The following is a 57,671-nucleotide window of genomic DNA, read 5'->3' as shown; positions in this document are numbered from 1 at the left end:
GATTAAAGAATCGGCTTGCGCAATGGCTTTGTCCCATTGACCGGTGGCCAGGTAGCATTTGATCAGTAACTGCCGGCAGGCGCCTTTATTAATCATTCCTATATAAGACATGCTGGACTGATCAGGCACCCATTGCACCGCATCTTCCATATTTTTGGTGATCATTGCTAAAATAGCTTCACGACTGGTGCTTTTATAGTTTTGCTTTGGAGTAGAAGGGATTTGGGTGATCAAAGGAACATTGTTAAACTGAAAGCACAGGGCGAGGTAACGAAACGATCTGTGAAAGTAAGCCCTGCCGATATATTCACGTTTGGTGGCTTCATCCAGGCCGGGAACTTTATCAATAAACGAGGTGATTGTATTGGCATACTTGATGCCATTATAAGTTTCTCCCCAGAAGAAGCTCAGCATGTTCACATCATTTGTGTACATGCCGTCTGTTGGAGTGAGGCGTGAAGCCACATCTGCAAAGATGTTTCCATCGTCTGTTTTACCGGATACCGCCATGTCTGACAACATATACTCGGTGTTAATGGGTACCGAAATATCCCTTGTTGTGATGTAACTCCAGTAGCTTCGCAGATGTTTGTCACACATTCCTATTGCAGCATCGAGCCCCGACCTGGTGGAGAATGTAGTTTCGGGCTCATAAAAAGATAAAGGATCCGGCTTAAGATATTTCTTGCTACAAGCGGCCATCGTGGCTGATGCAATTACCACTAAGGAAATTTTTATTATATAGTTATTTTTCATTTGTAAATTTTTTATCTGATCTTAACCACCTGTAAGTTTATAATGTCACGTTTAATCCAAGTGTATAAATTCTCGGCGCCATGTCACCCGTTTCTATGTCCCAATAGTTCCAGTTTTTATCCTTTTTCCATACAGCCACATTGCGAACGGTAACATATAGTTTCAGGTTTTCAATCCCTGCCCGTGAAATAAGTTTGCGGGGCATTGTATAACCAATTGTTGCATTGTCAAGCCTGATAAAAGAACGGTCGAATACCCTGTTCGGGGCTGCAACTCCGGAAGGACCTCTCGCATCCAGCCGCCCAAAGAAATCACTCGGGTTATCAGGCGTCCAGTATTTTTTTTCATAGGTATTGGCATTGTACGTAACCGACGAAACACTGTTATCCTGGTTCAGGTAGGAGGTGCTTAAGCTTTTATTGCCCCAATAAGAATAGATATTGAAGGAGAAATTGAAGTTTTTATAGGTGAAATCATTTCGCAATGACCACATAGTTGGTGGGGTAGTCTGGCCCAGGAATTCTTTATCATTATTATTATAAACTGCCGTTGTACTTCCATCTGCGTTTTTAATATCATCTGCCGTGTAATTGTTAGCTACTTTAGGATCCCCGGGCCGTTGGCCGTATTTGGCGGCTTCTGCGGCTTCGTTCACCTGCCATATTCCCGTTACGCGGTAGTTCCAGATGGCGCTGGCCGGTTGCCCGATAAACCATCCGTTGGATATATCATCAGATTCTTTTGAGGTCACCACATTTCCATTGGCATCTAACACATCTTCGTACCGGTAGTAAAGATGTTTAATCGTGTTTTTATATTTCGAGAAACCTACTGTGGTATTCCAGCTAAAGTTGGGCGTTCTTATATTTTGTGTGTTGACTGAAATTTCGAAACCCTTGTTCAATACTTCTCCTAAATTGGTAGTGATACTGGTAAATCCTGAAAAATCGGGCAACGATTGGCTCATGATCATATTAGTTGTGGGCATGTAATAATAATCGAGCGTACCGGAGATCCGGTTATTTAAGAAGGCGAGATCCAGTCCAATATTATATGCAGTAGTTTTTTCCCATTGCAGATTGGGATTTGCCATACGGTCAATTCTTAAATAGTAATACTGGATATAATTACCGCTTGCATCTACGTATCCCTGCGTGGTGGCGCCATTAGCCAGATTGGCCAGTGCTATATAAGGATTGGCAAGCGACCTGTTTCCGTTTTGTCCATAAGACAAACGCAATTTACCATTGCTCAATACATCCCATTTAAAGAATTTTTCATTACTAAAGGTCCAGGCCAAAGCTGTAGAGAAGAAGGTAGCCCGCGGATTCGAAGTACCGAAGGCAGAATAGCCGTCGCGGCGCACAGAGGCTGTTAACATATAACGGTCATCATACGAATAGAACACACGCGCAAGTATACCATCAGCAGTTTCATGAGAATCGTCCGTGTTAAAACTGCTGTTAAGCGGATCGCCGGTAGAAGTTTCATGGAATCCCAATGCATCACTTGGCAAAATATTACGCGCATTAATAGCATCACTCCAATAGCGTCGTTCTTCTGCTTCCTGGACCAGGGTTACATTTACCTTGTGCTTTTGGGCAAAAGTTTTTTCCCAGCTGAGCGTGTTGTTCAAAGACCAGTCAAAACGTTTTGCCCAGTTCCGGTCAACACCATGATTAATGGGCAGCCAGTCAGGATGCTCCGAGGATTCAAAATAGCGGTTATAATACCACTGATACCTGGGAGAAACATTAAAAGAGTACTTGATATTAAAAGGCAATGTTACTTTGGCAGAAAGAATGGTATTCAGAACAGTATAGCCTCTTTCAAGTTTCATATACTGTTTATTGAAATCAAAATTATATCCTTTGCTGGCAGTCATTTCATCGCCCATAGGATGCACTTCCAGGTTTCCATCCTCGTCTCTGTAGGATGCGAAAGGACTGTTGTTAATAATCTGTGATCCCCAGTTAACCGCAATATTTCCGTCGGACCGGTCCTGGAAATTCACATTGGCGCTGATATCCAGCCAATCGGTGACTTTGCCGTCCACTTTTAAGTTGGAGCGCACTGCCCTGTAATTATCACCCATAACCACTCCCTGGTTCGACAAATAACCTGCAGACAAATAATAGTTTATTTTATCACTGGCGCCGGATACACTGAGGTTATAATCCTGGTTAAAACCGGTACGGAAACTATGGTCATACCAATCAAAGGTTTTACCTTTCAGATAGTTATCCAACGTTGTAAATTGAAGACCTAACCGTTTAGCCCGGATTTCGTTATCAGTTGCGTTACTTGTATTTGTTGAGTAAGCACGCCATTCGTCAATGGTGATACCATATTTTTTCAGCGTTGCATCGGTTGGCATTTCATAGTATCCCAGTTTACCTGCTGTTGCCGTTTCTGCTATATAAGGTTCATAAGCTCCTGTTGCTGAATTGATGCCATAGGTAGCAGCCATATACCAGTCCTGCCGGTATTGCATATAACCTTCGGGGCCAAAAACCTTCCTGTTTGCCGCCATATCTGAAAGCCCGAAGTTGGTTGTCAGATTAACAGTCGGCTTCCCTTTTTTTCCTTTTTTTGTGGTGATGATAAGAACCCCGTTAGCTGATTTTGCGCCATAAATGGCAGCGGCCGATGCGTCTTTAAGGACATCAATCTGCTCAATATCATCGGGATTAATTTCAGACAATTCTCCATAGAAAATCATACCGTCCAGTATCAGCAATGGATCATTATGTCCTCCATCCGTATAAACCGAACGCTGGCCGCGGATGCGTATGGTGCCTCCTCCTTTTGCAGAAGGGTCAAAACCTACACTCACACCGGGTGTTCCACGTATGATGTCCTGAACTGTTTTAGGATTTTCATCTGCAATCTTATTCGGACGGATAGAAGTTATTGCTCCGGTAAGATCTTTTTTCTTCATGGTACCATAACCAATAACAACTACATTGTTCAGGTCGTTGGTTGCTTGTTGCAGTATAATAGTCAGCGGTTTTCCATCCGGTATCACCTCTCTGCTGATATAACTTACGTGTGACGCTCTCAGGGGAACTCCTCTGGCAGCCTGAATGCTAAAATGACCCGATGCATCCGTTTTGGCAATCACTGTTGTTCCCTTTGCAGCAACGGTAACATCAGCGATTCCATGACCCAGGGAGTCAGTAACGCTGCCTGTTACAGTTTGATTTTGTGCATGGGTACAAACGGGAAGCAGCAAAAACAATAAGGCCCCGAATAATCCAGGCAACAGGAACATCTTACACAAAGAAGAGGCGGCCTGGCTTTTCTTTGGTTTTGTATAATTTTTCTCCATAATGATCAGTTAGTCGTTATCGCGGTGAAATTTATAATAGCTGTATTTGGTTAATATGCTTACGCCGTTAAGGCATGTAGTTCTTTTAAAGTTTTCATCCCTGGAGATACGTGGAATATTCATCGGCGCGACTTCTGGAAGTCTTACCTACAGTATTTTCCAGGAAGGGGCAGATCGTTTTCTTCTTGTAGTTGTGAATTGATTGATCTACGGCTTCCTGGCCAATTCATAAGTGGACACGCCTTTTCCCTTTAGCGGGAAACTGCATAAAAAACCTTTGCCAGGCTGAATTTCAGCTTATATCGTATGCGAAGTAAAAATTCTTTTTTGATACGTTTTATTCAACTTTTTGTCGAATCATTCCAAAGTAAAGGAGATATGTAAATCAGAGGTAAACGAAAACAGATCTTCGGATACCGCCATTGGTGCTGGTTACCAACACCAATGGCGGTATAAGACTCCGCGGCTATTTACCTAAAAGCGCAGTTGCGCACCACAGATAGGGGGCTTGCCCGTGAAGGTCGCCCGCATTACGTGGGCGGTCATGGTAATATTGTTTATCATTCTTTTTGCCTGTACCAACACAAACTTCGGTTACATTATTACGTTCATCGATATACGAAACCATAGCCGTCCATGCTTTCCGTGCTGCCGGAGCATACTCGGCCGCATCTAGCCACCCTTGCTGAATGCCTGTAATAAATGCGTAGGTGAACATAGCTGTGCCGGATGTTTCCGGCCAGAAATCTGCTTCATCAATAAGCTGGTTCCACATTCCGCTGGGCCTTTGGTGTGCTTTCAGACTTTTCATCATGGTAAGATAACCTTCCATAATACGCGGGCGGTCTTTGTGATCTTTAGGCAGCTCACGAAGCAGATCGGGCATACCTACTGCCATCCAGCCAGCGCCTCTTGCCCAATAGTATGGAACATCCGGAGCGTGGTAGAAAAGACCGTTCGGGCGTTGCAGTTCATCCAGGTAGCGTACCATTTCTTTTGCTGCCCTATCGATGTATTTGCGGTCGCCGGTTACTTTATAGGCTTCGTTTTGCACCACAGTAATCATATACATATCGTCGATCCACAAACGGGTTTGCCATGAATAGCCTTTCTCCGCCCAGGCTTTTTCATCCGGATTCGCGTTCTTGGGCACTTCCCACTGCGTATCGGCATAGGCTAATCCGATTTTCTTATAACGTTCGTCTTTTGTTACCTGGTAGAGTTTCAGCGCAATGCTACCAAACATGTTGTAGTCCACATGATTCATGGGAGGCAGTAATACTTTTTCCCGGGAGAAGAAGGGTTCAAATTTATCCTGTAAAAGTTTGATAAGCTTTTGGTCTTTTGTTTTTACAGCATAGTCCAACGCGCCATTCCAGGTACAAACTTCCGCATAGTGAATGTACCTCCCGGCATAGAGTTCATGTCTGCCGTCTATGAAGTGGTAGGCCAGTCGTTTGCCCACCTCTTCGGGCGTGGATCCCTTTGGAAATTTGGTCAGAAGGTTCTGCTGGGCAAACAAAAATTGAAAAGATATAATTGCCAGCAACGATAAAAATAATTTACTCATAACGTTTTTTTTGTAGAACTTATTTATGTTTTAGTGGTTATTTCCAACACTTTGAACGATGGTCTCCATACACTGAGACCGTGCGAAGAAATAAAATATCCCTTTTAAATTTTGTTCAGTTTTTTGTCGATTTGATCCTAAAAACAAGCGGGAGGAGGAATGGCATTGTCAGGCTGATATTTGCGATTTGCATAGCCAAAAAAAGGAGGGATCATACAGGTATCATGATATAGGCCCGCTGATAGAAGATCAGCGGTTCTTTTTCAACAGGACAATGACGGAGCATTGCATTATCTGCAAAGTGCTGGTGGCCCGGTGCCTGTTGCAGGTAGCATCGAAGGCGACTTTCTTTTATTCAGGCGTCTGGTGGACGGTACCACCGAGCTCCCGGAGCAAGGTTTCCGGACGGCTGATTATTATTTTCTGGCCAGGCAGGACAATTACCTGTATAATTCAAACGAACCTGAGAAGCCCGTTTATGAAAGATCTGACGGCTATGGAGAAGTTTTAATTATAAACGAAAATAGCCGTACTTCGTTGTCAAATGATTTTATATGATAGATTCATCTCCTGCTGAGAAACACATTCACCGCGTCTCGAATTTTCAAGACCTTGTTTCTACGCCATTTAATGGAGAAATTAATGCGATTTGCTGGACTCGTCAACTAACAGGTGATTTTTCTGAGATTGTTAAGAAGGTAGCGTTAAGCGGAAATATAACGGAAATTGAGCAAGAGGAACTTCGTGCACTTCAGTTGAGTGAACAGGGGCAACTTGCCCGTGAAATTCTTTTAAATGACCTGGAGATATTGAAAGCTCATGGCGCATCGCCAATCCTTAATGTGATCAACCACTATGACCGGGATGATACCTACCCGTTTTTTCCAACCGATGTTTATTCTTTTCATGCGGATCGCTCTCCGATACCAACTGATACCTTTTTATGCACCTACTATGGTGAGTCCAGTGAAATATTGCCAAATTCACAAGGCCAAAAGAAAGTACTTATTCCGGAAATACGCGATGAGCTCAGAAAACTATATCATGGAGCAGATGAAGGTTTTGAATCATTCTTAAGTGACCATTTCTTTGACCTGCATTATCAGGCTAAACCTAATGCACATCCAATAAGTTTAGGTATTGGTCACCTATGGAGGTTAGCGGTTGATCATCCTGAAAGTCAGGTTCCTCCTTGTATTCACCGTGCACCAAAGGAAAAATCCGGGCAGAGCAGGTTGTTGATGATCTGTTGAACAGAAACCTGGCATTGGAAGTGCATCAGGCAAAAATTTGTTTCTTTTGAGTGTTATCTCTGCCAGACCCAAAGGTTAGGAGTGAAAGCCGCCCGCCAAAAACATGCTGTTCTTCCGTTTTCCCTGGTTCAAATAATTATTTCCTTTGAAAATATTGCTGACCGTTGCCCGTGTTTTACAATTGATTTATCCGGTTGTAGATAGCAGGATCGTGTTTTTTAATTTGAATCTTTACATATTTCGAGGCCGGCATATTGCTTTCCTTAACGACGTTATTTATCGATACCAGGACATTTGTTTCCGGAAAATAGGTAACCGTATTACGTTTAGGGATTTGGTAGGAAACGATGATGAATAATGGTGCGATACGCTCGATGCCATCGTCATAGTTGAAGAGGTCTACTTTATCGCCTGCTTTAAAACCGGCTTTTTCAATATCGTCCGCATTCATAAAGATCACCCGGCGTTCATTTTTAATGCCCCGGTAGCGGTCATCCAGGCCATAGATGGTTGTATTAAACTGGTCATGGGTGCGCGTAGTTGCCATCAGGTACTCATCCGGTCCAAGGGTATTATCAGGGACAGTGGTTAGCGTAAACGGGGCGCGGTCGCCAAACTCTTCGGTTTTAAATATACCATCACGTGCTGCATTGGGCAGGTAAAAACCACCTTTCTGTAGCACTCTTTCGTTGTACTTGTCAAAACCGGGAATACATTTTTCAATATCATCCCTTACGGCGTCGTAACTGTCGTGATAGCGTTGCCAGTTAATGACGGACTTAGGACCGAGGGTGGCCATCGCCATCCGGCAAACGATCTGCATTTCGTTAATCAGGTGCTCCGACACCGGTTTTAAGATGCCTTTTGACTTTTCAACCACCCCCATGGAGTTCTCTGTACTGACGAACTGGTGTACCCCATTAATCATGTCTATATCGCTGCGCGAAAGCGTTGGTAATATAATTGACTCCTGGCCATGTACCAGGTGGCTGCGGTTTAGTTTCGTGGATACATAAACTGTGAGGGCCAATTTGCGCATGGCTTCCGCCGTATAGGTCGTATCGGGCGTGGCGGATAGAAAATTGCCGCCCATACAGAACAGTACTTTCAGGCGCTGTTCCTGCATCGCTTTGATGGCACGGACAACATCATAGCCGTGTTTGCGGGGCGGGTTAAAACCAAAGAATTGCTGCAGGCGGTCCAGCTGCTCATCGGTTGGTTTCTCATCAATCAGCATTGTCCGGTTACCTTGTACATTGCTGTGCCCGCGGACCGGGCAAACGCCGGCGCCTGGACTACCGATACTACCTTTGAGCAGGAGCAGGTTGAGGATCTCTTTGATCATATCCACTCCATTGTGCTGTTGGGTAAGTCCCATGCCCCAGCAGACGATAATACGTTGTTTTGAAGCCATCATTTGGGCCGCTTCGTAGATATCTGCTTTGGCAACCCCGGCCTGCCGGGCGAGTTCATCCAGGTCATATTGTTCGAACTGTTTGATGAAGGCATCATATCCTGTTGTTTTTTCGGCAATGAAAGGCCAGTTGAACACCTGGCCCCGGGACGTTTTTTCAAACTCAAACAGCAGGAGCTCAATCGCTTTTAACAGGGCCATATCGCCGTTTATTTTTACCGGCAGGTAAAGGTCTGCCAGTTTAACGCCATTGCCGATAATGCCGCTGATTTCCTGGGGATTATGAAAGCCCATCAGGCCCGCTTCGGGCAATGGGTTAATGGCAATAATTTTGGCGCCGTTCTTTTTGGCTTTTTCGAGTGCACTCATCATCCTCGGGGCATTAGTACCAGGGTTCTGCCCGATAATAATGATGATCTCTGAGAGATAAAAATCTTCCAGTTTGACGGTGCCCTTGCCGATGCCTATCGTAGGGCGAAGGGCAGAACCGGACGTTTCATGGCACATGTTGGAGCAGTCAGGCATATTATTCGTCCCATATACCTTGGCGAAAAGCTGGTAGACGAAAGATGCTTCATTGCTCGTTCTGCCCGACGTATAAAATGCCGCTTCATCAGGAGAAGCAAGCTGATTCAGGTGCGCCGCAATCTTTTTAAACGCATCATCCCAACTGATAGGCTGGTAATGTGTGCCACCTTTGGGAAGGTACATAGGCTCCGTGAGCCTGCCCATTTTGCCGATCTTATAATCATCCAGCTTAGCGAGGTCGTAAACTGCATTGGCCTTGAAAAAAGCTGCTGTGACCTTTTTGGTAGTGGCTTCCTCCGCGAGCGCTTTGGCGCCGTTTTCACAGTATTCTCCAATCGGTGAACGCTCGTCATCCGGGTCTGGCCAGGCACAGCTGGAACAGTCAAACCCCTCAAACTGATTCATATGCAATAGTGCCTTGTTGCCCCGGAAAAACGTTTTTTCTTCCAGCAAGTCTTTCATGGCAGCCATCACTGCCGGCACACCCGCTGCCCATTTTTCCACTTTAGTGAGTTTGAGGCCCAACAACTGGTAGGGGTTTTCCGCAGAAGGTTTCTTGTTCGCGGGCTGGTCGGCAGGTATATTATCAGGTTTATCTTTTTCCATCTTGCTCTTTTTTTACGTTAGCAATTAAAGCCGGGGTTGGGGTAACTGTGTCATCGACATCGTCAGGTGATCCTTATCTCCAGGGGGCCTCCACCGCCACCGCATGGGCACAGGTGAAACGGTCATAAACCCCATTCACTCTTGTAATCGGTCTATGTTTAACGGAAGCTGTATTCAGTTCATTCCCGTTCATATGGTGTTGCATTTGCAGGTGAACAACATCTTAATCGCAGTGTAACGAAAATACGTTATAAATTTTTATTTCTTCCACTGTAAATGTGTGTAAATTGATGTCGTAAACCGTGAATAGTGTATGGAATATTATTCATGAATAGCAGGGAGAAAATATGCCCGTGTTTCAATCATTTTTCTACACTTAATTTAACCGACCTTTCAAATAGTTTCCTGTATGCTACTGGCGTAAGGCTCGTTTTTGACTTAAAAAAATAGGAAAAATAGGTCAGCTTGGGAAAGCCTATATCAAAGGCGATTTCCTTGATCGATTTCCTTGTGCTGTGCAGTAATTGTTTGGCTTCGTGTAACACCCGTTCCTGGATGATTTCGAGTGCTGATTTATTGAAGCTTTTGCGGCAAATGATGCCGAGATAATTGGGTGTGATGCACAATCTGGCTGCATAGAAAGATACCGTCTTGTGTTTCCTGAAATTTTCGTCTACCAATGTTTTAAAAGCGTGCGCGATAGAATAGGCGCTTCCCATGAGCATATCTCCACACTCACCGGACTTCCATAACGAAATGATGAGTGTAATTAACAGGCAGCGGGCATTCACCAACTCCAAAGAAATATTGGCCGCGCTAAGCTCTTCTTTGATAGCCAGGCATTCCACCAGGACCTTTTTAAAAGTCGGCATATCCAGGTCAAGTACCGGCGGCTGGTCATATTGGGAAAAGATAAATTGAAAGAAAGGGGGAAACATCTGCAGCATGTCTTTGCTAATCGTTAGCCGGTAGCCTTTGACAGGCGCGTCCAGTTTCCAGTGATATGGTTTCCCGGGGATAAGTATATGGACCTGTCTTGGCCCTACCTGGTAATCCGTTAATTCAATCGTGAGTACACCCGTAGCTTTTTCTACAAACAGCAACGTAAAATAATTCTCTTTTGGCGCAGTGAGCTCCGCCTCGTTGCTGATTTCTTTGAAACTAACGAAGCTATTTGCGAGGAGGTTTTTTCCACTATCGGGCGCGATTTTCATTTGCTTATAAGGGCTTCTTTTGCGTACACTGGTTTTGTATTTCAATACACTGTACGCAAAACTCGGGTTTACCTCCCCGAAAGAAGTATCCGATTTACATAAACTTATGACACATTCAAATGTTTTTGCCGGAGGACCTGGGGGGAACTGCCCGTGTGGCGTTTAAAGAAGCGGAAAAAATGCGACGCTGATGCAAAGCCGAGTTCATAAGCTATCTCTTTTACTGTAAGGTTTGTATGGAACAGTAAATCCTCTGCTTCCCGAATGAGCTTCGCATCAATGGTTTGCTTCGCCGATTGATCCAAATGCCGTTTGCAAATCGAATTGAGCACATTGGGATGAATGTGCAGCAGCTTTGCATAATACGAAGTGGAATGCTGTTCTTTATAATGCTGCTGGATCAGGTCAATATATTGAACATAGGTAGGGGACAATGATTTTCTATTGAGTTTTTCATGGTGTTTAAACAGGCGTTCACAAATCAAAATCAGCTCCAGGATCTTGAGTGCTATCATTTCATTTTTGTTCACCCATTTTTGGTTGCGTTCTTCAAGCAGTGCATCAAAAATAGCCTTCAGTGTTTTTGCCTGTCCTATAGTTACCTGTGTATAAGGTTTCAGGTCATTTCGGAACAATTCGAATTTGAACAGGTGATGGCGCGGAAAATGTTCCTGTAAAAAGAAGTTGAGATTGAAACCAAGCAAAAAACCTTTCGTATCCTCGCTATGCTGTCCTGTTTGAATAGTTTGGCTGGGGATGATAACAAGCGAGTTTTTGTTCATAGGCGCTTTTATTTTCCCCACTACTCTTTCCCCCTTTCCCTGTGTCGTAAAAATGATAATCACATTAGACACCCTATAGGGTGGGATTGTGTAGCCGTATTCAGGAAGGGAGTCTTCCAGCCTGAAGTAAAAGTAGTCCAGCTTCTTTCCAAAGTTCGTATCAAGTTCAATGACCTTGTTATCCTTTCGATAGGTTTCAAACGCTCTTTTATAATCACTAAAAATCTTCTTCTCGTCAGCAGTCAACATATGCTAAAATAGATTTCAGATAATAAGATGTTCCCAAAGGGTGTTTCTCCTGCTTTCTGCCACGGAATACAAACGGTCACAATTTACTATTGTGACGTGATATTGTGAAAGATTGAATAAAAATAACATGTGTAAGAATGCAATTCGATATGATTTTCACGGTTTGTACCATTACTTCTACCGAAGCCCCTGGTACCTGCCGGAAATTTTATTGGCCACCTTCATCGTAAATGCTACCTGTCGGCTCTGATCGAACCTATAAATGTTTATCCTTTTCAAATACATATAGGGTCTGTTCTGAATCCAGCACATACATGCGGTTACCAAATACATAAAATGCATCTTCGGCTGCGGGGATCATAACACCCCTGCGGCCTGTTTTACTGGTATCGTGTATCCGGTAATGCCATAACAGCTGCCCGGTTTGTATATTCCACTGGCTGATAATGGTGTCCAGGATACCAGCGAGGTACATTTTATTATCCTCAAATATTACGTTGGCATAAGGATCAATTCCTGCTAACTTAATGTGGGATGAAATATCTGCGCTGGAAAGGCGTTTGCCATCCACAGCATCGATCTGCCATATTTCCGTATTCACAAAACATAGAATGGACTTATCCGCGGCCTGGAATTTCATACCTGCGTCTTTCACCTGCCAGCATAACTGACCAGTGCCGGCATCCAGGCAAAGTAAATAGTCTGTATGCCCGTCGGTAACCCCCACGTATATATGATCTCCTGCAAACTGCGGGGGGGCGGTGATCTCATAGCTACCTGCAGATAGGCCCAGTTCATTTATACTTACTTCCCAGAGTAGGTCTCCGTTTGTTTCTCTGAAACAGGAGAGGGCTTCTTTTTTCTCAGTATGCGTGGCGATTAGCAGATCAGCGTTCCTGGTAAAAAGGTGGGTATTGGCGCCATCAGCTTCCCAAATAATGCCTGCGGTCCGGAAATTATATTTGCTTAGTTTCCAGCCGGCAGCCGTTTTATTGCGGATGATCATGTTATCATCATACATCAGTTTGATCTGCAGGCTGCCTGTGTACTCAAATGGGTATTGCGATCTATGGTTGCTATCTAAATCGCAGGCAATGATCCTGTCCCTGGTCCGGATGATCACCTGTCCATTGACCATTCCTGCCAGCACAAAAGGCTCCGCATCTGGCGCGCTTTCGGTAACTGAAAGATGGTTATCTATCCGGACAATGGCATTGTCGCTGTTTTTATAGACAATGCCTGCTGCTGTAATAAGGGGCTCGGGTACCTGGTTTAGCTGGCGGATTAATTGTATCATATTAACTAACTGGAAATTTGTGCTCTCAGGTCGATTCAAAAAACAGGTGTTAGGGAAATCGGGGATTTCGTGTCAATGGGAGCTAATTTACAATTTTAGGTAGCATTTACCACAGTAGGGAGAAATTTTAATACAGCTACTCTGCCTGGCGGGGCACATGAGCGCTTCCAAAGCAGGAAATCCGCGAAACTGTCGCGGATTTCCTGCTATTACCACCGGTCACCAGGACCATTTGCCATTATTTGCAGGCCCCTCGCGCACTCCCTTTTGCTATTCACTCCGCAAGCTTTTTACGGGATCCGTTAACGCGGCTTTGATACTCTGGAAACTCACTGTCAACAAGGCAATCCCAATTGCCAGCAATCCTGCCAGCGCAAAGATCCACCAGTCGATTGTAACCTTGTAGGCAAATTCCTTCAGCCATTGATCCATACCCCACCAGGCAATTGGGGAAGCCAGCACCAGCGCTATCAGAATAAGCTTGAGGAAGTCTTTGGAGAGTAAGGCCACCACACTGCTAACGGATGCGCCCAGTACTTTCCGGACGCCAATCTCTTTGGTACGTTGTTCGGCGGTGAAGGTCGCCAATCCGAATAAGCCTAAACAGGCTATGAAGATAGTCAGGCTTGAGAAGAGGGTTAATACCTGTTCTATTTTTTGCTCGCCAACATAAACCTGCGCAAAGCGGTCATCTAAAAACGAATACGAAAAAGGGGCTGCCGGAGAAAATGACTCCCATTGCTGCTTCAGTGAAGCGAGCAACTTCGGAAGTTTATCCGTATGGATTTTGACCAGGATATTGCCTGAATTCCTACCCAGGAACATGACTAATGGCCCGATCTTCTGCCGCAGAGATTCAAAATGAAAGTCGCCTACGACACCAATAACCCGGTAATATGTTTTTGCACCATTATCATCCGTGTTGCCTATCAGCTCTCTTCCAATTGGATCCTTTTCCCAGCCTAAGGCCCGTGCAGCCGTTTCATTCAGAATAACAGCGAACGAATCGGTAGCAAAACTTTTTGAAAAATTACGCCCTTGGACCAGCTGCATCCCCAATGTAGGGATATACGCGTCATCAACAAAATAGAACCGGCTCATAACACCCTTATCAGGATTTTCTTTCGACATTACGGTGGTGTTATCCATAACTGAATTCCCAACGGGCACCTGTCCTGAAATAGTGCCCATGCTGACTTGCGGAGATTGAATGATCCTGTCGCGGAATACGGCTTCGTTATTGCGAAGCATATGCGTATCATGAATAACCAGCACCTGTTCGCGGTCAAAACCAACTTTCTGCGTGCGCATGTAACGTAGCTGCCGGTCTGCCGTAACGGTGGCAATGATCATGGAAATGGTGATGAAAAATTGAAACACCACCAAACCGCTTCGCAGACTGAAGCTTCCGCGTCCGGCAGTGATCTTCCCTTTCAAGACTAAAACAGGCTTAAAGGAGGATAGGTAAAAAGCCGGGTAACTACCTGCCAGCAGCCCCACCAACACAGCACCCGCTACTAACCCGGCCGCCACAAATGGGTTGATCAATAAACTAATTGTAAGGGTCTTGCCTGTCAGCTGATTAAAATAGGGCAGCGACAGCCCTACAACCAGCAATCCAATCATCAATGCCATCATCGCCAGTAAAACTGATTCAATCAGAAACTGTAGCTGCAGCTGCCCTTTTGCAGAACCCAGTACTTTACGTATCCCTACCTCACGCGAACGCCGGACAGCCGTGGCCGTGGACAGGTTCACAAAATTCACACAGGCTATTATCAACATAAAGACAGCAATGGCCGTAAGCACGTATACGTATAGAATATTTCCCCCAGGGCTTAGTTCAATACTTCCGAAAGGGGAATACAAATGAATACTGGTGAGTGGCTGGAGAAAGATCCCGAAATCATCTCCCTTCTCACGAAACTGTTTCAGGCTGATTGCCATAAACTGCTGCAATTCAGCCCCAACCTCTTTTTCAGCGAGCCGGGAGATTTTAGCCTCCAATTGTTTGTAATCGTATTTCTCTGGCAGCAGCAGGTAGGTATAATAGTTCATATTATAGATCCATCCCTTATGCTGCTCTCCATAAGTGGCTAACGAAGCCAGCATATCAAACCGGAAATGGGAGTTCGCCGGTACATTCCTGACCACGCCTGTAACCCGGTAGGGCGTCTTTTCCCTGCCAAATAACAAGACTTTTCCGACCGGGTCCTGATTGCCAAAATATTTCCGGGCGGTTGCCTCCGTCAATACCAGGGTGTTTGGCTCGGTCAGCGCCTGCTTTGAATTCCCTTCCAGGAACGGAATGGTGAACACATCAAAAAAAGTTGAGTCGGTATACAGCAGATGTTCTTCTTTAAACGAGGTTGTTCCGTAGCTTACAAACTCACCTGCCTGATTCCGGATACGTGTTGTTTTTAATACTTCCGGAAATTCCTGTTGTAAGTCCTGGGCAGCACTTGCGCCTAAGATTGGCCCACCAACATTGTCACCATTTAGCCGCACCTTGAGTGCAACCCGGAAGATCCGGTCCGCGTTCTCATTATAGCGATCGTAGGATAATTCGTCCTGCACATAAAGCATGATCAGTACGCAGGTAGCCAATCCAATGGCTAAACCAGCTATATTAATGCTGGTTGAAACCTTTTGCCGTTTCAGGTTCCGAAACGCGATCTTTAAATAATTCCGAATCATGATAGATGTTAAGCTGGAGGTGATCCGGGATCCCGGTTGTTGATAATATTGGTGTTCATTCGTTTTTCTTCTGCGCACAAACGGCGGCAGCACTGACACCACGTTCAAGAGGTAACGCAGCGTGGCTTGTGTTTTGCCCGATCTATTATACCAGTGTGTATAGAGCTCTTCCAAATCACCTTCTACCTCCTCCAGGGTATTGGCAGGATGCAGTTTGATGAGTAGCCAGTGGGCCCAACGGGGCGGTTTAACAGGAGATCTCATAAGCCGCCAGGTCGAAGTGTGTCAGGAGGTAATAATTGCCAGAGGTTTTGACGGAGCTGCTGAATTTCCTGAAGCGCACGGCTTCCCAGCGCAGTGATCCGGAACAGCCGTTTACGCCGCCCACCACGTTCGGCCGTGGCTCCGCCCAGTTCGGACCGCACAAAGCCCTTCTCTTCCAGCCGGATCAGCGTGTTATGAACCGTACCGAATGTAACGGTACGTCCCGTATGCTCTTCCAGCGCCTGGCTGACCGTAACGCCATAGCCCTCTCCGTCGAGGATGGCGACCATTAGTAAAACCACTTCTTCAAATTCACCTAAATACGTTCGACGCATAAGTGCAGGGTATTAGTTTATATTTTATCGAACAAATCAGGTGCCAACTAACTAAACAGGCCGTTCCAGGATAGGAACGGCCTGTTTATGCTCAATTACAAGTTAATAACTGTCCGCAAATGGACATTCTTTGTCCAGCACCGGACACCGGCTATTTAAATGCGGATGAAAAGTCCTCCACGCTATAGCCATCGGTCACTACATCATGATCCCCATTGAAGCCGATGTATGGTGAAATAGACAGGAGCCGGCTGTCACCGGCAACAAAGTAATAGGCATTTGTAAGATCCCCGTAATAGAACTCCGGATTGCTTAGCTCAACGTTCTCTAAACTGGTGTAGGGGAGCTCCTTTGTTCCTGCCTTATATACTTTGAAAACGTAACTATCTTCAATAGTGGCCAGCGGAGGCAGTTCAAAAAAATCGCCGAACGTAGTGGTTACGCCGCTTATTGTTTTAAGCGGAGTAAATTTAAATTCAAACGTGTTATAGTCAATATGCAGATTGAGAATTTCCACGTCTACCGGACCGCCATAGAAGTCTTTGAAAGAGGTAGCGAATTTCAGACGAAAACCCATGTTATTGGTATCTGACACCGGCGTCAGCTCCAGTTTGTCCGTTGCAGTTACGCCATCGTAGAATATTCTCTTTACCTGCAAAAAAGGGGTTGGCATCACTTCAAATTCCCCGACTACTTTCCCGTCTGCTTTTTTACGCAGCTGAATTTTTTCATGAGGATTATAATAGACATTTGTCATTTTAAACCAGGTATTGATAGCCTCACCAATAACTTTATCATTGGAAACAAATTCTAGGGTATCATTTAATATGGCGCCTTTAAACTGCATCTTCACAGCTCTTTCCTGCGGCGTATTCACCAACTCTCCTTTTTTACAGGCAGGTAAGGCAGCCAGCAGGCACATACAACAGATAATATACAGGTATAAAAAGGGTGCTTTCATGTTAATGTTTTTTAGATCAGAAATGGTAAGAAACAGTCGTGCCGTAGGTACGTCCGAATTTCTGGCTGAATTTAACCAGGTCGCCAGGCTCATATTTATCACTGAAGCCTGGTTTTAAGCGTAATGCTTCACTGTAATCGCCAAGGTTGGTGTAATCCGGATTCTTCTCGTAGCTTCCTCTGTTTGTAAAGAATGTTGAGGGGCTGTTCAGCAGGTTGCCTGCATTCAGCTTTATTTCCAGGTGATTGTTCAGCAGCTTATAGCTAATCTGAAGATCCAGTTGCTGCCGGGGTTTTTCATACTCAATTTCATCAGAGAGGGCAGCCACCACATAAGTCTTATAACCGCCGCCATTGAGCGCTACATTCCAGCCCAGGCGCCTGCCGCTGTATTGCAATCCTGCGTTATAGAGGTAAGGCGACTGGCCATACATAGGGCGTTTTTGTTTGGCGGGCACCTGCAGATCCGGTCCGCCGGCAGGGTCCGCGATCTCAAAGGTGCCACGAACAGATGATCTCTGCAGGGTATAGTTGCCATAAACAATAAGATTGTTCAGGAACCTGCTGCTGCCAATAAAATCCAGGCGCTTACGCAGCTCAAACTCAATTCCATACACCTTTGCCCAATCGGCGCTGCGCAGGTAATACACCAGGTTGCCATATGTTAGTTCCGCCGGCTTATCGAAATTTTTATAAAAACCGCCTACGGAAAGAATATCGCCGGCTGCCGGAAATAATTCGGCTTTAAGATCATAACTGTTTATACGGGTACTATAAACACCTTCGTTACCAAACATTGCCCCCAGGTAAGGGCTATAGCGCCAGAACTGGCTGTTTTCCATCAGCTCCGGCCTCACCACGCTGCTGCTGAAAGCTGCCCTGATATTAAGCATGGACGCAGGGCTATAGGTTATATTTGCACTGGGCAGCCATTGCAGGGGCTTATCCTCTTTAGATCTGAATGCAGAGGTTCCCTTAATATTAAGACCATTTTTTATTTCCGTGTATTTGTAATATTCCGCACGCACTCCCCATACCAGGCGTAACTTGCTGGCCAGTTTTGTGTCCAGCATCAAATAACCTGCATGGATGTTGCTTTTACCGGCATAACGATCATTCCACCAGCTTGATGCCATGTAGAAGTACCCATTGGCGGAGAAATTGTCCGGGTTGATCATATAACCCAGTGGTACGTTGAGCATGCTGTCGGGGATCTTTAAAGGGTCAGCAGCCAGCGCCACAATCTGCCAGTCGAAGTCTGCTTTTTTTGCGCTGCCGAAATAACCGGCCTTAAAACTGTTTGAAATGCTGCCTGTATTAAAAGGAACGGTGGCTGCTATATCCCAGGAGTTATGTGATTCCCTGTTACTGTAATGATGGCGCGACAAGGGAAACGGCCGTGGTTCCGATGAGCTGCTGGAGCCATATACATACCTATAGGCTCCGCTTACCAACATCGGACCGCTGTTTGCTATAACCATGTCCTTCTCATTTCTCCTGATAGCGGTGTGGGCAATGTTCCATTCAATTTTGACCTTGCCCGGCATATGCTGTCCGGACAATTTATTCTGCAGCAGGTCCGTGTACGTTGGGTCGTCTGCTTCCTGGATGCGGCTGGGTACATTCTGCGGTTTAAACTCTCCTGGATTATCGCTGTTGTATCCTATATTCCGTACCAGTACGTTATCATACATGTGGGTGTAAGTGTTGCGCAGGCTTAACCTGCTTTTACCCCATTGCAAGCCAATATTAAGCAGGCCGCCAAGCGTGGTATTGTAACCGTAACTTTTACCAGGGTTATCGTCACCGGCGTACCAGTCGCCCCTGTTTTGTTTTTCAATGATATTTATGTTTTGCGTATTGCGGTAAGTAGCAGCGCCTGTGAAGCCCAGCTTATTATTACTTACGGAATCCAGCGCATATACGCGGCCTATGATGAGCTGATAGTTTTGAGAAGGCGCTGTTTTATAACGGTACACGCTTATGTTATCTGTTTTGAAACGCTTGCTTTGTGCTATCAGCTTTTCTTCATAAGCTGCTTCGGTGAGTGGAATGTTCTCTCCTACATTACGGTCTGTTTGCTGAAGACCAGCGGGATAATTACGCCGGCCATCATCAAAACCCAGGTAATCGTATTTGCCGCGCTGATGGCTCAGGAAATCTTTTCCGGTGCTTTGGTCGTTGTAAGATACACCTGCTGTAATGCTGGTTAAATTTCCGTTCGGAATGTCGCGCGTATTGATCTGAACCGCACCGCCGCCAAAATTCACGTTCATATCCGGCGTTACCGTTTTGCTTACCACCACATTGTCCACCAGGCCCGCAGGGATCAGGTCAAATGAGAAGTTGCGGTTCTGCGCCTCTGTGCTGGGCAGCGCTACGCCATCCAGCATAGCAGCGTTATAGCGTTCGCCTATACCCCTGATAAGTACAAATCTATTATCCGCGATGCTTACACCGCTGATCCGCTTCAGGCTTTCGCCTATGTTCTTATCCGGTGTGCGGGCAATCTGCTCTGCACTGATACCGTTGCTGATCTCCGCGGCATTTTTCTGCCGTAACAATAAAGCATTTGCGTTTTCTTTGCCGGCTGCTGTTCTTACCACAATGCCTTTTAGCTGGCCTTTATCTTTTTTCAGCATAATATCCAGTGTAAAGGTTTCATTGTCTTTCACAACAATATCACTGATCTCTTTGGTAACATAACCCACATGGCTGATAATTGCGGTGTACCGGCCCTTTTCCATAACTATGCTGAAAGCGCCGTTGACCGCTGTTTGTGTGCCTTTATTGCCCACGCGGAAAGTAGCACCTGCAATGGGCTGTCCTGTTTCTGCATCGGCCACCTTTCCGCCTATTGTTCCCGGCGCCCTTACAATAGTGGTTGCAGCGGGTTTTACACCCTGTTGTTCGTTGATCACAATATATCCGTTCAGGTCCCTGAAGGTTAAGGGAGTATTACGCAGCAGGTCATTCAATACATCATTTACGGAACGTTTTTTATAGCTGGCTACCGGCGCGGCGTAACGGTCAATGTGCTGCGCGTTAAAGGCAAATTCTATCTGAGCCGTTTGCGCTACTTTATTCAGGCCGGCCAGCAGGTTTTCGCCTGAGAAGCTCAACGTTATTTGCTTAGACAGCAAAGCGGAGGGCTGTTGTGCAAACAGCGATGATAAAGGGACAGTCAGAATCAATACCAGCAAGGCTGTCCATACGCGGATTTTTAATCTGCTTCGGGTAAAAAAAATCATACTTTCGTTTTGTTTATTGTATAATAAATACCGGTACTTCCAATACCGGGTGTAAGGTGCCTGCTCTAACAGGCACTTTTTTATTTAATGGAGTACTGCTATGGTGTGTGTAGTATTCTTCCATTCGCAACGATTACCATTTATGACGCTGATAACTTCCAGCAGCTTTACCGGATCGGCATCATAGCGGATAGTAAGGCTGTAACGGTTGCGTGGAATACTTGTATTGCCTGCTATTACCTGTAGGCCGTATAATTGTTGCATAGTGGCTGCTATGGCGGCAAAGCTGGCCTGGGTAAATACAATTTTGCCGGATGTCCATTGGCTGATGGCAGCGGTATCTGTTTTGCTGACTGCTGCACGGGATTGCTGCACATCATAATCAACCTGGTCTCCGGGCATTAGTACCGCAACCGGATGGCTGGCCTGCTTAACACTTACTTTACCTGTTTTAACAGCTACCTGGATATTGGCGGTATTACTGTCTACCCGAACGGTGAATGAGGTGCCCAGCACTGTTGTTTGTACTCCCTGGCCGCTGGATACGATAAACGGGTGTTGCAGATCGTGTGCTACATCGAAGAATGCCTGTCCCTGTTCCAGGGTTACCTGGCGCTGAGGGGTATTAAATGTTGCAGGATAGTGGAGTACGGAACGTGCGTTTAGCCACACCCGTGAGCTATCGGGTAAAGTAATTGCTTTGATCTCTCCGTTACCGGTGCGGTAGGTGAGCATTTGTACAGGGGCTGCTGACGGCGGTAAAAGATAGTGCAGCAGCGCCGCGCTGCCTGCTGTTAAAAACACTGCGGCAGCGGCACGGATAATCCATTTCCGCCAGGGGCTGCGGGCTTCCGCGGGCTGATCGATTGCCTGCAGGATACGTTGATAACGAACGTCTGCGGGCGTATGCGGCTGACCACCAGCTTCCGGCATATCAGAAAAATCCACCGCATCCAGGGCCGCTTCTGCGCCTGCTGTGGCAAGGTATAACCGGAGCAGTACCATTTCCTGTTCGGTAATGGTTTGCTGCTTTTGCTTTAAGAGTAACGTTTTTAATAATTCAGTTGGAACCGGCATAGGGAGGTACTTTTAACAGAAGTACCCCAAAGCGCAGCTAAAGTAGTACCGGTAACATTAATTTAACATTGGCGGAAGCATGATCAGCGCCAGTGAACAGGCATACGGGGTAACGGTGGCACGCAGGTGCTGGATGGCTAAGCTGATCTGTTTTTTAACGGTGAATACCGAAATGCCCAGTTCATCTGCGATCTGCTGATAGCTCAGGTGCTGTTCACGGTTCATGAGGAATATCTTTTTACGTGCAGGCGGAAGTGTTTGAATTACCTGCCGGATATATTCTTCTATTTCATCAAAGTAAAGTTGTTCAAGAGGGTTCTGCTGGGTAGCCGCCAGATCAGGCAGCGTGCTAATATCGGCCTGGAATACGTGCCTGCGAAGGGATTTAAGCGCTTTATTGCGGCATACTTTTATTAACCAGCCGGAAATATCCGGGCCTTCAATACCCAACCGGTTTTCCCAAAGACTGATGAACACATCCTGTACAACTTCTTCCGCATCTTGGCGGGTGGCGCATATTTTAGCGGCGTAGGCCATCAGGCGGGCGTCGTAAACGGTGAAGATCTCATTGAAAGCCCATGTTTCTCCGTTCCGGAAGGCTAATAATAAGGAGGCAGTAATAGAAGGCGCTGCTTGCATGTAAGCCGGTTGATTTTAGGCTAAAGTAATCGCTTTATATTATCAAAGCGTTAAGGAAGTACGTTCATGCATGCAATGTTGTTCCGCGCCCGCCACCACCGCCCGTTCATAACTTAATTAAACGACTGCCTGAACTCCATTGGCGAAAGGTTCGTTTTGGTTTTAAAAAGTTTACTGAACGACTGCAGATGCTCAAACCCCAGTTCATATGCAATCTCGCTTATCGAAAGATTCGTAGTGGAAAGCTTCTCTTTGGCCAGTTCAATCAGTTTGTTGTGCAAGTGCTGTTGGGTACTCTGGCCGGTCAGAGATTTAAGTAAGCTGCTCAGGTAACCCGGTGAAATATTTAAAGTTTCGGCGATGAGCGTAACGCTCGGCAAGCCCTTTTGGGCCAATGCGCCGCTGCTGAAATATGCAGATAAAAAATCTTCCAGGCGTGCCAGCAGTTCGTGACTGGCGATTTTACGGGTAACGAACTGGCGTTGGTAAAACCTCTCCGAATAGGTAAGGAGAAGTTCCAGTTGAGCAATGATCACGCTCTGACTGAAGCGGTCTATGTTCGCATTGTATTCCTGTTCAATCTGGCGGGTAATGGCAGTGATCATAGCCTCTTCCTTATCTGAAAGATAAAGTGCCTCATATACCGAATAACTAAAGAACTCGTATTGTCTGATGTTTTTTGCCAGCGGGGTATTCCATAAAAAATCCGGGTGAATAAGGATCATCCAGCCTTCGGGCCGTTTCACCTCACTATTGTGCGGTAGGTCAATACCGAATAACTGACCGGGCGACATAAAGAACAACACCCCTTCGTCGAAGTCGCTTGCCTGCTGCCCATACTTAAACCTGGCATGTTGCATTTTTTTTAGTGAGATGGAATAAAAGTCGTAGATCAGGCTGAAAGGAATATCGGCGATGGGCTGCTGAATGTCATCCAGATGAACCACGCTGATCAACGGATGCGCAGGGTTAGGCAACCCTACGGCCCGGTGATATTCGGTGATGGTATTGAAACGGAAAATCTTTTGGCTGTTCATCTTCATTAAAGTTAATTACTTCCATGATAAGCCACCGCAAATTCTTTGGAGAAATCGACCAGGAACCTGGTTATCGGAAACGGAGACGATAACCGGTTCCTGGCGCCTAAGGCTTCAATAGCCACCTGTTTTTTACGGTTACATGATGGCCCTGGGCAACCAGTGTTGCCGTAAGTGGTTTACTGACGTTACCTGAGGAACCGTTTACGATAATCTTTATAGTTGCTGACCAGTATAAATTCCGTTATCAATATCTGCAAGCAGCGTTGAATGCATAGGGCGCCAGTTCAAACGCTCCTGTGTCAGTTTACCGGATGCGGGGCAATCGATGGCCGCCATATGCGAAAACCAGCCGAAATGTTCAGCGGCGGCTTCGGGCGCTATTGATTTTACCGGGATATTGAGTTGTTTGCCGATGGCTTCAGCAATAGCCCTAACGGTAACCCCTTCTTCGGCGGCGGCGTGATAGCGGGCGCCGGCCTCTGCATTTTCCAGGGCGAGGCGGAACAGGTGGGCGGCATCCAACCTGTGTACGGCATTCCACCGGTTAAGCCCTTCGCCGATATAAGCGGAAAAGCCTTTTTCACGGGCGGTATTAACTAATATAGGAATGAATCCGTGCTTATCACCATCACCATGTACGGAGGGCGACAAACGGACAGACGCAGCACGTACACCCAACCCGCACACGGCATCTGCTGCCTGTTCCGAAGCACGCGGCCAGGCAGGGTTAAAAGAGGGAATGATATCTTCTGTAGCCAGTTTCCCCGGGCTTACCAGTGCCGTACCGGAGGTAACGATCAATGGGCGGTCGGAACCGGCCAATACTTCGCCGATAGTTTCTATGGCTTTCCTGTCAACTTCGCAAACCTCCGGGAATCGGGTAAAGTCGTGAATAAATCCGGCATGGATAACACCATTGGTTGCTGCGGCGCCCACCCGTAAACTATCCAGGTCTTCGAGGTCGCCACGGAGCACTTCTGCGCCTGCTTTCGCCAGTTTTTCAGCGGAGGCGTCTGACCGGGCCAGGCCAAGCACCTGGTGACCAGCGTTTATCAATTCCTGCACAACGGCAGTACCAACGAAGCCTGTGGCTCCTGTAACAAATACACGCATAATGTTCTTCTTTTGCAATAGCAAAGATCACATACCTGTATTAAACCGGTTTATCCAAATCAGCTTTTGATTTAGCCGAATCTGTTATGTATACCCAAAGAGGGGTTTCTGGATTCTTTTCAAAGAAAGATGTACATTACAACCGTATAATAAATTGAAGCAATGGCAAAAAAAACATTGCCTGGGCGCTTGTATCTATAAATAATAAAAGAAAGAATTATGGTAATTGTAACCAGTTTCGCAGAATATCAAGCGTATGAGGGTAAAGAAATAGGTAGCTCTGAATGGCATAAAATAGACCAGGAGCAGATCAACAAATTTGCGGATGCAACCCTGGATCATCAATGGATCCATTGCAATGAGGAAAGAGCAAAAAGTGAAGGGCCTTTCAAAACGACTATTGCTCATGGTTATCTGACGTTGGCGTTAATTCCTTATTTGTGGAAGCAAATTGCAGACATCCGGAATGTTAAAATGGAAATAAACTACGGTATAGAGCGATTTAAGTTTGGTCAGGCAGTGTTTGTGAACGACGAAGTACAATTGAAAGCGAAACTCAATTCCATCGTCGATTTAAGAGGAGTTACCAAAGTGGTAATCGGTGCTACGCTTAGTATTAAAGGGAAGGCGAAGCCTGCTTATACAGGTGATGTGGTATTTTTATACCATTTTTGAGGCAGTTTCAATACTGCCTCTATTCGAATCACAAAAATAGAAAGACGCAATGGCCCCACTGATTGGCCAGGCTGTTTAGCTGAATGCAGCAAACTGGCTCGTGAATATGAGGATATCGTATTCCATCCTGGATTGCCGCGGGAATGTGATGACCTGGCTTCCCTGTTTGTAGTATAGACGAATATTGAAAGTAGCAGGTAAACGGCTATCAGAGTCCGGGTTCCGTTAGAAACCTTGAGCGGCAGCGAATCTTTGTATTGATTTTCCAGATCGTCCTGTTATTTTCGACTACCTGAACGTGGGCCTGGTCGTAAGGCCGCGTGCCCGTTAGTATTATGGTGTTGAATAAACACTTGCTCGCATCTTCGGTAATTAAAATATTTTATGATATGACCCTGACGAATATCATGTTCTTTAGTATTTGCAGTCATTGAAAATAGAAGTAGCTGAAGATAGTTTTGTTTTCAATATCGTCACGCTAAAGATCCCAGGTAATGAAAATTTTTCCGGTAAGGATGCCAGTCAGGTATCTCTCTCTCAGTTTTTTTCGTTGCAGCCTGTCCATTCCTTCGGTTGCAATTGCTCAAACGGATACATCAATGGGTACATTCTGGCATCCCAAACCCCGTAATTATGAGGTAAAACAAGCCGTGGAAAATGAAAGCCTTGTGCCCATGTTTTCATACATTATACATTTAAGTGTAAGACTCTGGAGGAAATACTAATGAACAGAAGAAAATTCATAGGCATTACTGGCGCTACCGTTCTGGTGGCAGCAGGAGGCTATTATTTGTCAGGCGATACCAGTAATTTTACGAGGGATGATATGAAAACGGATACGGTGGAAAAATTTCCATTTAAGCCTGATGAAAGAGAAATTTTGTTTTTAGCCTCACTTGCTCCGAGCGGGCATAACACGCAGCCATGGTTTGTAAAATACAATGAACCCTATCATTGGATAATCGGTAATGATAAAAGTAAATGGCTTCCCGGTGTTGACCCAACGCAACGGGAAACAATCTTGTCAATAGGTGCTTTTCTGCAGAATCTGGAGTATGCGGCAAATGATCTGGGTTATAATTGTCAATTTAACGTTCTGGCAACTACTAACCAGGATGAAAACGTTATGGATGTAAAATTGATTAAATCAACCCATGTAGCCAGGTATGATATTCAGCAAATAAAACAACGCAGAACAGTAAGATCAAACTATTTGAAAGAGGGCCTAAAAAAAGAGGATGTTGATTATTTAATTAACGAAGAACCTGATTTCCTGCACTTCATACCTAATATTACAAAAGAATTTCAATGGCTGAATGAACAAACAATTGAGGCAAATAGGGTTCAGGCATACCGTGATGCTGCACAAAAAGAATTGGCAGAATGGATAAGGTTTTCAGGTAAAGATGCAAAACAATATTGTGATGGGCTTACGACGGCGAGTATGGAAATAGAAGGGGTTTCTGCCTGGTTTCTGCGAAATTTTTATGGGAAAGCAGATGTAATGAAAAAAAGGTTTAGGGAGCAAGGGGTTGATCGTGTAAGAGAACAAGTCTCTCAATCTGCCGGTTGGTTATTAATTGCGAGTAAAGACAATTCAGTAGCAACGCTTCTTGAAACAGGAAAACGGCTGCAAAGACTGCTTTTAAAAATACGGAAGAAGAATATAGCCGTCCACCCAATGACGCAGATATTAGAAGAACCATCCACTAATCAAGGACTAAACTCATCAATTGGAATCGGCGGCAATGTTCAATTTATTTTGCGTACAGGTTATATAAAAAATTACCCCGATCCGGTTTCGCTCAGGCGACCTGTTGATTGGTTTATGCGTACATAAAAACTATCTTAAAATGAAAAGTGAAACAAAATTGATGCTTATTAAAATTATTCACACTTTAATATGGCTGTTTTTCAATTTTGTTATTTTCTATATGCTTTATGCCGTACTAGCCAATAAGCTTGATAACCGGCTCTGGATAGGGTATGGATTGGTATTCCTGGAGGGCATAACCTTGCTGATTTTTAAAAACACCTGCCCCTTAACGCTCATTGCACGGAAGTATTCAAATTCTACAAAAGATAACTTTGATATTTATCTTCCTAATTGGCTGGCAAAATTTACGAAGCTGATTTATACTGCAATTTTTATAATTATCATCGTCATAACAATCTATCAGCTTCTGAATTAGCACACCAAAAACAGATGACAAAATAGAATACAAAAGACTTATGATGGTTACGCTTACAATAGTTGGATTTCTCGTAATTCTCCTGCTGGCCGGCAGAATAAATTTATCTATCCAATTTAATAAAGAAGTAAAGAGACTTTTTTCACTGTCAAAAAGTGTTCCCGGCAAGACATTCAGTTATCACCAAATAGCTTATTTGCCTGAACCTGTACAACGTTATTTTAGACATGTATTAAGAGAAGGACAGCCCTACATTAGTTATATCCGGCTGAATGAAGGAAATTTGGAAAGCTGGATTGGTAGACTAACAGCATACAAAGAGATGAATGGAATAATCATTCCGACCAATATTGAAGCAATATGGCAATTGGAGAAAGGAGACTTCAGCTATGCGAAGTTTAATGTGAAGGTGATAGAGTATGATAAACCGGAAAAATTCTGAACTTATTTATTTCATTATTCGGTTCTGTTATTTTATAAGCTATGACCTCAACAATGGAATATCCGGGAAAAGAACAACTGGCACAAAAGATAGTTGTTCAAATGAAATGGGAGAGGATTACCCTGCTTAGTGTTCTTGGCTCCTTTTCGGATTGGGAATCCTGAATGCAGTCGCCTTTTTCTCCGTCCTTCGCAGAACCCGTTCTGACTGAGTCATAGCGGGGCTTGCTCTGGGAGGGCTTGTGGTGTGGTTTGTTGTTGAGATCATCATTCTTCAGGAGCTGCCGGTTCCAAGCAGATCAATGGAATTATAGCATATCAATCAACAATATTCCGGCTGCGTGCCACATTCAACAGTACCTCATACATTTTTTCCAGGGAAACGGGTTTATTCAGAATATCATAAACATGCAATTGGGCCAGTCTTGTCCTCACCTCGGTCATTATATCTGCAGTAAAAATGATGACGTGCGTGTCAGGATATTGACGATGCACAATTTCTGCAAGTGCATAACCATCAATGGAAGGCATATGCAAATCCAACAGCGCAACATGGTAGCTGTTATTCTCCAGCATAGTAAGCGCCTCCAGGCCATTATAGGCGCAATCCGGAATAACGCCAAAATGTTCCAATTGTTTCTTAGCCACCAATACATTAATGTGATTATCTTCTGCAAATAAAATGCGCAGTCCGGTCAGCTTTTTTTTATGCTGACTAAGCATATTATTACGGGCGGCTGTAGCGGCGCTATGCCGGTCATTGGCCAGCAGAAACGACATTTCAAAATAAAACTCAGTCCCTTCTCCCGGCGTACTTTTTAGAAAAATTTTACTGTTGTGCAATTCCGCAAGCCTTTGTGTAAGCCAAAGTCCGGTGCCAGTATGTTTACCGTCGGATGCCTGTTGTAGTGGTTTTGAATTTTTAAAGATTGTTTCATGCGTTTCTTCCGGAATACCTCTACCTGTGTCTTTTACAGAAAAGTAAATTGTTACCCGGTCTTTCGTTAGTGTCTTTAGCTGAAGCCCGATGGTGACGGCGCCCTTATCAGTAAACTTTATCGCATTACTAACAAGATTATCCAGGATTTGCTTCAGCTGCACCGGGTCGGCGATCAATGCATCCGGAATATCATTATTCATAAGGGTATTAAGCAGGATACCTTTGCCCGCTGCCTGCGGCTTAAATTGATTTTTAATATTATCTGTCAGTTCAGATAAATTTATTGCTGTTTCCATAGTTATGGTTTATCGCGTTATTTTGATAAGATCCATGACATCATTGAATAACTGCGTCATTGGATATTGGGTTTTGAGGTATTATCCGGTCGAATTCTTTCCGTTGCGTAACGTCACTTATTAATTGAAAATACCCATTTTTTTACAAAGAATGTCTTTAATTAGCTGAAGAATAGCACCATGGCGCCTTTTAAAGCCTATTCCTCCTCCCTTAACAACTAGTTAACACAGTTAACCCGCCGTTAACAAAAACCGGGAAGGATTCGCAGCAATTTTACATCGTTGTTAGTCACATTCTTCATGTTTAGCAAATCATAAATTTAAATGATATGAAAAAGAAATCTATTTTCAAAGGGGGAAGCTACGTGTTGTTGTTAGCTATACCAGCTTTACTGTTCTCATTTCGCCCTGATAGCGGCAAAACTACCGGTACTTTTCTACGTAAGATATCTTCCGGTGCAGGCGAGACAAAGTTCGAATATAATGCAGATAGAACCTTGAAAAAAATGCTGCAGTTCCGTAAAACAGAGAATGCCTCTTATACGGATGTGATCCTCCCTGTTTATGAAAACGGACGCCTGGCCCGCACACTCTTCGCCGATGACGAAAACGCTACTACCGGCGATATATTCACCAGTTATGGTTACAACGCCAACGGCAAACAAATTGATATGGTAAAGTACTATCGCAATGGCGATGTTTTTACTTATGATTCGCTCGCATATAATGCAGCCGGCAACCTGGAAACACGTTATCATTTTGGCAAACATCCCTCTTCCGGTAAGTGGGAGAATACCGGCTACGAACAGTTTACCTGGGATCAGAATGGAAACGTAGAAAGGGTGGACAACTACGGTAAACAGCCGGGCTATAGCAAATTTGTTTGTACTTCCTCTTTGCATTACACTTATGACAAGGCGCAGAATCCACAACACGAACAACCTTCACTGGCTTTTGTGCTGGAAGCAAACGCTGTTAACCTGTCAGCACATAACGTACTGTCAGAAACAATCAGTTCTGCCAATTCATCCGGAAGCATTACCAATACATACAGCTACGCATATAATGCCGCTAAATACCCGGTACGCGGCACCTTTAACTCCGGCATGGATAACTCCATTGTGAAACTGGAATGGGTGTCACTGCCGTAAACAAGCTGCTGTTACCTGACAGGAAAATTATTGATTGACTGTTTTTTTTCATGGATTAAAGAGAGGTTAAACAATGACTGCAACCCCTGGAATGTCAAATTCCGGGGGTTGCATCTTTTATGTTGACACCTGTAGGCACACTGCCATGTATTTTTTAAATCAGACAAATTTCATATATTTAGTCAGGACCTGGCTGGTTATACCGGTAGGCCAGGTCTATTAACAACAGATATTTACCCCTCTGACAAATCCTGGTTAAACCGTATGAAAAATGAACCGAAGTCACCCCTGGATGGCGACCCCAATCTGCTGACAGCCTTTCAATATGCTCCAATGGGGGCCTTTTGTTTTGACCTTGCAGACAATTGTATTTTCATAAATCCTGCACTGGAGGAAATCTCGGGACTCACGCTTTCCCAGGCGTTGAATCAGGGATATACAAATGCAATCTTCCCGGAAGATTTAGGGGCGCTGAAGGCTGTCCTGAAGGCCAATACCAACAACCCCGGCCATCCCATATCACTTTCTTTCAGAATTAATCACCCTGTTAAGGGAATCCGTTATTGCCGGGTTAACTCCTGGGCGATACCTGGTAAAGACGGTATAGCGAAATACCGGATAGGTTATGTGCAGGATGAAACTGATGAACTGATCCTGAAAAGTAAACTGGAGCAAAGCAATACACTGCTGGACTTTAGTCAGGCTTTGGGAAAAACCGGTGGCTGGGAATATCACATGGAGACGGGGGAGATATTCTGGTCCAGGGAAACCTATCGGATAAACGAGGTAGATGAAGATTTTATTCTCTCCATGGATAAGGTATACGGCCTGCACGATGAAGCGTCGCGGCTGATCCTGCAGGAATGCGTACAGGAGGCTATTGAAAAGGGAACTCCCTATGATGTGGAACTCCAATTAGTTGCCAATGATTCTCATAACTGCAGGAAGTGGGTCAGAGCCATCTGCGTACCCATACTAAGTGATGGTAAGGTGGTGGCACTCAAAGGAGCCATCATGGATATTTCCGAAAAGAAAAGAGATGAACTGGCATTAATAGAAGCCCGGGAAGCAGCTGAAAAATCAGCGAAAGAGAGATTTGACTTTCTATCTACTATGAGTCACGAGATACGTACACCACTCAACGGCATTATTGGTATTACCCACCTGCTGAAAATGAATTACCATCCTGCACAGGAAGAGTACATCGACAGCCTGTTATATTCATCAGAGCACCTGTTACAACTGATCAATGACATCATGGATCTTAACAGGATCGAAACAGACAACCTGGAACTGCGCTTTTCTGAGGTGAATTTATCCCAATTGATCCAGCAAATTAAAGTCCAGCTCAATCAGCAAGCCATTCAAAAAGGACTTTGGTTAAATACTGTGGTAGACTTAAATATGCCGCATTGTATTCTGGCCGACCCTATCCGTATCAGCCAGATACTGAATAACCTGATCAGTAATGCGATTAAATACACAGAAAAGGGCGAAGTATCCGTATCAGTTCTGATAACAGCAGAAACAGACAAGAATGTAACTTTGCGCTTCTCCGTAAAAGACACTGGCATAGGCATTCCTCCGGAACTCCAGGAAATAATTTTCGAAACTTTCAAACATCTCCACACTACTACCTCCCACCAGTTGTCTGGCTCCGGTCTTGGACTGGCAATTACACGCAAGTTGATTGCATTGCTGGGAGGGCGGATCTTGTTAGATAGCAGCCCCGGAAAAGGCTCCAATTTTTATTTTGACCTGTCCTTTGAAAAAGTAGCTACTAAAACAACCGATGAAACATCACTGCAAAATCAGCTAGCAGCCTACGCAGGCAAATTTAGCTGGCTGCAGGTATTGCTTGTTGAAGACACTACTGTTAACATCATGGTAGCTGATAAGCAGCTAAAATATTTTGGGATCATTCCGGATGTAGCCACAAACGGCAATGATGCCGTCAACTTGCTGCAAAGCATCACATACGATGTAGCGCTGATAGATCTTCATATCCCTGGTATAGACGGCTATGCACTTGGTAAACTCATCAGGCAGCAATATCCGCACATTCAGGTGGTTGTTTTTACCGCTGATATCCTGGCGGATGTAAGAACCCGCTTTACTGGTTTGGATATCAATCATTTTCTCGACAAACCATTTCTTCCGGAAGAGATGTTAGCTGTTCTGCTTAAAATAACCCACGGGAAAAAGAAATAACCTCCATAAATCACCGATAACTCCTGGCGGCATCAAACTTACTTGCGGGAAATCACTGCTGGTCGCACCTGCAGTTAAGCAGGAAAAATTTTTCATCCTGGTAATACAGGACTTCATTTTGCGCAAGCCGTGTTTAAGAAGGCTACATTAAGAACAATGCAATAAGTACGGGCAGCAGCCATCGGGGAAGAAAGTCAATATGCCGTTAACATTAGGGTTAAGGGTTAAAGATATCCCGGGTAATGCTAAATGCTGTGTCCCAGCCGGAAGTCCTGCTGTAGATGAAGGTCAACTTAGATTTGTAATTTACACTGATATTTTATATTTTGAAGTCAAAGGTGATTAACTAAAGATTTCCCTTGTAAACACAAGCTATTTCATTCACCCGTCTTTGAAATCTGTAGAAGAGGGAACTTTAATGAATGCATATCCCGTAACCAAAATCATCAACCCTGTGAAGCAGCAAACGGAAGAAGGTCAAGAGATTTCTAAACGAAAGGAAGATTTTCGGCAAACTTTTAACCGTGTTTGTTCAAATTAAGTAATAAATTAGTTTAAGCCATTTCCATTTAAAACCATGTTTCGATCAAAACTGACGCCTTATCTTTTACTAATTTTGCCATTTTATTGTGGCACCGTACAAGGACAATCTAATCTGATAAGTGCAGAGCGGAAGAGATTATCTTTTGTTAAAGATAGTATTAGTTATATCAATTCGATTAACCGATTGGGGATGCTTTATCATATGAAGGATATTGACAGCAGCCTTTATTTTGGTATGATGGCTAAAGAGCTGGCCAGTAAGATACAATATCCCAAGGGAAAAGCAGATGCGGATAATGTAATCGCTTCCGTACTTTACATCAGGGGGATGTACCAGGAATCGCTTCAATTGTATGCACGTGCTTTGTCGGACTACAAGGGACAAAAGGACACTCCAAATGTCAGCCAGGTGACCATGAACATGGGTAATGTATACCTGAGTCTGGGTGACGCTGAAAAGGGCCTTGAACTTTTCCGCCAGGTCATACGGACAGGCAGAAGAGATAGCATTATGAGCCTGGCATATGCAAATTACTGCATGAGCAATCCGTCGCTTTCAGACGACAGCGTTCAGTATTATATCAACAAGACCCGGGAGATTGCAGATATTTATAAAGATCACCGGGTGCTCATTGCAGTAAATGAACTGGAAGTCGATCTGCTGCTAAAAAAAGGTCGCAGGATGGATGCGCTAAAACTCCTTGATACCACGTTATCTGACGCACGGAGATATGAACTTGATGATCAGGAAATTTATTTACTGAGTTCCTTTACCAGATTTTATAAGAACCAACCGGATAGTGCATTACATTATGCCTGGCGTAGTTATCAATTGGCTAAAAAAAAGGAGTATGTCCTGGAGTTAATTCCGATATTGAAGGACATCCTGAGCTATACACAATTGTCGGGTAACAGAGATCGAATCATCAGTGTTCAAAAGCTGCTGGAAAATGCAATGGCCGAAGAGAATGAAAAGCTGAAAAAATTTGTCGGCGACTACATTAAATACAATACCATACAAAGTGACAATGCTGTTTTAAGTATTATCAATAAGAATAGCAAGGCCAAGATCCTGTTGCTAATTGCCATTTGTGTAGTTGGTGCATTTTTACTCCTTTTTATTTATCGTTTATACCAGATTTCACGTAAACACCACCGTGAGCTGGAACAGCTTAATCTAAAGATACTGGAACAAAATAAATCCCTGCAGGTAAATGATGAATTCAAAAACAAACTCTTCTCTATTTTAGCGCATGATTTCAGGACTCCGCTTATCGATACAATAAGTATTGCCAGCTTAATGAAAGATAACCCCGGATTTACAAAAGAGGAGATGGAAGCGTTTTATGGCAATATAGAAAAACAAGCTTCAGGTATGCTGGAGTCATTTGACACTATATTACAGTGGATCAAGCAGCAATTGTCCGGCTATCGGTATAAACCGGAAACACTAGTACTATATGACCTGTTCAGCGAATCAGCCGATATCGTGAAGCAGCAGCTGGACGCCAAAAAAGTCACGGTGTCTAACCAGATACCGGTGCATATAACTGCAACATCGGACAAAGAAATGCTACAATTTGTTAACCGGAATTTACTATCCAACGCGATTAAATTTTCTCCTAAAGGCGGCACGATTGTGATTAGCTGCACTCAGGACAGCAATTCGATTACAGTGTCTGTCGCAGACCAGGGGCAGGGCATAGATGAACTGACGATGAGTAAACTATTTTCCGTTTCCAGTAATTTTGGCTCGTCTACGCAACACGGAGCAGGGATAGCGCTTTCTATGTGTAAGGATTTTATTCAAAAGCTTCACGGGCGGATCTGGGCTAAGAATGCAGAACCAAAAGGTGCAGTATTCATGTATGCCATTCCACGAGTGGTATAATCTCTCATAAAAGTGAAATTTCAGGTAGGGAGATGTTATCCGGCACAAGACATATTTATTGCAGTAATAATTAAGGACTATGCAGACAAAGCATATACAGATGATGTGATTTGGTAGGATTGAGAGCAAAGAATACCTATCCGCGTATTTTTTGTGATTTACCTGCTCTTTCTTTTAAGGATTTGTCAAGCCACAATTCGTACCAGTTCAAAAAACTTATCTTGTCTTTGTTGCCAAGTTCATAGGAAGGATGTATACCGTAATCACTACTTCTATCATCTGTCCAGATGTTACCATATTCCTGTCCATTTACCACCAGGCTCAGGCGAACACCACAACCAAAGTTACAAATTGCAATCACTCCGTTCATTTGCTGCCTATCAAAGTATCTTTCTTCAAACTCAATCCGCTGCTTTTCGTATTCTTCCTCATCCTCTTCATAGTTCACTGTCGGTTTAAATGTTTGATTCCAGGCTTCCGTATGTAAAAAGGGCTTTGCAGGGTTTAATAAAGCATCTGGTCTTTTGTAATCCAGGTCGTCGAATAGCGCATCTTCCAATCGTTCCAGACCATAAAACGGTCCAGCACCTCCATTACCAATGTTCATCAAAAATGCTGCATAGTCACTAGGTAAATCCACGTTATGGGCTAATTCAAATTTCCTGATTTTATCTATTGGAATTGTCGGATTCAGCCTGTATTTATGGGTGCTGGCACCAAAAAGCCCGTTGTTCGGATCTGAACTTCTGAGCTGTTCTAATTTGGCTTTTATTCTTTCTAATTGTTCGTCCATGTGTAAATGACAATTTATAAGTGACAGATCGGTTAAATATACAGAAGGTTATTTCATTCCTTGAACGAGAATTGTTATATTTTGTGGGATAAAAAAGCCCGGTAAAAATGGATGAAGGATTTCCAAAGATAAAGAATGATGTCCAGGACCGGAGTTCGGAGGCCTGGAGGAAACTTTGCGCATACATAACACTGGTTGTAAGCGAGGAAAGAGAGGAGTTTTGCCCGGCTGAAGGTATTGGCCCGGAATTATACCAACAGATATATACCCTGCCTGAGTCTATTGCTCAAATGAAAAAGGTAAAACGCGTGAATTTATATGGAAGTATGTTAAAACGGATTCCTGTTGAGATAGGGCAGATGGATGCTTTGGAAACTTTCAGTTCATATACCTCTTACGATTTACATTGGTATCCCTATGAAATAGTTCATTGTAAACAACTGAGCAGCAGTACGGTCAGTACCCGGGCGCTTTATACCCATTTAAAAGGTAAACGTGGGTTCCCCGATCTGCATAATAATCCGGCCAGATACGATGGAGATAATCTACAATGCAGCGTATGCCGGAAGGAGATGAGCTATTCACAAACAAATCAACTTTGGATTTCCCTGCAGGTTGGAACAGACGTACTGCCACTCCTGGCCAATCTATGTTCAAAGGACTGTGAAGTGTTGCTTCCGCGTCCACCTGAAGGATATGTACAATTCCCACATAAGGGCGGCGCCAGATCTAATTATATAAGAAAGTAATTTCAATGAGAATAAGAACTATACCTATTTTTTTGTTAGTTGTCATCACAGCTTGTACCTATAAAAGCAATTACCGCAAGGCGGCCGAAGATGTTTTTGAACAGATACCTGATACCAAAAACCTGAATGCGGGTAAGCGGGAATACAGGCTTGATGTACCGGTCGGCTGGACAACCAGGCATCAAATGGTTTACGGCATTGATTATTATTTTTTATCAGCACCTAAAACAGCCGCGGATCCCAATACCAATATTAATGTGATCACTGAACGCATGCAAAACTTAAGCCTCGAGGTGTATGTAAAAAAAGCAATTGAGCAGATAAAGCTATCTATCCCAAGCGCGGTTATTTTAGACAAGGGGATCATTGAGACAGATAGCCTGAAAGGGGCCTGGTATAAGTATAACATGGAACCCCAAGGTATAAAGGCAACGCTGGTTAGCTATATATTCCCAAAAGATGATGTTGCCTACATAATTACGGCAGGGACACAGACAAAAGATGCAGACAGGTATCGCAACACGTTTGACCGGGTAGCACGGTCATTTAAATTTAAAGATTAGATCATGAGAACTTGTTTTATGTCAGATTTACACATCACCTATTACCTGAGTAATGCGATGTTTTAAGTTAATAATAAACAACAGTGGCTAATGTGGAGACATAAAAATATCTACGCTATTGGTGGTCTTGAGAATATAGGCTTTGATCAAGCAGATGCTTTAACAGTGTTGTCCAGCCAGGGCGTTGGCCTATTTAACTGCCTGACGGGGGAAAGATTTTTTCGGCAAGAGACTTCCTGGTGGGAGAATTATGAACCCATGGCAGGTACTATTTCCGGCTATGACATTTTAGAAGGCAGTACTATTCGTATCTGTGGGCTGGATGGGCCGGACTTTCTGAGCAAGGAAACCCGGGATGGCTGGATCCTGGAGTGTACTGGACCAGTTCCAGATGATCCACCTTTTGAGAAGTACCAGGTAAATAAGATTTTTCTTACTCATCAAAGTCGCGGGCATCATGAGTTTATTTGTCAAGACGGTGGCTGTGAGCTACGAGCATTTGGATTTTCTGCGACTGGCAATTCACTGGTCGTGGCTACTAGTTGTAACTTGGTTATCTGGTCGAGAGTATAGGAAAAAACTGAAGTTAGCGCTTGTTACTATTTTATAGCGTCCGTCCAGATACTTTGATTCCTGTAAAATCGCCGTTAGCCTGGATTTTAGCTTCTCCAGGTGTGTGGCAAACTCTCTTAGTTCTTTTGTTCTGAGGTGTGGCCATCCTTTTCCTTCATCCCAATCTTCGGGAGGAAAGCTTCCCTTAATAGTGAGTTCTCTTTCGGGAGAATTGTTACAGGCAATTCTGGCAAATACAGAATAATCTTTTCGTTTGTTTTTGTTTTGGCGAATGGCGTAACGGACGCCAAATGTGTTTTCACTTCTCATGTTGTTATCTCATTAAATGAACAATAATTACTCACTGATTCATGTCCTCGCAGTTCAAAAAAATGAGTAGAAACAAAGCCCTGCATATCAATTGGAATAACTTGATATGCTATGTAATAAAATGATATACAATTCAATACATATAACTAGTAATCTACGTTGAGTAGGTGAAGTTACTCACTGACCTACTCACCGGATTACTCTGCAGACAACTTGAAATTCTTTGAAATAAGATGATACGTGCGGAAAATAAAAAAAGCTCGCAGATTCAATATCTGCGAGCTTCTTAGGCTTAAACCGTAACAAAGCGTTACAAGTCATTTAGCCATTTTGTCGGGACGACTGGATTCGAACCAGCGACCTCTTGCACCCCATGCAAGCGCGCTACCGGGCTGCGCTACGTCCCGTTTTTACCGGGATTTCCCCGCTTAGACGGGATGCAAAAGTAGTTAATTATTTTATTTTTCAAAATTTTGAATATAGTTTTTTAAAAAATATCCAAAATACTAACCAACAATAGTTTAACCGGGCAGGAAAGGTTGCGTATCGCCTCCAACGATCGGCACCAATAACCCCACGGTGAAACTGGCGGTAAATGGTGACATTAAAGCAAAACGTGTAAAGGTAACTACCACCGATTGGCCGGGTTATGTTTTTCACGCATCCTATAAATTACCAGGTTTATTAGAGATAGAAGACTTTATTAATGCGCATCAGCATTTACCCGGAGTCCCTTCACAGGAAGAAGTGGAACACGCGGGCAGTGTGGACGTTGGAGCCATGAATGAAATACTAAAAAAGTAGAAGAACTCACCCTCTATACGCAGGTGATAACAATGCAGCCTTGTAACCATCCGCTACAAGGCTGCACTTATAAAACTATCCCCGTTTGCCTCCACGACTTATCAAAAAAATAATCAGGCCCACCACCACTGCTACGGCTAGTATCCCAGTCCATACGCCTGCTTTGAATATTCCGCCTATCACTTCACAACTGCTGAGTAAAAGTACCAGGCATGACAGTAACAAATAAGTGAGGTTTTTCATATCGTTCAGTTTTAATGTTATATACCACCAGACATATCCTGTACCAAAAAATATTTGCAAGTGTCAGAATAATTAACAAGCTTTAGCAGATCAACCAGAATAGTATGAATACAGGGAAAGCCTTCAGATCGGGGCTACACGTGGTGGCTTCCCATTCCTCACTTTGGGGACTCTTTCTACAGGGTGACCGCCACGCTTTCGCCGGAATATACGATGCACACATCGATGACCTTTTTCATTATGGCATGCATTTTTGCCAGGACAAAGAAAGAGTCAAAGACTGTTTGCAGGATCTGTTCCAGGACCTCTGGATCAGCAGGGAACACCTGACCACCAATATCGGGAACGTCCGGTATTACCTCATCAGCAGCCTGAGAAGAAGGCTGCTCCGTGCTTTGCGTAAAGATCGCCGGTACCAGCACCGCGAATCATGGGAAGCCTTTGAATTTGAATATACCCTTCCTCTCGAAAACCAGTTAATCCAGCACGAAACCGCAGAAGAACAAAAACGTCTCCTCCAGGAAGCCCTCAGCAATCTTTCCCGGCGCCAGCGGGAAGCCATCTATCTCCGTTTCTTCCAGAATCTGAACTATACAGAAGTGGCCGACATCATGTCCATGCAGGTCGATTCTGTATATAATACCATCTCCAAAGCCATCGGCATCCTCAAAAAAAATCTCCCTATGCCGCTCCTGTTGCTGCTTTTAGGTAAATAAAAAAAAGTTGAAAAAAAGTGATGAGATTTTAAGCTTTACCTGCTCTTTAGGTAAAAGCACGTTCTCTTGGCAGCCAGTAACTATTTATCGTACACCGCCCGGGAGTTTGCAATGGATGAAGACTTTCAGCAATGGGTATTACACCCGGAGCAAAGGAATGTGTTCTGGGAATCATGGCTCAGACAGCACCCGGAGAAAGAACCGGTCATCAGCAACGCCAGGCAACTCGTGCAAAGCATCCGCTTCCGCGATTATTCCCTGTCCGCACCGGACAAGGAACAACTGTGGGATGCCGTGCTGAATGGACTGGAAGAAGAGGAGGAGGCAGCAGCGATGCCGGCGCGTCCATCCATCTGGAGAAGCGTGGGCAAATATGCCGCCGCGGTTATACTGGGTATCCTGCTCACCGCTGCATGGTGGTGGTGGAAGCCTGCAGGGCCGCAACCGGCTATCCTCAGCACTTTCACCCGGCTGGGAGAAACCAGGAAGCTGATGCTGCCGGACAGCTCGGAAGTGACGCTGAACGCCGACTCCCGCCTGTTGTACGCCGTAGCCGGAAACGGGCAGCGCGAAGTATGGCTCGATGGAGAAGCCTTCTTTCATGTAAAACATACTGCCTCCCAACAGAAATTTATCGTTCATACATACGATAATCTCGATGTGGAAGTGCTGGGTACACAGTTCAACGTAAACAGCGCCGGTAAAGAAATAGTAGTAGTACTGCAGCAGGGAAGTATCCTGCTCAATATCGGCGAAACCAATAAAGGAAAAGCTGCAGCGCTATACCTGCAGCCCGGGGAAATGCTCCGCTACAACAAACAGGATGGCGATTATACCAAGAAAAGTGTAGATGCCATACACTACACCTCCTGGCACACCGGCCGGTTAATCATGGATGATTTTACACTGGCAGATGCGGCCGTTTTTATGGAACAGGTGTTTGGTAAAAAACTAATCGTTCGTGACACACAACTATTAAACTATAAAGTATCGGGTTCAATGCCTATCATTTACAACGCCGATACTATGATGACACAGCTGGGTAAGGTTTTCCGTATGCAATTCAACCAAAGAGGCGATGAAGTCTGGATCCATAAACCGTAACACTCGCCGCCCGATTTTATAGATGTCTTATTCTTAATCGTTAAAACCTGTTCAAGATGAAAAAAGGTTTACGTGTTTTGCTGATGCAAGCATTGGCCCTGTATTTCCTGTCCCAAACGGTATCAGCCCAGGAATTAGCTGATGCCGGCAACCACCCGGTTCCCCCCGAAACCGGTAACAGTGCGGAAGCGCAACCAGATGAATCATCCCTGAAAACTGTTCTTCACCTGATCGAAGAACACTTCAAGGTATCCATCGCCTACAAAAGCAACCTGGTTAAAAACAAAAAGATACAATTGTCGGTAGCTGCGTGCCAGTCGGCCGAAGAAGCACTCGGCAAGGCATTGTCTCCCTTTAACCTGCACTTCGAAAAGGTAAGGGAACACTTTTACATGGTCACCGAAAAAACCATCGTTCCCGTTCCCACAGAACCAGCCACCATACAGCAACAGCACCCGGTGAAAGGTGTGGTAAGGGATGAAAAGGGTAACCCCGTAGCCGGTGTAACAGTCCGCATTGCGGGAACCAACATCGGCACCGTTTCCAATGCCGATGGCTCTTATACTATTGCGGCGCCGGGAAGAAGCAGTGATGAACTGGATATCACTTTCATCGGCTACGAAGCACAACGTATACCCGTTGGCGGTAGATCACTCATCAACGTTACCATGAAAGAAGGTTCCAGCGCATTGAATGAAATAGTAGTAACGGGTTACACCACGCAAAAGAAGAAAGACCTCACCGGCTCCGTAGCCGTAGTGAATATCGATAACCTGAAAAAACAACCCTCCGGCCAGGTAACTGAACAGTTACAGGGACAGGCATCAGGCGTTACCGTTATAGGGTCCGGTCAGCCGGGAGAATCCCCGCAGATCCGTATCCGCGGCGTAAATACCTTTGGCGCCAATTCCCCGCTCTATGTAGTGGATGGCGTGCCTACCACTGATATTGCGGACCTCAATCCGAACGATGTAGCCAGCCTGCAGGTATTGAAAGATGCGGGTGCTGCTTCCATCTACGGTTCCCGCGCCTCCAACGGGGTGATCATCATCACTACCCGCCGCGGCTCCGGCAGAGTAAAGGTGGCTTATGATGGCTACTACGGCCGCCAGTATCCGAAAAATGGCAACGTATGGAATACCCTCAACCCGCAGGAACAGGGCGATCTCCGGTGGCTGGCCTATAAAAATTCCGGACTGGATCCCGGAACGGAACTCTATGGCAATGGTACAAAACCCGTTATTCCGGATTATATCCTGCCATCGGGCGCAATGGAAGGAGATCCCTCCGTTGATCCATCTCTCTATTATGTAAATCCAAACTATACTGACCTCGACGATTATAATAGCTTCTACCAGATTTCAAGGGCCAACAAAGCAGGTACCAACTGGTACCGCGAGATCTTCCGCCCGGCGCCTATTACCAGTCATAATGTGGCTGTAAGCGGCGGCGGCGATAAAGGAAACTATCTCTTCTCCCTGAATTATTTTAATCAGCAAGGCACTTTAATGAACACCTACCTGAGAAGATATACCGTGCGTTCCAACACCCAGTATAATATCACACCCGGTATCAGGGTGGGAGAGAACCTCGCTTTTTCGATGTCAGAAAATCCTTCGGTAGATATTAATACGTCGGATGCCGCTATTGGTCATGCTATGCGCGAACAGAGTATTATACCGGTATATGATATCAAAGGCAACTTTGCCGGCTCCTCCGGAGACGCACTGGGCGACGCTTTTAACCCGGTAGCCATGCAATACCGTACCCGGAATAATAAAGGTTTGAATACCCGTTTGTTTGGTAATGTATATGGAGAAGTAGACTTCCTCAGGTACCTGACTTTCCGCACCAGCTTCGGTGGGGAAGTAGCCTCCGGCTGGTCGCACTCTTTCCTGTTCCCGCAGTATGAAAACAAAGAAAATTCTACCAGCAATTCTTACACAGAAGGCTCTAACAACGCACACAGCTGGACCTGGACCAATACCCTTACTTATCACCAGACCTTTAATAAACATGACCTGAAAATAATTGCCGGCACGGAATCTTTTGATAGCCGTAGCCGCGCAGTAGGTGGTACCACGAAAGATTATTTTACTTTCGATGATTACTTCCCCGACCTGAGCACGGGTACCGGTACGCAAACCAACTACAGCAACCGCCAGTCAGAAGGACTGTTTTCTATCCTGGGCCGCGTGGATTATTCATTCAACGACCGCTATCTTTTAAGCGCCACCCTGCGCCGCGATGGGTCCTCCAAATTTGTAAATGATCATTACGGAACCTTCCCCGCTATTACTGCAGGATGGCGTATTTCACAGGAAGAATTTATGAAGAAGATCACCTGGATCTCCGACCTGAAGATCCGCGGCGGATGGGGGATCATGGGCAACCAGTTAAACCTCAGCGTTAACAACGGCTACTTCCTGTACGGTGGCAACCGCAACTCTTCCTATTACGACCTGGCCGGCGTTAACAATGGTCTCAACGCAGGCTTTGCAGGCACACAAATCGGTAACCCCGATGCCAAATGGGAAAGCGATGTGAATGCAAATATCGGTATCGATGCCAGCCTGTTTAACGGACAACTGGATTTCTCGGCCGACTACTACCGCAAAGACATCAAAGACCTGCTGTACAATCCGGAACTGCCCGGACTGGCCGGCACCGGCGCGCAGCCGTTTGTAAATATCGCCCGCATGAAAAATGAAGGGTTCGACTTCTCCATCGGCTGGCATAAAAATATCAACAAAGATCTGCAGTTAAATATCAGCGGTACGCTTACCACCTACAAAAATAAAATCGTGAAAATTGCAGATGGAGTAGACTACTTCGATAGCGACGGTCGCCGCTTCGATGGCAGCAACATCATCCGCAACGCAGTAGGACAACCGGTTTCCTCTTTCTTTGGATATAAAGTGATCGGCTTCTGGAACGAAGAATCAGAAATTGCAGCAGCAGATGAACAGGCAAAGAAAGTAACCAATAGTACCGACGCCATTTACCAGGAAGGCGAAGGGCTCGGCCGCTTCCGCTACCAGGATGTGAACGGCGATGGTATCATTACACCGGACGACCGTACCTTCCTCGGCAATCCTAACCCCGACTTCTCCTACGGTATCAACCTGGGCGTAACTTACAAAGGATTTGATTTCAGCATCTTCCTCTTCGGTACACATGGCAACCAGATCTGGAATAACGTGCGCTGGTGGCGCGATTTCTACCCATCTTTTGAAAGCGCCAAAAGCAAAACTGCCTTATATGATTCCTGGCGTCCCGATCACCACAACGCAACAGCGCCTATCCAGGAAGTGGACGGATCTACCAGCACACAGGGCGTACCCAACTCTTATATGGTGGAAAACGGCGCTTATCTCCGGGCCAAAAATATGCAGCTCGGCTATACGCTGCCTACTAAATTGCTATCGGGCATACACGTAGAAAAGCTGCGGGTGTATATCCAGGCCGCCAACGTATTCACCATTACAAAATACTCCGGCCTGGATCCTGAAATCGGTGGTTCCGATATCACGGACTTTGGTGTAGACGAAGGCGCCTACCCCAACCAGCGCCAGTTCCTCATTGGAATTAACCTGGGTTTCTAACAATTGCTCATTTAAAAAAAGCAGGATCATGAAATCATTATATCATATACTATTGAGTGCGGTGATTGCAACTCCCTTTATTTCCGGTTGTAGTAAGAGTTTTCTCGAACGCACGCCACAATCTTCCCTGGAAGAATCTTCCCTCACCAATAAAAAGGGCGTGAACACATTGCTCATAGGCGCCTATGGCGCATTGGACGGACAGGATTTTAAAGATGGAGATATGGTGAATATCTCCGGTGGCAGCGGTTTTGCCGTGTCGCCCGACAACTGGATCTATGGCAGCGTATGCGGTGGAGATGCCCATAAAGGCAGCGATCCCGGCGATGCCGCCGCCATATTGCAGATAGGCACGTTCGTGGGAAATGCCACCAACGGCTTTTTTAATGATAAATGGCGCGTAAATTATGAAGGTGTGCGCCGCTGTAACTTTGTATTACACATTCTTCCAAACGTTACAGATATGACGGAAGAGGAGAAGAAAGAACTGGCAGCGGAAGCCCGGTTCCTTCGCGGGCATTATTATTCAGACCTGAAAAAGATGTTTGATAATGTTCCCTGGGTAGATGAAAATTCCAACAGCTATAACAAGCTGGATGTAGATGAATACAAGATACCCAACGATAAAGACGTGTGGCCAATGATTGAAGCGGATTTTAAATATGCAGCTGAAAATCTCAATGAAATACAGGATGTAATTGGTCGGGCTAACAGCTGGGCTGCCAAAGCTTACCTGGCCAAAACATTGCTTTATGAAAAGAAGTACGCAGAAGCCATGCCCATCTTTGAAGATGTGATTGCACACGGTGTTACTGCCAAAGGAACTCCCTACGCCCTCACTACAAAGTTCCATGATAATTTTGATGCTTTTACAGAGAATAACAGTGAAGCGGTTTTCTCTATCCAGTACAGCGCCAACGATGGTTCCGGTGGCACCGGCAATGCTAACCAGGGCGAAATGCTGAACTATCCTTACAACGGACCTTTCAGCTGCTGCGGTTTCTACCAGCCCTCACAAGACCTGGTAAACTCTTACCGCACCGATGCCAACGGCCTGCCTTACATCGATAACTTTAATGATCATCCCGTAAAAAATGACATGGGGTTAGCCAGCAGCGCCGCCTTTACACCGGATGCGGGCAACCTGGACCCTCGCCTCGACTGGACAGTTGGCCGCCGCGGTATTCCTTTCCTCGACTGGGGCAACCACCCCGGCATGAACTGGGTACGTGACCAGCAATCCGCAGGTCCCTATGCCGCCATCAAAAATGTATACATGCAGGCTACCCAGGATAAGTTTTACGACGGCAACGGCTGGGCGCCGGGCAACGCCATCAACTACGTACTGATCCGCTTTGCCGATGTACTGCTCATGGCTGCTGAATGCCAGGCACAGGCCGGAAGTTTGAGCACTGCACAGGATCACGTAAACACCGTACGCACCCGCGCCGCCAACCCCGTTGGCTGGGTGAAAACATACCTGAACCCGGCCCACCCGATGGATGGATATACCAACACGCCCGCAGCGAAGTACAATATCAAAGCATATCCTGCCGGCGCCTTTACGGCTAACGGGAAAGCATGGGCCATCAAAGCGATCCAGTTTGAACGCAAGCTGGAACTGGCAATGGAAGGCCACCGCTATTTTGACCTGGTACGTTGGGGTATTGCGCAAACAGAACTGAACCGCTATTTCAGTTATGAAAAAGATATTACCACCGACATCGTGAACGGCAACTTCACCAGCAAAAATGTGAGGTTCCCGATTCCGCAACGCCAGATCGATCTTAGCGTTAAAAACGGTACGGCTACGTTGAAACAGAACGTGGGGTATTGAGCGGATGTTGTCTTTCTCCGGATTGGACTGATTAGACTGATTACCTTGATTTTACTTTTGGATTTTATAATGATTAAAAGATTAGGGGAGATATAAGCGAATTTCGCTTATATCTCCCCTAATCTTTTAAATCAAAAGTGATCAAATCCCTAAATCAGTATAATCAGTCCAATCCGGAGAAAGACAACATCCGCGTTTCCGCCCATTGCAGTCCGCCCGCCAGTTCCCGGTCGCTGAATTCAATATGGATTACCCGCCGGTTATGCCCGTTGCTGCTGCGTCCGGAAGCATGCATCAGCAATGGCCGCATAATCATCACGCCGCCTTTCTTCACGCAGCAGCTCACATCCGGGGTTTGGTTCAGATCAATACTGTCGGCACGGTAAACACCTTTTGCGTGTGAGCCGGGCAATACTTTCAATGCGCCGTTCTGTTCATCCGTATCGTCAAGATGAATGCGGAGGGTATAAATGCTTTCCAGGATGTCTGTTGGCGGCTGTACAGCAAACTGGCCGGGCTTTACAGTCCACGGGCCATAACCGGCTACAGGCAGCTTTTCGGCTACCGAAATGGTGAGATCCTGGTGCCAGGCCACAAACCAGTTGGATTGCCCGGGCTTGTCAAAATAAATAGATTTAACGGGAACATGTTGTTCACCAAACAGCTCCCGTACAATTTGCCTGATGCCAGGTGTAAATATCAGCGGGGCAATAGAAGGCACCTCCTGTAAAAAACGGCGGATGGCGAAGAGGTCATTGGTTTTCCGGAACAGCGGGCCGGTATGATCCGCGCTATCAATCACAGCAATCATTTCCCCAATGGCACTTTCAGAGAATACATCCGGTATTACCGTATAGCCGTTGATGTTAAGTTCCTGCCGGTGTTGTATGATGGTTTCGTTCGTCATTTTATTTTATCAGCGTAATACTTCCCTTAAACTCAAATTTTTCACCGCCTTCACACACGGTTTGCATGGAATAAATATAAGTGCCCATTGGAGCTTCTTTATTACCACTACGGCCATCCCAGCCTGCAGCAGGAGCATTGATAGCAAAGTGCGTATTCTCAAAAACGAGGGTACCCCAACGGTCGTAAATACGCAGCCACTCAATTTCCTTCACACCTTTGCCTTTGGGATAGATCCGTTCATTCCTGCCATCACGATTTGGCGTAAACGCGTTCGGCATAAATATAGCGCTTTGGTTGCAAAGGATGTGCAGCACCACGTCGTCGGCAGCCTTACAGCCATATACGTTTTCTACTTCTACCCGGTACTTCGTAGTGAAATCGGGTAGTGCCTGTACCCGTGCGCAGGTGGCACAGTCCAGGAATTCAGCAGGCGTCCAGCGCCAGCGGATCACATCGTTGCTGGTGTTGGCTGCCAGGTATACGGGAATGCCGGCCATTATTTCACGGTCCACACCTGCATTTACGGTGGGCGTGGGATTTACACTTACGGTAAGAGTAGTTTTATCAGAGAAGCAATTGTCTTTGTCAAACCCGGTCACTTCATACACATATTGACCGGCGCCTGTGAGCGTGGCTACCGGCGCAGGAGAGGAGGGTTTGTCGATACCGGGTCCTGTCCACGTGTAATAGTCGGTGCCCGATACATGCAGCGGCAGTTTGTCGCCGAGGCATAACACAGTATCAGGAGTGGCCTGTATCGTGAACGGCTGTACCACGCGGATCGCTACTTCATCGTTATTGATACATCCATTGTTGTCGGTTACTTTTACCTGGTAAGTGGTGTTGACCAGCGGTGAGGCCGTGGGCGTTGCAATGGAAGGATCATTTAACCCGGTTGTGGGCGTCCATTCATAAGTATCGCCGCCGCCGGCATGTAATACGGTGGTGTTACCAAGACAAACAAAATCCGCCGGTGCGCTGGCGTTGATATCCGGTAACGGTAAAATATTTAGTGGATGTATTACCTCGTCGGTGCAGCCCTCTTTACTGGTAACGGTGAGCTTCACCTGTACCAGGCCCGGTTGGGAATAAGATAAGGCCGGTGGTTGCTGGATATCACTGGTTGTATTATTACCAAAATCCCAGCTCCAGGTAACGTCATTTGTTTTGGTAACGCTGCCGCTGAAAGTTACCGGTACATCTTTACAAGCCTTATCCGGCGCACTGATGGCGGCTAACGGCTTCGGATATACGTTTACCGGTACTTCTACCGTTTGCGTGCAGCCGTATTTAGTGGTGGCCGTCATGCCGAATTTATATTCGCCTAGCTTATCCAGGTGAAATACCGGCGTAGTGGTATTGATATCAGTAGGAGTAAGTGTGGCGTCGTATGTCCAGGTAAAAGTAGGTGTAATGCCCAGTTCATCTGCAGAATAGCTGTTAAACTCAGGTTCAAAAGTAAGTGTTCCTGCATCGCATATTTTTGCGGGAGATGGATTCAGTTTAATATCCAGCTGATCTATCACTACCGGGTGATCCAGGAAGGCGCTGCCTTTGCAGCCGGCGTCGTCTTTTAGTAGTAACCGGGGTTTGTAAATGCCTGGTTCTGTGAAATGATGTTTTATTTCGAGTGCAGTGGTTTGTTCCACATTGCCATCGGTAAAGTCCCAGCTAAAGGTGGTGGCATTTTCAGGCTTGATGGTAAAGGTGATTTCTTTTTCAAGGCAACCGCCGTCGGCACTGGTTGCAATGGTGGCGTAAGGTCCGGTAACGATTACCACCTCGCTGTATTCATCTTCTGTATCTGCATCGCCTTTTACTTTTAACTTCACGGTATAATGCCCGGATTCGGTGTAAGTGTGTACCGGGTAAAACTGATCGGAGGTGCCGCCGTCGCCAAAATCCCAGGAGCAGGAAGTGTAGTTGATGGAGGTATTCGTGAAACGGAATATCATCGGGGCGCATTTGCTGCCGTTTACAAATTCTGATGTATAGGTAAATCCTGCGCCGACGGCGGATACTTTAATGTTTTGTGTTACTTTATCTGTACAGCCGTTATTATCTTTCAGCTCTAACGTTACCGGGTATACGCCTTTGTCGGGATAGAAATGTGATACATAGTAAGGCTCATTGGAGGTGTTGCCATCTCCAAAACTCCATTTTATGTCGGTAATATTACCGCCGGTTACGTAGGAGGTATTCCCAAAATTAACGGTACTTCCGGGCTTCACCAGGTAATAGTCTGCATAGAACGATGCTACCGGGCCATTCACCTGCAGGTACTTTCCGCTGGTGGTGTTGGTGCATCCGTCCTGGTCTGTAACGGTCATTACAGGATAATAATAACTTCCGGCCTGTTGATAGGTATGTTTGAATGGAGCGCTGGTAAAGGATTGTACGGGAGTGCCATCACCAAAGTTCCATTGCCATTTTACTATTTTATTACTGTAGGTAAGATCCGTATTATCCGTGAAGGTGAGTTCCGTTCCTTTACACTGTGCTTCTGTAGGGAGATTAAAATCTGCAATGGGGCCGCGTACATTCACTTCCATCACATTGCTGGTATCATAGCAATACAATTGATTAAGCATCAGCAAACGTACACTATGCTTACCAGGCGGCGGATTGGTGTACGCATAGGTACCGTAGTTCCATCCCCAGTTGGTGGTGCTTTCATCCACCTGCCAGTAGTAGGGATCATAATGATAAATACCGGAGGCAGATGAAGTTACTTTAAAAGTAACGGTTTCACTACTGCAAAGCGCTGTTTTGTCGGCATCAATAATAACGGGAGATGGCGCTATAATAGTCACCGTTTTGCTTAGGTAGGTAGTGCAATGACCATCGGATGTGGTGAGTTGTATCGTATACGTACCCGATTTGGCATAAGTATGCGTAACCTTACTGCTCTGAATAGTATAGGAAGTTTCTGTACCGTCGCCCCAGCTCCATTTCCAGCTGGTGGCGCCCAAAGAAGCCTCGGTAACGGTTACGGTTGTACGTTTACTGCAATCCACCGGTTCAATATCGAATCGCGGGAAGGGGTTGACGGCTTTTATATATGCCGGTTTAGTGATGGTATTCGGACAGCTGCCATTGGTGACCGTTAAGGTAATATCGTAAGTGCCGGGTTCTGAATAACTGTGCTGGGATGTACTGTTGTAGCCATAACTGCCATCGCCGAAATTCCACGACCAGCTGGTGCCTACATCCGACTTGTCGATAAAAGTAGTGAGCGTATTACCGCACACTTCGGGCGCGCCGGGAGAAGTAAAGTCGGGTACCGGTTTTTTATAAACTGCTACGGTGCCGGGTACTGTTCTGGTTCCCGTACAGCCGTTCCCGGTAGTATACTGTAGTGTTACGGTATACATGCCGGCTTTGCTATAGGTATGCTCCGGTTGTGCTTCGGTGGATGTAGTGCCATCGCCAAAGTTCCAGAGGTAAGTTTTGATCACATCGTTATTGTTGATGCTGGCATAAAAAGTTGCTTTAAGCCCTTCGCAACCGTTGTTGTTGCTCATGTATGGGTATACATCGGTTTGACTGATATACAGGTAATTGGTGCTGTAATTAGAACAACCATCTTTGCTGGTGGCTACCAGTTTTACGTAATAGGTGCCTGCATTGTTGTATACGTGTGTAGGATTTTGAAGAGTGGAGGTCTGTCCGTCATCAAAAGTCCAGCTCCAGCTGGTGGCGCCGGTCATATTGTCTTTGAAATTAACAGTAGCAGGCACATTACAGATAGGTTTGTTATCTGTACTTATCTGGCCGGTGGGCGTTGGTTTTACGGTAACGGTTTTTTCCACCACATCGGGGCAGTTGCCGTATAAGGCAGTCAGCTTAATATGAAGCGGCCCTTCAGCGAGGGGATTGTAAATCACGCTGTTTTGGTACGACCAGGTATACTCGCCATTGATTTCCCAGGTGGTACTTTGCGGCTGAACGGGCGAAAAGGATGCCTGGAACTGCGCCGCCTGGCCGGTACATATCAGTGAAGGGGCAGAGAAGGTAGTAGCGTAGTTAGCCACATTGATGTCGGTAACCGATGCGGTAGCAGCACAACCCCGTTCGTTCGTTACCGTTAGTTTGATGCTATGCGTGCCTTTGGTGGTAAAGGTATGTTTCAACGGATCTTTGAGCGTGCTGGTGCCGCCATCATCAAATTCCCATTTATAGGAGAGCGTACCCGGACCGGTGGAAGTGTTGGTGAATAGTACATCTACCGGCGCTTTGCACAGCGTTTTTTCTGCTACGGTAAAGTTGGCGTCAATAGCCGGTGCTACGTCCACCACTTTTTCCAGCACTTTAAAGTTCGTACAGCCGTAGCTGTCAGTTACCGTGAGAATGACGCTGTAAACACCGGGTTTGGTATAAGTATGGCTGGGAGTACTGCTGCCGTTCTGTAACACTTCGCCATCGCCAAAGTCCCAGCTGAAATTTTGCAGGCTTCCTTCCGCGGTGGATTTATCCGTAAAGGTAGTGGTGAAGGGTGCGCATCCTTTACCGGAAGATACACTGAAGTTTACAACCGGTTTTGCCCTTACGGCAATGTAATCTGTTTTAACAGCCGTTTTAGTACTGCCATCTCCAAAAGTTACTTTTAGCGATACGGTGTATTTCCCGGTTTTTACATAGGTAGCGCCGGGATTTTTTTTGGTAGATGTGGTACCATTCCCAAAGTCCCACAACCAGGCAGTGGGGTTGCCGGTAGAAAGATCGGTGAAACTGGTAATGAGCGACTCACAGTCGCTGGTAGCGGAAGCACTAAAATCAGCGTTTTGTTGAGCAACAGCACTTAAACAGAAAACAAAACAGAGCACAAGGGACACAACAAATTTGCATCGGACAGGGAAACGGTACATCGGACTTATAGGTATATGCCCTAAAAATAGGCTTTTCCGGGGATATTTGCTTTGCCTGACGGGTCTTGAATATTATGTTTTCGCTATACGATTAATGCTTAATTTTAACGGTCTTAAAAGCAGCGTTTTATGTCACATTTGTTTAGTCCTTTGCAATTGAGGGAAATTACTTTCCGGAACAGGATAACGGTATCGCCTATGTGTGAATATTCTTCCACCGATGGATTTGCCACCAACTGGCACCTGGTGCATCTCGGAAGCCGGGCTGTGGGTGGTGCAGGGCTGGTACTTACGGAAGCCGCGGCAGTATCTCCGGAAGGCCGTATTTCCATTCACGATCTGGGTATCTGGAAGGATGAGCACATACCTATGCTGCAGGAAATCACCGCATTTATTTCCGCGCAGGGCGCCGTTCCCGGTATTCAGCTGGCCCATGCCGGCCGGAAAGCCAGTACATTAAGGCCGTGGGAAGGCAGCCGCGCCCTGCCCGCAGAAGATGGCGGCTGGGAGGTGGTAGCGCCCAGCGCGATTCCTTTTAACGACGTATACCCGGTGCCGGTAGCACTCACGGAAACAGGCATACGTAAAGTGAAAGACGATTTTAAAGCAGCGGCTATCCGCGCACTGAAGGCAGGTTTCCAGGTAATAGAAATACATGGTGCGCATGGTTATCTCCTGCACAACTTTTTATCTCCCCTTAGTAATCACCGTACAGATGAATATGGCGGCAGTTTTGAAAACAGGATCCGGCTCCTCGTGGAAACAGTGGAAGCCGTACGTGAAGTGTGGCCGGAGCAATATCCTTTACTGTTGCGTATTTCAGCTACCGACTGGGCCGAAGGCGGCTGGACCCCGGAAGAATCAGTAAAACTGGCTGCCATTGTAAAAGAGAAAGGAGTGGACCTGGTAGATTGTTCTTCCGGTGGATTGGCTGCACACCAGCAGATTAAAGTGGGACCTTTATACCAGACACCTTTTGCAGAAAAGATCCGGAAGGAAGCCGGTATTGCCACCGGTGCAGTAGGATTAATTACCACGGCTGAAGAAGCCGAGTCAATCATCGCCAACGGTTGGGCCGATATGGTATTGATGGCCCGCGAAATGCTGCGTGATCCTTATTTCCCGCTGAGGGCGGCCCATGAACTGGGTGCAGAAATTAAATGGCCGGTGCAATACGAGCGGGCAAAACGAAGAAAGTAGCCGTAAGCCGTTAGCATCTCCTGCTAACGGCTTACCACTATAAAACTATTTCAATATCGCTTCAATAGCGTCCAGTTCTTCTTTTGTAAAAGCTGTATTTTTCAACGTATCCAGGTTGTTGTCCAGTTGTGCAACGGAGCTGGCGCCGATCAATACGGTGGTGATCCGTTTGTCTTTCAGGATCCAGGCCAGCGCCATTTGTGCGAGGGACTGGCCGCGTTGCTGTGCCAGTACATTCAGCTTTTTCACTTTCTCAATTCTTTCAGGCGTCACTTCACCTTCCTGCAGGAACCCGGTAGGCTTGCTGGCGCGGGAACCGGCGGGGATACCATTCAGATAACGGTCGGTAAGTAACCCCTGCGCCAGGGGGGAGAAGGGAATACAGCCTACGCCATTGGCTTCCAGCACATCCAGCAGTCCGCCTTCTATCCAGCGTTCAAACATGCTGTATTTAGGCTGATGTATAAGGCAGGGGGTACCGAGTGATTTCAATACTTCTACCGCTACTTTTGTTTGTTCGGCAGTATAATTGGAAAGTCCCACGTACAGCGCCTTTCCCTGTTGCACAATGCTGTGCAGCGCTCCCATTGTTTCCTCAATAGGGGTGGCGGGGTCCGGACGATGCGAATAAAAAATGTCTACATATTCGAGCTGCATGCGGCGTAAGCTCTGGTCCAGGCTGGAAATAAGGTATTTGCGGGAACCCCAGTCGCCATAAGGACCGGGCCACATCGTATACCCTGCTTTGGTGGAAATGATCAGTTCATCCCGCAGATGCCCGGTGAAATCCTGTTTCAATACCCTGCCAAAATTCTCTTCCGCACTGCCGGGTAGCGGTCCGTAGTTATTGGCGAGGTCAAAATGGGTGATACCCTTATCAAAAGCATTATGAATAATACTGCGTCCGTTCTCAAAATTATCAACAGATCCGAAGTTGTGCCATAAACCCAGTGATACGGCAGGCAGCTGTAAACCGCTCTTACCGCACCTGTTGTAGGTCATACTGTTATACCTGTCTGCTGCGGGTGTGTATTGCATGGAATTTTAATTTTAGGGAGACAAGATAGAAAAATAACGCGGATTTTGTCTTACTCAGGATTAGGCTGATTATACTGATTTAAGGATTTGATCACTGTTGATTTAAAAGGATTTGGGGAGATATAAGCGAAAGTATCCACTTATATCTCCCCAAATCAGGTATAAAATCCAAAAAGTAAAATCCTTAAATCAGTATAATCAGCCTAATCCTGAGTAAGACAAAATCCGCTTAATTCAGTTCCTCCACTGGTACGCGTGGAGCAGACTGCTGTTTCAGCTTATTGCTTTCTTTCAGTTTGGCCGGAACCGGGCGTATTTCCCATACTATTCCCAGGAAGCCTAATGTTTTGATAACATAGTAGGTGATATCAAATTCCCACCAGTAGAAACCCTGTCTGGCTGCACTCTGGTAGTAGTGGTGGTTGTTATGCCAGCCTTCTCCCAGGGTGATCAGCGCCAGAATAGCACTGTTGCGGGATTCATCTCCGGTATAATATCTCTTATTACCAATTTTGTGCATAAGTGAATTGATGGTAAAAGTACCATGATATAACAGCACGGTGCTCAGGAAAAATCCGATCAATAAGGTAGACAATCCTGCGGACCAGTCGAACCAGCCGGTGCCATTTACTTTATTACCTACAAAATAAACGGCTATAGCCAATACCACTGCAGGTACCATATGCCATTTATTCAGCCACAACAACTCTTTCGCTTTGTGATCCTTGATCAGGTCAAAACGGGTAGGTTTGTATTCAGGCCCCATGATCCAGCCGATATGGGCGTACCAGAATCCGTAAACATTCGCTGAATGCGGATCTTCGGGGGTATCGCTGTGCTTGTGGTGAATACGGTGATTGGCCGACCACCATAAGGCGCCTTTCTGTAAACTGCTTTGCGCACCTCCCGCCAGGATAAACTGGAAGAACCGCGACGTTTTAAATGCACGGTGCGAGAAATAACGGTGGTAACCAGCCGTTACAAAAAACATACGTACTACATACAGTACACCGCACAATATCCAGTCAAATGCTGTTGTACCGGTGAAGAATGCCAGTAAGGGCACCGCGTGAATGCCCATGAAGTCTGCCTGGTGCCACCAGTTAGGTGGCTGTCTGTCTTGCTTGATCGCCTTATTCATTCCACAAAGATAGTTTCCGTCTTTTATTAAATAAATGATTTAAATCATTTGGACAAAGTTAAGTGCTTTTCCCCGGTTTTTGTGCGCCTATATTCCCGGCGAACATTTTACTATGGGATGTGTTAGAGAGAAACGTAGTACTATCCTTTCATCACGTTAAAGTAATTATTATGTCACAATTCATTTCGGCTATCAGGAATAATGTGAAGTATTGGTGGTTGTACCTGCTCAACGGGATCATATTCCTTATTGCAGGTTGTATTGTTTTTTCCAATCCCTTCAGCAGCTATGTATTGCTCAGCATTTTCTTCAGCGTTACCCTGTTTGTGACGGGTATCTTTGAAATTGCTTTTGCAGTAGGCAACCGTAAAGTACACAGCGGTTGGGGATGGTCGCTTGCCTCAGGCATCATAGATCTGGTGGTAGGCTTTATCCTGATGCTGTATCCCTCTGTGAGCATGGCGGTGATCCCGCTTTTCCTGGCTTTCTGGTTCCTGTTCAAGGGTATCAGCCTGATAGGATTTTCCATCCAGCTGCAAACAGATAAGGTGCCCAACTGGGGCTGGCTGCTGGTAGGAGGGATCGGCCTGATTATTATCTCCATCTTTATTCTCGATAACCCGGCACTCGGTATAGCCACGGTACTGGGACTTATGGCGGCGGCCTTCTGGGGAACGGGTATCCTCAGCATTATCTTTGCTTTCCGTCTTAAACATGTGAAAAAGGAATTAAAAGAACACGGTCTTTAAAAAAACGTGTCCCATAAAAAGCCGTTACAGCGAACCGCAAAGTAATTCCACACTTTGTTGTTCGCTGTAACGGTTTTATACTGCCGGCATTTTCTGTATATTCGGTGCTTCTAAATCTATTCTCTTCCGATGAAAATCAACAGAATCTATGCTATCGCGTCCTTGCTATTATGCACCGGGATGCAGCAGGGAATGGGCCAGACAGTATCCAAATACGATGCGCATGAGGCTTTTTCCCCGCTATTTTATCCCGCTCCCGGTAATGAATACCGCAGTGCAGGCGGCCAGCCTGGTCCGAAATACTGGCAGAATGCGGCGGATTATAAACTGGCCGTAACCCTCGACACGGCTCAACATCGTATAAGCGGCTCCGTAGTCATTACCTATAAAAATAACAGCCCGGATCAACTGCCCTTTTTATGGCTGCAGCTGGACCAGAACATCTACCGCGAAGATTCCCGCGGCAGCGCTACGGTAGCGGCTTCCGGCGAACGGTTTGCCAACCGGAGCTTCACACAGGGTTTTGAATTGAAAAGCGTAAGCGTGATTGCCAACGGGAAAACCGCCTCCGCCAATTACCTGGTAAATGATACCCGTATGCAGGTGAAGCTGGCAGATGCCCTCAAAACAGGCGCCTCCCTGCAACTGAAAATAGATTACGCCTATACGGTCCCGGAATATGGTACCGACCGCACCGGCCGGCTGCGCACCGCTAACGGATGGATCTACGAAATAGCACAATGGTACCCGCGCATGGCGGTATATGACGATGTACTCGGATGGAATAACATTCCTTACCTGGGCGCATCGGAATTTTACCTCGAGTACGGCAACTTCGATTATACCATCACTGCTCCCGCCAGCCTGCTGATAGGAGGCTCCGGGCAACTGGTAAATGAAGCACAGGTATTGTCGCCAAAGGAAATGAGCCAGCTTGCCAAAGCGCGTAACAGCGATGAAACCGTGTATATCCGCGACAGCGCAGACGTAAGAAATAATACACCCAAAGGAAACCGTACCTGGCATTTCGTATGTAAAAATACCCGCGATGTAGCCTGGGGCGCCTCCGCAGCCTTCATATGGGATGCCGCCCGTATTAACCTGCCCGGTGGCAAAAAGGCGCTGGCACAATCACTTTACCCGGTAGAAGTAGCCGGCAAAAACGCCTGGGGCAGATCTACCGAATATGTGAAAGGCTGTATCGAACACTACTCAGATAAATGGTACGTATATACTTACCCGGTAGCTACCAATGTAGCAGGCGTTGTAGGTGGAATGGAATATCCCGGTATTGTTTTCTGTAACTGGAAATCCACAAAGGGTGGCCTCTGGGGCGTTACAGACCATGAGTTCGGACATAACTGGTTCCCTATGATCGTAGGTTCCAACGAACGTAAATATGCCTGGATGGACGAAGGCTTCAATACTTTCATTAACGGGATCTCTACCAAAAATTTTAACATGGGAGAATACGCTGCCCGTCAAAGTATGCAGCGATCAGCCCCCATGCTGTTTTCCGCTAACGCAGAAGCCATCATGAATACCCCGGATGTTATTGGTCTTAATTACAATGGCATCGCGGCGTATTATAAACCCGCAGCAGGACTGAATCTCCTCAGAAATGAAATCCTGGGTCCGGAACGTTTCGACTATGCATTCCGGGAATATATTAAGCGGTGGGCATTTAAACATCCTACACCATGGGACTTTTTCAGAAGTATAGAGAATGCTGCCGGCGAAGACCTCAGCTGGTT

At 45.7% G+C, this 57,671-nt stretch carries 40 protein-coding genes and 1 tRNA gene (2 of these 41 running past the window's edge); 18 read left to right on the top strand and 23 right to left on the bottom strand.

Annotation, left to right across the window (positions count from 1 at the left end; genetic code table 11):
- The 3 genes from B5Z18_RS02385 to B5Z18_RS02375 form a co-directional block, all read right to left on the bottom strand.
- A protein-coding gene (locus tag B5Z18_RS02385; RefSeq protein ID WP_079467794.1) for a RagB/SusD family nutrient uptake outer membrane protein crosses the window boundary here: on the bottom strand, positions 1–756 show its 5' end (the start). It extends 1,167 nt beyond the left edge of the window; 756 of the gene's 1,923 nt are visible here — the first part of the coding sequence; it begins with the start codon at positions 754–756; the stop codon falls past the left edge of the window.
- Between the two features lie 37 nt (positions 757–793).
- Complete coding sequence (locus B5Z18_RS02380) at positions 794–4,087, bottom strand: SusC/RagA family TonB-linked outer membrane protein (protein ID WP_079467793.1); 3,294 nt, start codon at positions 4,085–4,087, stop codon at positions 794–796.
- Positions 4,088–4,553: 466 nt separating this feature from the next.
- On the bottom strand, positions 4,554–5,657 hold the full coding sequence (locus B5Z18_RS02375) for a glycoside hydrolase family 88/105 protein (RefSeq protein ID WP_079467792.1): 1,104 nt from the start codon (positions 5,655–5,657) through the stop codon (positions 4,554–4,556).
- A gap of 554 nt (positions 5,658–6,211) precedes the next feature.
- Between B5Z18_RS02375 and B5Z18_RS02365 the strand changes: the two genes are divergently transcribed.
- Positions 6,212–6,910, top strand: a complete 699-nt coding sequence (locus B5Z18_RS02365; protein ID WP_079467790.1) for a hypothetical protein — start codon at positions 6,212–6,214, stop codon at positions 6,908–6,910.
- Positions 6,911–7,085: 175 nt separating this feature from the next.
- Here the strand turns inward: B5Z18_RS02365 and B5Z18_RS02360 are convergent, their stop codons facing one another.
- The 12 genes from B5Z18_RS02360 to B5Z18_RS02305 all read right to left on the bottom strand — a co-directional run bounded on the left by B5Z18_RS02360 (position 7,086) and on the right by B5Z18_RS02305 (position 24,376).
- A complete protein-coding gene (locus tag B5Z18_RS02360; protein WP_079467789.1) occupies positions 7,086–9,458 on the bottom strand; it encodes an FdhF/YdeP family oxidoreductase in 2,373 nt (790 codons plus the stop codon).
- Positions 9,459–9,820: 362 nt separating this feature from the next.
- On the bottom strand, positions 9,821–10,672 hold the full coding sequence (locus tag B5Z18_RS02355) for a helix-turn-helix domain-containing protein (protein ID WP_143313468.1): 852 nt from the start codon (positions 10,670–10,672) through the stop codon (positions 9,821–9,823).
- Between the two features lie 104 nt (positions 10,673–10,776).
- Positions 10,777–11,703, bottom strand: a complete 927-nt coding sequence (locus tag B5Z18_RS02350) for a helix-turn-helix domain-containing protein (protein WP_079467787.1) — start codon at positions 11,701–11,703, stop codon at positions 10,777–10,779.
- Positions 11,704–11,959: 256 nt separating this feature from the next.
- Positions 11,960–13,000, bottom strand: a complete 1,041-nt coding sequence (locus B5Z18_RS02345; RefSeq protein ID WP_079467786.1) for an outer membrane protein assembly factor BamB family protein — start codon at positions 12,998–13,000, stop codon at positions 11,960–11,962.
- A gap of 270 nt (positions 13,001–13,270) precedes the next feature.
- Entirely contained in the window at positions 13,271–15,961 is a 2,691-nt protein-coding gene (locus tag B5Z18_RS02340; protein WP_200817186.1) for an ABC transporter permease, read from the bottom strand.
- Positions 15,958–16,296: a PadR family transcriptional regulator gene (locus B5Z18_RS02335; protein ID WP_079467785.1), complete on the bottom strand. Its 339-nt coding sequence runs from the start codon at positions 16,294–16,296 to the stop codon at positions 15,958–15,960. The genes B5Z18_RS02340 and B5Z18_RS02335 overlap by 4 nt, the downstream gene beginning before the upstream one ends.
- Before the next feature lie 151 nt (positions 16,297–16,447).
- Entirely contained in the window at positions 16,448–17,257 is an 810-nt protein-coding gene (locus B5Z18_RS02330) for a hypothetical protein (RefSeq protein ID WP_079467784.1), read from the bottom strand.
- A 16-nt stretch (positions 17,258–17,273) separates the two neighbouring features.
- On the bottom strand, positions 17,274–20,507 hold the full coding sequence (locus tag B5Z18_RS02325; RefSeq protein ID WP_079467783.1) for a TonB-dependent receptor: 3,234 nt from the start codon (positions 20,505–20,507) through the stop codon (positions 17,274–17,276).
- An 84-nt stretch (positions 20,508–20,591) separates the two neighbouring features.
- Positions 20,592–21,584 carry a FecR family protein gene (locus B5Z18_RS02320; RefSeq protein ID WP_079467782.1) on the bottom strand — a complete coding sequence of 331 codons (993 nt, stop codon included), beginning with the start codon at positions 21,582–21,584 and terminating at the stop codon, positions 20,592–20,594.
- A 57-nt stretch (positions 21,585–21,641) separates the two neighbouring features.
- On the bottom strand, positions 21,642–22,223 hold the full coding sequence (locus tag B5Z18_RS02315) for an RNA polymerase sigma-70 factor (protein WP_079467781.1): 582 nt from the start codon (positions 22,221–22,223) through the stop codon (positions 21,642–21,644).
- A gap of 113 nt (positions 22,224–22,336) precedes the next feature.
- Positions 22,337–23,260 carry a helix-turn-helix domain-containing protein gene (locus B5Z18_RS02310; RefSeq protein ID WP_079469944.1) on the bottom strand — a complete coding sequence of 308 codons (924 nt, stop codon included), beginning with the start codon at positions 23,258–23,260 and terminating at the stop codon, positions 22,337–22,339.
- Between the two features lie 216 nt (positions 23,261–23,476).
- Positions 23,477–24,376: an SDR family oxidoreductase gene (locus B5Z18_RS02305; RefSeq protein ID WP_079467780.1), complete on the bottom strand. Its 900-nt coding sequence runs from the start codon at positions 24,374–24,376 to the stop codon at positions 23,477–23,479.
- A 219-nt stretch (positions 24,377–24,595) separates the two neighbouring features.
- Here B5Z18_RS02305 and B5Z18_RS02300 point away from each other — a divergent pair, with 219 nt between their 5' ends.
- The 3 genes from B5Z18_RS02300 (at position 24,596) to B5Z18_RS02285 (ending at position 27,685) form a co-directional block, all read left to right on the top strand.
- Positions 24,596–25,051: a MaoC family dehydratase gene (locus B5Z18_RS02300; RefSeq protein WP_079467779.1), complete on the top strand. Its 456-nt coding sequence runs from the start codon at positions 24,596–24,598 to the stop codon at positions 25,049–25,051.
- Positions 25,052–25,775: 724 nt separating this feature from the next.
- The gene (locus B5Z18_RS02295) at positions 25,776–26,891 is read left to right on the top strand and encodes an Acg family FMN-binding oxidoreductase (protein WP_079467778.1); all 1,116 of its coding nucleotides are present in this window, start codon (positions 25,776–25,778) and stop codon (positions 26,889–26,891) included.
- A gap of 392 nt (positions 26,892–27,283) precedes the next feature.
- On the top strand, positions 27,284–27,685 hold the full coding sequence (locus B5Z18_RS02285) for a DUF6544 family protein (protein WP_079467776.1): 402 nt from the start codon (positions 27,284–27,286) through the stop codon (positions 27,683–27,685).
- 317 nt (positions 27,686–28,002) lie between these two features.
- On the opposite strand, the gene B5Z18_RS02280 is transcribed toward B5Z18_RS02285, so the two are convergent.
- Complete coding sequence (locus B5Z18_RS02280) at positions 28,003–28,920, bottom strand: ATP-binding protein (RefSeq protein WP_079467775.1); 918 nt, start codon at positions 28,918–28,920, stop codon at positions 28,003–28,005.
- 329 nt (positions 28,921–29,249) lie between these two features.
- Here B5Z18_RS02280 and B5Z18_RS02275 point away from each other — a divergent pair, with 329 nt between their 5' ends.
- The 3 genes from B5Z18_RS02275 (at position 29,250) to B5Z18_RS02265 (ending at position 34,716) form a co-directional block, all read left to right on the top strand.
- A complete protein-coding gene (locus B5Z18_RS02275) occupies positions 29,250–30,071 on the top strand; it encodes a hypothetical protein (RefSeq protein WP_079467774.1) in 822 nt (273 codons plus the stop codon).
- Positions 30,072–30,335: 264 nt separating this feature from the next.
- Entirely contained in the window at positions 30,336–32,282 is a 1,947-nt protein-coding gene (locus tag B5Z18_RS02270; protein WP_079467773.1) for a PAS domain-containing hybrid sensor histidine kinase/response regulator, read from the top strand.
- Between the two features lie 745 nt (positions 32,283–33,027).
- Complete coding sequence (locus B5Z18_RS02265; protein ID WP_159454157.1) at positions 33,028–34,716, top strand: tetratricopeptide repeat-containing sensor histidine kinase; 1,689 nt, start codon at positions 33,028–33,030, stop codon at positions 34,714–34,716.
- Positions 34,717–34,852: 136 nt separating this feature from the next.
- On the opposite strand, the gene B5Z18_RS02260 is transcribed toward B5Z18_RS02265, so the two are convergent.
- A complete protein-coding gene (locus B5Z18_RS02260) occupies positions 34,853–35,509 on the bottom strand; it encodes an SMI1/KNR4 family protein (protein WP_079467771.1) in 657 nt (218 codons plus the stop codon).
- Between the two features lie 107 nt (positions 35,510–35,616).
- Between B5Z18_RS02260 and B5Z18_RS02255 the strand changes: the two genes are divergently transcribed.
- From B5Z18_RS02255 to B5Z18_RS02245, 3 genes are all read left to right on the top strand, one after another.
- Entirely contained in the window at positions 35,617–36,258 is a 642-nt protein-coding gene (locus B5Z18_RS02255) for a hypothetical protein (RefSeq protein WP_079467770.1), read from the top strand.
- A gap of 5 nt (positions 36,259–36,263) precedes the next feature.
- Positions 36,264–36,821 (top strand): hypothetical protein, encoded by a 558-nt coding sequence (locus B5Z18_RS02250; RefSeq protein WP_079467769.1) that lies wholly within the window; start codon positions 36,264–36,266, stop codon positions 36,819–36,821.
- Positions 36,822–36,911: 90 nt separating this feature from the next.
- Complete coding sequence (locus B5Z18_RS02245; RefSeq protein ID WP_079467768.1) at positions 36,912–37,394, top strand: hypothetical protein; 483 nt, start codon at positions 36,912–36,914, stop codon at positions 37,392–37,394.
- Between the two features lie 642 nt (positions 37,395–38,036).
- On the opposite strand, the gene B5Z18_RS02235 is transcribed toward B5Z18_RS02245, so the two are convergent.
- A tRNA-Pro gene (locus B5Z18_RS02235) sits at positions 38,037–38,110 on the bottom strand.
- Positions 38,111–38,282: 172 nt separating this feature from the next.
- Between B5Z18_RS02235 and B5Z18_RS02230 the strand changes: the two genes are divergently transcribed.
- On the top strand, positions 38,283–38,507 hold the full coding sequence (locus B5Z18_RS02230) for a hypothetical protein (protein ID WP_079467766.1): 225 nt from the start codon (positions 38,283–38,285) through the stop codon (positions 38,505–38,507).
- A gap of 75 nt (positions 38,508–38,582) precedes the next feature.
- On the opposite strand, the gene B5Z18_RS02225 is transcribed toward B5Z18_RS02230, so the two are convergent.
- Entirely contained in the window at positions 38,583–38,750 is a 168-nt protein-coding gene (locus tag B5Z18_RS02225) for a phosphatidate cytidylyltransferase (RefSeq protein WP_079467765.1), read from the bottom strand.
- 104 nt (positions 38,751–38,854) lie between these two features.
- Between B5Z18_RS02225 and B5Z18_RS02220 the strand changes: the two genes are divergently transcribed.
- From B5Z18_RS02220 to B5Z18_RS02205, 4 genes are all read left to right on the top strand, one after another.
- Entirely contained in the window at positions 38,855–39,466 is a 612-nt protein-coding gene (locus B5Z18_RS02220; RefSeq protein ID WP_079467764.1) for an RNA polymerase sigma factor, read from the top strand.
- A gap of 66 nt (positions 39,467–39,532) precedes the next feature.
- Positions 39,533–40,570: a FecR domain-containing protein gene (locus B5Z18_RS02215; protein ID WP_079467763.1), complete on the top strand. Its 1,038-nt coding sequence runs from the start codon at positions 39,533–39,535 to the stop codon at positions 40,568–40,570.
- Positions 40,571–40,626: 56 nt separating this feature from the next.
- A complete protein-coding gene (locus B5Z18_RS02210) occupies positions 40,627–44,175 on the top strand; it encodes a SusC/RagA family TonB-linked outer membrane protein (protein WP_079467762.1) in 3,549 nt (1,182 codons plus the stop codon).
- 28 nt (positions 44,176–44,203) lie between these two features.
- Positions 44,204–46,012: a RagB/SusD family nutrient uptake outer membrane protein gene (locus tag B5Z18_RS02205; protein ID WP_079467761.1), complete on the top strand. Its 1,809-nt coding sequence runs from the start codon at positions 44,204–44,206 to the stop codon at positions 46,010–46,012.
- Positions 46,013–46,175: 163 nt separating this feature from the next.
- Here B5Z18_RS02205 and B5Z18_RS02200 read toward each other — a convergent pair whose 3' ends face one another.
- Entirely contained in the window at positions 46,176–46,919 is a 744-nt protein-coding gene (locus B5Z18_RS02200) for a phytanoyl-CoA dioxygenase family protein (protein WP_079467760.1), read from the bottom strand.
- A 1-nt stretch (position 46,920) separates the two neighbouring features.
- Complete coding sequence (locus B5Z18_RS02195; RefSeq protein WP_235015862.1) at positions 46,921–51,747, bottom strand: PKD domain-containing protein; 4,827 nt, start codon at positions 51,745–51,747, stop codon at positions 46,921–46,923.
- Between the two features lie 171 nt (positions 51,748–51,918).
- On the opposite strand from B5Z18_RS02195, the gene namA reads away from it, so the two are divergent.
- Positions 51,919–52,989: an NADPH dehydrogenase NamA gene (gene namA / locus B5Z18_RS02190; protein WP_079467758.1), complete on the top strand. Its 1,071-nt coding sequence runs from the start codon at positions 51,919–51,921 to the stop codon at positions 52,987–52,989.
- A gap of 45 nt (positions 52,990–53,034) precedes the next feature.
- On the opposite strand, the gene mgrA is transcribed toward namA, so the two are convergent.
- Together mgrA and B5Z18_RS02180 are read right to left on the bottom strand one after the other, a co-directional pair.
- Complete coding sequence (mgrA, locus tag B5Z18_RS02185; protein WP_079467757.1) at positions 53,035–54,027, bottom strand: L-glyceraldehyde 3-phosphate reductase; 993 nt, start codon at positions 54,025–54,027, stop codon at positions 53,035–53,037.
- A gap of 229 nt (positions 54,028–54,256) precedes the next feature.
- Positions 54,257–55,168 (bottom strand): acyl-CoA desaturase, encoded by a 912-nt coding sequence (locus B5Z18_RS02180; RefSeq protein WP_079467756.1) that lies wholly within the window; start codon positions 55,166–55,168, stop codon positions 54,257–54,259.
- Positions 55,169–55,338: 170 nt separating this feature from the next.
- On the opposite strand from B5Z18_RS02180, the gene B5Z18_RS02175 reads away from it, so the two are divergent.
- A complete protein-coding gene (locus B5Z18_RS02175) occupies positions 55,339–55,917 on the top strand; it encodes an HdeD family acid-resistance protein (protein ID WP_079467755.1) in 579 nt (192 codons plus the stop codon).
- Positions 55,918–56,046: 129 nt separating this feature from the next.
- Positions 56,047–57,671, top strand: partial view of a M1 family metallopeptidase gene (locus B5Z18_RS02170; RefSeq protein WP_159454156.1) — the 5' portion only. The gene runs 985 nt beyond the window's last position; the window shows 1,625 of its 2,610 coding nt (coding positions 1–1,625); the start codon lies at positions 56,047–56,049; its stop codon lies off the right edge, out of view.

This window comes from Chitinophaga ginsengisegetis (assembly GCF_900168065.1).
Classification (GTDB): Bacteria; Bacteroidota; Bacteroidia; order Chitinophagales; family Chitinophagaceae; genus Chitinophaga; species Chitinophaga ginsengisegetis.
Note: the sequence above shows the minus strand (reverse complement) of the source record. Positions and strands in the feature narration are given on the sequence as shown.

Bases quoted from the DNA above. Each gene is read 5' to 3' on its own strand.
- B5Z18_RS02380 (WP_079467793.1), bottom strand. From the start codon at position 4,087: ATGGAGAAAAATTATACAAAACCAAAGAAAAGCCAGGCCGCCTCTTCT.
- B5Z18_RS02375 (WP_079467792.1), bottom strand. From the start codon at position 5,657: ATGAGTAAATTATTTTTATCGTTGCTGGCAATTATATCTTTTCAATTT.
- B5Z18_RS02365 (WP_079467790.1), top strand. From the start codon at position 6,212: ATGATAGATTCATCTCCTGCTGAGAAACACATTCACCGCGTCTCGAAT.
- B5Z18_RS02360 (WP_079467789.1), bottom strand. From the start codon at position 9,458: ATGGAAAAAGATAAACCTGATAATATACCTGCCGACCAGCCCGCGAAC.
- B5Z18_RS02355 (WP_143313468.1), bottom strand. From the start codon at position 10,672: ATGAAAATCGCGCCCGATAGTGGAAAAAACCTCCTCGCAAATAGCTTC.
- B5Z18_RS02350 (WP_079467787.1), bottom strand. From the start codon at position 11,703: ATGTTGACTGCTGACGAGAAGAAGATTTTTAGTGATTATAAAAGAGCG.
- B5Z18_RS02345 (WP_079467786.1), bottom strand. From the start codon at position 13,000: ATGATACAATTAATCCGCCAGCTAAACCAGGTACCCGAGCCCCTTATT.
- B5Z18_RS02340 (WP_200817186.1), bottom strand. From the start codon at position 15,961: ATGAGATCTCCTGTTAAACCGCCCCGTTGGGCCCACTGGCTACTCATC.
- B5Z18_RS02335 (WP_079467785.1), bottom strand. From the start codon at position 16,296: ATGCGTCGAACGTATTTAGGTGAATTTGAAGAAGTGGTTTTACTAATG.
- B5Z18_RS02330 (WP_079467784.1), bottom strand. From the start codon at position 17,257: ATGAAAGCACCCTTTTTATACCTGTATATTATCTGTTGTATGTGCCTG.
- B5Z18_RS02325 (WP_079467783.1), bottom strand. From the start codon at position 20,507: ATGATTTTTTTTACCCGAAGCAGATTAAAAATCCGCGTATGGACAGCC.
- B5Z18_RS02320 (WP_079467782.1), bottom strand. From the start codon at position 21,584: ATGCCGGTTCCAACTGAATTATTAAAAACGTTACTCTTAAAGCAAAAG.
- B5Z18_RS02315 (WP_079467781.1), bottom strand. From the start codon at position 22,223: ATGCAAGCAGCGCCTTCTATTACTGCCTCCTTATTATTAGCCTTCCGG.
- B5Z18_RS02310 (WP_079469944.1), bottom strand. From the start codon at position 23,260: ATGAACAGCCAAAAGATTTTCCGTTTCAATACCATCACCGAATATCAC.
- B5Z18_RS02305 (WP_079467780.1), bottom strand. From the start codon at position 24,376: ATGCGTGTATTTGTTACAGGAGCCACAGGCTTCGTTGGTACTGCCGTT.
- B5Z18_RS02300 (WP_079467779.1), top strand. From the start codon at position 24,596: ATGGTAATTGTAACCAGTTTCGCAGAATATCAAGCGTATGAGGGTAAA.
- B5Z18_RS02295 (WP_079467778.1), top strand. From the start codon at position 25,776: ATGAACAGAAGAAAATTCATAGGCATTACTGGCGCTACCGTTCTGGTG.
- B5Z18_RS02285 (WP_079467776.1), top strand. From the start codon at position 27,284: ATGATGGTTACGCTTACAATAGTTGGATTTCTCGTAATTCTCCTGCTG.
- B5Z18_RS02280 (WP_079467775.1), bottom strand. From the start codon at position 28,920: ATGGAAACAGCAATAAATTTATCTGAACTGACAGATAATATTAAAAAT.
- B5Z18_RS02275 (WP_079467774.1), top strand. From the start codon at position 29,250: ATGAAAAAGAAATCTATTTTCAAAGGGGGAAGCTACGTGTTGTTGTTA.
- B5Z18_RS02270 (WP_079467773.1), top strand. From the start codon at position 30,336: ATGAAAAATGAACCGAAGTCACCCCTGGATGGCGACCCCAATCTGCTG.
- B5Z18_RS02265 (WP_159454157.1), top strand. From the start codon at position 33,028: ATGAAGGATATTGACAGCAGCCTTTATTTTGGTATGATGGCTAAAGAG.
- B5Z18_RS02260 (WP_079467771.1), bottom strand. From the start codon at position 35,509: ATGGACGAACAATTAGAAAGAATAAAAGCCAAATTAGAACAGCTCAGA.
- B5Z18_RS02255 (WP_079467770.1), top strand. From the start codon at position 35,617: ATGGATGAAGGATTTCCAAAGATAAAGAATGATGTCCAGGACCGGAGT.
- B5Z18_RS02250 (WP_079467769.1), top strand. From the start codon at position 36,264: ATGAGAATAAGAACTATACCTATTTTTTTGTTAGTTGTCATCACAGCT.
- B5Z18_RS02245 (WP_079467768.1), top strand. From the start codon at position 36,912: ATGTGGAGACATAAAAATATCTACGCTATTGGTGGTCTTGAGAATATA.
- B5Z18_RS02225 (WP_079467765.1), bottom strand. From the start codon at position 38,750: ATGAAAAACCTCACTTATTTGTTACTGTCATGCCTGGTACTTTTACTC.
- B5Z18_RS02220 (WP_079467764.1), top strand. From the start codon at position 38,855: ATGAATACAGGGAAAGCCTTCAGATCGGGGCTACACGTGGTGGCTTCC.
- B5Z18_RS02210 (WP_079467762.1), top strand. From the start codon at position 40,627: ATGAAAAAAGGTTTACGTGTTTTGCTGATGCAAGCATTGGCCCTGTAT.
- B5Z18_RS02205 (WP_079467761.1), top strand. From the start codon at position 44,204: ATGAAATCATTATATCATATACTATTGAGTGCGGTGATTGCAACTCCC.
- B5Z18_RS02200 (WP_079467760.1), bottom strand. From the start codon at position 46,919: ATGACGAACGAAACCATCATACAACACCGGCAGGAACTTAACATCAAC.
- namA (WP_079467758.1), top strand. From the start codon at position 51,919: ATGTCACATTTGTTTAGTCCTTTGCAATTGAGGGAAATTACTTTCCGG.
- mgrA (WP_079467757.1), bottom strand. From the start codon at position 54,027: ATGCAATACACACCCGCAGCAGACAGGTATAACAGTATGACCTACAAC.
- B5Z18_RS02180 (WP_079467756.1), bottom strand. From the start codon at position 55,168: ATGAATAAGGCGATCAAGCAAGACAGACAGCCACCTAACTGGTGGCAC.
- B5Z18_RS02175 (WP_079467755.1), top strand. From the start codon at position 55,339: ATGTCACAATTCATTTCGGCTATCAGGAATAATGTGAAGTATTGGTGG.